The 57671-nt window shown below is 50.9% G+C and carries 37 protein-coding genes and 1 other annotated feature (1 of these 38 running past the window's edge); of the genes, 6 read left to right on the top strand and 31 right to left on the bottom strand.

From position 1 onward, the window contains the following. Positions 1-27, top strand: partial view of an AraC family transcriptional regulator gene (locus tag DQG23_RS15175; RefSeq protein WP_158560530.1) — the end only. The gene continues 831 nt to the left of window position 1, outside the view; only the last 27 of its 858 coding nucleotides appear in the window; its start codon lies off the left edge, out of view; it ends in the stop codon at positions 25-27. Here DQG23_RS15175 and DQG23_RS15170 read toward each other — a convergent pair. The 4 genes from DQG23_RS15170 to DQG23_RS15155 form a co-directional block, all read right to left on the bottom strand. After that, positions 24-2807 carry a carbohydrate binding domain-containing protein gene (locus tag DQG23_RS15170; protein WP_113031710.1) on the bottom strand — a complete coding sequence of 928 codons (2784 nt, stop codon included), beginning with the start codon at positions 2805-2807 and terminating at the stop codon, positions 24-26. The genes DQG23_RS15175 and DQG23_RS15170 overlap by 4 nt on opposite strands. A 185-nt stretch (positions 2808-2992) precedes the next feature. Further along, complete coding sequence (locus DQG23_RS15165) at positions 2993-7639, bottom strand: DUF4838 domain-containing protein (protein ID WP_158560528.1); 4647 nt, start codon at positions 7637-7639, stop codon at positions 2993-2995. Between the two features lie 378 nt (positions 7640-8017). Further along, the gene (locus DQG23_RS15160) at positions 8018-9037 is read right to left on the bottom strand and encodes a Gfo/Idh/MocA family protein (protein WP_113031708.1); all 1020 of its coding nucleotides are present in this window, start codon (positions 9035-9037) and stop codon (positions 8018-8020) included. A gap of 39 nt (positions 9038-9076) precedes the next feature. Continuing rightward, positions 9077-9850, bottom strand: a complete 774-nt coding sequence (locus DQG23_RS15155) for a sugar phosphate isomerase/epimerase family protein (protein WP_113031707.1) — start codon at positions 9848-9850, stop codon at positions 9077-9079. Positions 9851-9984: 134 nt separating this feature from the next. Here DQG23_RS15155 and DQG23_RS15150 point away from each other — a divergent pair, with 134 nt between their 5' ends. Continuing rightward, positions 9985-10794 (top strand): AraC family transcriptional regulator, encoded by an 810-nt coding sequence (locus DQG23_RS15150; protein WP_113031706.1) that lies wholly within the window; start codon positions 9985-9987, stop codon positions 10792-10794. Between the two features lie 242 nt (positions 10795-11036). Continuing rightward, positions 11037-11393: a ribonuclease M5 gene (locus tag DQG23_RS15145; protein WP_113031705.1), complete on the top strand. Its 357-nt coding sequence runs from the start codon at positions 11037-11039 to the stop codon at positions 11391-11393. A 44-nt stretch (positions 11394-11437) separates the two neighbouring features. Here DQG23_RS15145 and DQG23_RS15140 read toward each other — a convergent pair whose 3' ends face one another. Next, entirely contained in the window at positions 11438-12139 is a 702-nt protein-coding gene (locus tag DQG23_RS15140; RefSeq protein ID WP_113031704.1) for a CPBP family intramembrane glutamic endopeptidase, read from the bottom strand. A gap of 282 nt (positions 12140-12421) precedes the next feature. Between DQG23_RS15140 and DQG23_RS15135 the strand changes: the two genes are divergently transcribed. Beyond that, complete coding sequence (locus DQG23_RS15135) at positions 12422-13159, top strand: spermidine synthase (protein WP_113031703.1); 738 nt, start codon at positions 12422-12424, stop codon at positions 13157-13159. Between the two features lie 44 nt (positions 13160-13203). On the opposite strand, the gene DQG23_RS15130 is transcribed toward DQG23_RS15135, so the two are convergent. From DQG23_RS15130 to cyoE, 3 genes are all read right to left on the bottom strand, one after another. Continuing rightward, positions 13204-14127: an AEC family transporter gene (locus tag DQG23_RS15130; protein WP_113031702.1), complete on the bottom strand. Its 924-nt coding sequence runs from the start codon at positions 14125-14127 to the stop codon at positions 13204-13206. 30 nt (positions 14128-14157) lie between these two features. Beyond that, positions 14158-14778, bottom strand: coding sequence for an SCO family protein (locus DQG23_RS15125; RefSeq protein ID WP_113031701.1), 621 nt, complete (start codon positions 14776-14778; stop codon positions 14158-14160). 108 nt (positions 14779-14886) lie between these two features. Further along, positions 14887-15828 carry a heme o synthase gene (gene cyoE / locus DQG23_RS15120; protein ID WP_113031700.1) on the bottom strand — a complete coding sequence of 314 codons (942 nt, stop codon included), beginning with the start codon at positions 15826-15828 and terminating at the stop codon, positions 14887-14889. Positions 15829-16223: 395 nt separating this feature from the next. On the opposite strand from cyoE, the gene gerQ reads away from it, so the two are divergent. After that, on the top strand, positions 16224-16730 hold the full coding sequence (gene gerQ, locus DQG23_RS15115) for a spore coat protein GerQ (RefSeq protein ID WP_238177897.1): 507 nt from the start codon (positions 16224-16226) through the stop codon (positions 16728-16730). 170 nt (positions 16731-16900) lie between these two features. Here the strand turns inward: gerQ and DQG23_RS15110 are convergent, their stop codons facing one another. The 12 genes from DQG23_RS15110 to DQG23_RS15055 all read right to left on the bottom strand — a co-directional run bounded on the left by DQG23_RS15110 (position 16901) and on the right by DQG23_RS15055 (position 39232). Continuing rightward, positions 16901-17296: a helix-turn-helix domain-containing protein gene (locus DQG23_RS15110; protein ID WP_146762313.1), complete on the bottom strand. Its 396-nt coding sequence runs from the start codon at positions 17294-17296 to the stop codon at positions 16901-16903. Between the two features lie 698 nt (positions 17297-17994). Next, positions 17995-18597 carry a GTP pyrophosphokinase gene (locus DQG23_RS15105; RefSeq protein WP_113031912.1) on the bottom strand — a complete coding sequence of 201 codons (603 nt, stop codon included), beginning with the start codon at positions 18595-18597 and terminating at the stop codon, positions 17995-17997. Between the two features lie 446 nt (positions 18598-19043). Next, the gene (locus tag DQG23_RS15100) at positions 19044-22778 is read right to left on the bottom strand and encodes a DUF4838 domain-containing protein (protein WP_113031698.1); all 3735 of its coding nucleotides are present in this window, start codon (positions 22776-22778) and stop codon (positions 19044-19046) included. 415 nt (positions 22779-23193) lie between these two features. Then, positions 23194-25521 (bottom strand): helix-turn-helix transcriptional regulator, encoded by a 2328-nt coding sequence (locus DQG23_RS15095; protein ID WP_113031697.1) that lies wholly within the window; start codon positions 25519-25521, stop codon positions 23194-23196. 83 nt (positions 25522-25604) lie between these two features. Then, positions 25605-27143: an extracellular solute-binding protein gene (locus tag DQG23_RS15090; protein WP_113031696.1), complete on the bottom strand. Its 1539-nt coding sequence runs from the start codon at positions 27141-27143 to the stop codon at positions 25605-25607. Between the two features lie 27 nt (positions 27144-27170). Further along, on the bottom strand, positions 27171-28052 hold the full coding sequence (locus DQG23_RS15085) for a carbohydrate ABC transporter permease (RefSeq protein WP_113031695.1): 882 nt from the start codon (positions 28050-28052) through the stop codon (positions 27171-27173). 28 nt (positions 28053-28080) lie between these two features. Then, on the bottom strand, positions 28081-28989 hold the full coding sequence (locus DQG23_RS15080) for an ABC transporter permease (RefSeq protein ID WP_113031694.1): 909 nt from the start codon (positions 28987-28989) through the stop codon (positions 28081-28083). A 218-nt stretch (positions 28990-29207) separates the two neighbouring features. Continuing rightward, on the bottom strand, positions 29208-33380 hold the full coding sequence (locus tag DQG23_RS15075; protein WP_113031693.1) for a DUF4838 domain-containing protein: 4173 nt from the start codon (positions 33378-33380) through the stop codon (positions 29208-29210). A gap of 37 nt (positions 33381-33417) precedes the next feature. Continuing rightward, complete coding sequence (locus DQG23_RS15070) at positions 33418-34254, bottom strand: carbohydrate ABC transporter permease (RefSeq protein ID WP_113031692.1); 837 nt, start codon at positions 34252-34254, stop codon at positions 33418-33420. A gap of 15 nt (positions 34255-34269) precedes the next feature. Further along, positions 34270-35217 (bottom strand): carbohydrate ABC transporter permease, encoded by a 948-nt coding sequence (locus tag DQG23_RS15065; protein WP_113031691.1) that lies wholly within the window; start codon positions 35215-35217, stop codon positions 34270-34272. A 93-nt stretch (positions 35218-35310) separates the two neighbouring features. Continuing rightward, positions 35311-36765, bottom strand: a complete 1455-nt coding sequence (locus DQG23_RS15060) for an extracellular solute-binding protein (RefSeq protein WP_158560526.1) — start codon at positions 36763-36765, stop codon at positions 35311-35313. A 202-nt stretch (positions 36766-36967) separates the two neighbouring features. Further along, the gene (locus tag DQG23_RS15055) at positions 36968-39232 is read right to left on the bottom strand and encodes a helix-turn-helix domain-containing protein (protein WP_158560524.1); all 2265 of its coding nucleotides are present in this window, start codon (positions 39230-39232) and stop codon (positions 36968-36970) included. A gap of 208 nt (positions 39233-39440) precedes the next feature. On the opposite strand from DQG23_RS15055, the gene DQG23_RS15050 reads away from it, so the two are divergent. Further along, positions 39441-41018 (top strand): extracellular solute-binding protein, encoded by a 1578-nt coding sequence (locus DQG23_RS15050; RefSeq protein WP_113031688.1) that lies wholly within the window; start codon positions 39441-39443, stop codon positions 41016-41018. Positions 41019-41227: 209 nt separating this feature from the next. Here DQG23_RS15050 and cstA read toward each other — a convergent pair whose 3' ends face one another. From cstA to DQG23_RS15000, 11 genes are all read right to left on the bottom strand, one after another. After that, positions 41228-43021 carry a carbon starvation protein CstA gene (gene cstA / locus DQG23_RS15045; protein WP_113031687.1) on the bottom strand — a complete coding sequence of 598 codons (1794 nt, stop codon included), beginning with the start codon at positions 43019-43021 and terminating at the stop codon, positions 41228-41230. 287 nt (positions 43022-43308) lie between these two features. Then, positions 43309-44052 (bottom strand): LytR/AlgR family response regulator transcription factor, encoded by a 744-nt coding sequence (locus DQG23_RS15040; RefSeq protein WP_113031686.1) that lies wholly within the window; start codon positions 44050-44052, stop codon positions 43309-43311. Beyond that, positions 44027-45811 carry a sensor histidine kinase gene (locus tag DQG23_RS15035; RefSeq protein WP_113031685.1) on the bottom strand — a complete coding sequence of 595 codons (1785 nt, stop codon included), beginning with the start codon at positions 45809-45811 and terminating at the stop codon, positions 44027-44029. Before DQG23_RS15035 ends, DQG23_RS15040 begins: the two co-directional genes overlap by 26 nt. A gap of 293 nt (positions 45812-46104) precedes the next feature. Then, a complete protein-coding gene (locus DQG23_RS15030) occupies positions 46105-46341 on the bottom strand; it encodes a hypothetical protein (RefSeq protein ID WP_113031684.1) in 237 nt (78 codons plus the stop codon). Positions 46342-46366: 25 nt separating this feature from the next. After that, entirely contained in the window at positions 46367-49447 is a 3081-nt protein-coding gene (gene ileS, locus DQG23_RS15025) for an isoleucine--tRNA ligase (RefSeq protein ID WP_113031683.1), read from the bottom strand. Positions 49448-49495: 48 nt separating this feature from the next. Next, positions 49496-49754 (bottom strand) — a binding site (T-box leader). 91 nt (positions 49755-49845) lie between these two features. After that, positions 49846-51480, bottom strand: a complete 1635-nt coding sequence (locus tag DQG23_RS15020) for a response regulator transcription factor (RefSeq protein ID WP_158560522.1) — start codon at positions 51478-51480, stop codon at positions 49846-49848. A 156-nt stretch (positions 51481-51636) separates the two neighbouring features. Further along, positions 51637-53385: a cache domain-containing sensor histidine kinase gene (locus DQG23_RS15015; protein WP_158560520.1), complete on the bottom strand. Its 1749-nt coding sequence runs from the start codon at positions 53383-53385 to the stop codon at positions 51637-51639. Positions 53386-53401: 16 nt separating this feature from the next. Further along, positions 53402-53647 carry a hypothetical protein gene (locus DQG23_RS42130; protein ID WP_158560518.1) on the bottom strand — a complete coding sequence of 82 codons (246 nt, stop codon included), beginning with the start codon at positions 53645-53647 and terminating at the stop codon, positions 53402-53404. Between the two features lie 44 nt (positions 53648-53691). Next, on the bottom strand, positions 53692-55305 hold the full coding sequence (locus DQG23_RS15010) for a type 2 periplasmic-binding domain-containing protein (protein ID WP_113031680.1): 1614 nt from the start codon (positions 55303-55305) through the stop codon (positions 53692-53694). Positions 55306-55564: 259 nt separating this feature from the next. Beyond that, entirely contained in the window at positions 55565-56452 is an 888-nt protein-coding gene (locus DQG23_RS15005; RefSeq protein ID WP_113031679.1) for a carbohydrate ABC transporter permease, read from the bottom strand. 30 nt (positions 56453-56482) lie between these two features. Continuing rightward, entirely contained in the window at positions 56483-57448 is a 966-nt protein-coding gene (locus tag DQG23_RS15000) for an ABC transporter permease (RefSeq protein ID WP_238177896.1), read from the bottom strand. Positions 57449-57671 lie beyond the last annotated feature (223 nt).

Here is a 57671-nt window from a genome sequence, read left to right as displayed (position 1 = left end):
CCCCGCCAATACCGCAATAAACGTTAATCCAGCTTATAAATATGAACCATATAAGGCGAGAACGTATCGCTGAAAGTACTGCCGCTTATGGCCTTGGCTCTATTTTCATAAACAATGTCGGCAGAAGCCTTGTTCATCAAGCCAACACCTGAAAATGCCGCCGTAACCTCTTTATTGGTTTTATTAACGGCGAATAAATAATCCATGCCGTTATAACTGCGCAATTTGAGATCGATATCCGCAGAGGAAGCGGTAATCGTCTGCGTTACGTTCGCCGCGCCGATCACATCCTTCAGCAGTTCCAATTCCTGATTTAGAACTTTGTACATTGCCCATAGCTGCGGACTATCCGCCGGCATATTCCACAAATATCCGCCAAGCCCATCCACATCTACATAGGAGTAGTAAGCTGTTGATTTCGCCCCGTGATTGATAGCGAGATAAGTCATCGCACGAGTCTCTTCCGGCAAAGGCTCTCTTGACCATAACGCATACCTTCCGAAGGATTGTATAGTCATAGCGACCGGTTTTCCAACTGCGGCGGCAGTATCCGTTCTATTTATTAAGTAAGTACCCAGGTCAAAATAAGGAACCGGGTATGGATCGGTATTTATCATATCCGTCGCCCCGTTATAGGTCCCGTTCGCGATCGAATTCTTATAAGTTAGAACGAATGTTACAGGATGATTGGTATCCAAGCTTTTAACCAAATTATAAGCCGCTTGCATATTTGCCGGAGCAACGCCATTTCCATCCGGTTCATCGTTTAATACCCAATAATGCAATGCGGGATGATTTTTAACGGCATTCACCGTATTCTCGATATAAGTTAGATCAACGCTTGAAGTATCAAGGAACAGGGCCGCCGATGCCTTCAGACCTGCTGCATGAGCCATATCGAGAACCTGAGTCATCGTGTAGCCGTCTCTTTCCGCAGCCAGTACGGTGTTGAACCCTCTGTCCTTTACAATTGCAAAATGCGTGGGGCCTACGTTATAGAGATTCCGGGTTAGAAACGAGTTTCCGTTGAGAAGCTCGGCCTTATTGGAGCTGAATGTCACGCTTGATGTGTTTGGCAGTACCGAATACGTGTAGGGATCTACCTTTTGTAATTCCTGAATGACAGTAACGATTGTCGATCCATCTATCTTCCTGATCAAATGAGCCTTATAAATCGAATACCCGAGCGGATGGCCGGACAGTGCGAACGAATCCGTAAAGCTTGCGGATAGCGAGGTATACTCCTTTGAAAAAACCGGAACCGTTCCCCCAAAATCAAACCGTTCGATTTTTACTTTGTATTCCGATAAACTGCCTTTAGCCAACGTGATGCCGAAATTGGCGTTTACCGTCGTTTCATTGCTCCATTTATGCTTCTCCGTCAATGTAAAGCTAAAAGGATCCGGCTCCTTCGATAAAACCGTATTATCTATCCACACGGATCCGGCAGCATCTTGACTCAGCAAAAAATAGGCTTGAACATACTCCGTGCCGGCAGGAGCAAAAAATACTTCCTCATTCATCTTCCAACTGCTTGACAGAGCCGCATCGTACCAGGCAAAGGATATGGACGTCGTTCCATCCGCTTGGATGTATCTTAATCCCATTTTTAATCCGCCTGCAGTAAGCGCACTTTTTATCACCGCTTGAAGTTTAATGCTGTCTCCTTCTTTGGCGGAGATTAGATTCGAATCCGCTGCAACATTCCAGGGCTGTGCGCTATTCCCTACTAATTTGAAAGATCTAGCCCCATCGTAAGAGGTTGTCGTATCGATCACGCCCTCCAATGAGCTCCAGCCATCGTAGTTGTTCTCAAATCCGGAATTAAGAAGTAAATTTTGAGACTGCCAGACAATATCGTCTATCCATACGCTTCCGACCGCATCTTGACTGAGCCAAAAATAGATCTGAACGGACCTGGTCCCGGCAGGCGTTTTCGCTTTTAGAACGGTTTGATGCCAGCTGCTTGAATTTGCAGCCGTAACCCAATCGTAGGAAATGGACGTTCCGGCAGCATTGATGTAACGCAAGCCGATTTGAAACGTGCCCGACGTAATCGTATCTTTACTGAATGCCTTCAAGGTAAACTCCTGATTTTCGTTACTAGGCAGAGCTGTTGTCGTACTTATGGCATTAAAGGCATGCGAGGAACCGGTCATTTTAGCTGACTTGGAGCCCGTTCTGGCGGTGGAGGCGTCATATACGATGGCAGGCCCGGACCAGCTTCCATTGTTTAACTCAAAGCCGGAATCGGATGCCAAATTATCCGAGCTTAGCTGCAAATCATCTAACCATGCCGTTCCCGCTGCCTCCGTAGGCATCCATATGTAGATCTGAACGTTTGTGGAACGCTTGGGAGCTATAAACGTATCTCCCTGCCTGGTCCAATTACTTGAGTGAGAAGCGGGATACCACAAATATTGAACAGTCTCATCGCTTGCATTAGAGAAGCGTAACCCTATCATCAAAGAAGAAGTCGTTATCGTATCCTTGATATAGGCATCCAGACGAAAGCTTTGACCTTCAATAGCGTTCATTCGGGTACCTGAGGCTATTACATTCCATTCGTTTTGCGAGTCGGCAACGATTTTGGCGCTTTTGGAACCGCTGTGTGCCGCCGTATCCAGAGCAGCTGTCCCGTTTGCAGCCCACCCGGTCCAATTGGCTTCGAATCCGGGATTTGTTTGCATATTCTCATAAGATTGAGCCATAACAGACCGCTGCATGATAGGCAGCAGACTTAATAAGCCTAGAACCAAGAAAGCCGGCAACCATATTGCTATTCCTCTTCTCCATCCTTTTGACATATTCGCAGCCTCCCTAAGCGTCGCTAACCGCAATTGAACATGTTATGCATTCCTCACTCTCCCGGTCCTTATCCGACCTTTATCTATGCAAAAAGGAGGCGGCTTCCCCCACTATTCGCTTGAGTATGCCGCCCGCCCTTGCTTATTTGTTTCTCCGGACTAGTCGGAGAATGTGTAAACCGTCATCAATCCAGCTTTTTGGTATATCGCAGCTCTGTGAATTGGACGGTGTCCTGATTGGCGCTTCCGTTAATCGGACCATTAAAATTATCGGTAATCTTGATCTTGAAGTACCGTTTCGTGCTTGGCGTTATTTGGATAGAACGCACCTCGTTTGCGTTAATCGTTCCGGGAATTCCGCCATTAAATATTTCCTGATCGAAGTGCTCTCCGTCATCCTCCGATCCTACCCAAACGCTCACCGCCGCTACCGAGAGCAAAGTTGCGAGGGGCCTATTTTTGATTTGCAGCTCCGCCACCTTCTCCACTTGTCCCAAGTCAACCGCAAGCTCGATTGAGCCTGACGAGCTCGCATCCGGATTGGTATACATGACGAATCCGTCATGCACGCTTTTGATTGCAGGCTGAATTGGAGATACCGGAGAGGTTCTGACGAAACGGAAAGCCCCCGTGTGAATGCGATCCCGATCGACAATCCCCGTCGTAATAGGGCCAAGGAAATTGGACGTTACGATTATTTTAAAGTACCGCTTCTTCACCTTGTCTACGATTGCTTGCCGCACTTCTCCCGCATTGTTGCCGCCTGGTACGGTTCCGTTAAATATTTCTTGATCGAACTGGACCCCGTCGTCTGAAGAACCCACCATAATTTTCAACCCTTCGATATTCAAATTCGTGGCCGTATCTCCACGGTTTTCCAATTGCAGAGCTTGAACCTCGAAGGAAGACCCTTGATCCAATATCAGTTCAATTCCCGACTCCTCCGAATCGTGAAGAATGTAGGCGTCGAAACCGTCATACATGTTTTTTTCAACCGAAGACGGATACGTAACCTGTGCCGCTCCGGGGGTCATCACCCCATCCGCCAACGAGATCGGAGCGGATGTTTTTTTCCGAACGAACCATACCGGCTTGTAAATTCCTCCTACGCCGAATCTGCTCTCCACTTTTACGACAACCGTATTCGTCCCAGGTCTGATATAATCGGCAAGATCAATCTGGAACGGATCCTCCCAAGCATTCGGGTTCGTCACCGGATCGTAGATGTTCTCTCCCGCAGCCTGCCCATTGATCCAAACCTTGCTCGATTTATCGACGGCACCGAACAAAAGCGCCAAATTATCCGGCGTCTCCGCTCCCGACTCGAAGGTCGTCTTATACCAAGCCACACCCGTGTAATCCGTGCCGTGGTCGATCTTCCACTGCAAACCGATCGACTGCTTCTGCCACACGTTGTCAATGGCGATCGAATCCCACGCCGTATTGGACGATTCGGAATACCATTGTTCGGCATCCCCGACCTCGAGAGGATCCCACTTAAAGCTCCATGTTGCCGGGAGCGTACTAATATGCTCGTAATCATCCAGCTGCTGGTAGAGCTTCCGGTTAATCGTCCGATTTTCGGCCCAATTCGAATACCAGATATTAGACGCCCCCGAGGAAGCAATACTTTTTCTGTAACTGTCCACAGCCTGCAGGGCATGGAGCATCTCCGATTCTTTGCTTGGATCGAGCTTGAATGCCTTATATTTTGTAACCATCTCCCATGTCAGCTTGGCATCCGTCAATCCTTTCTCCAAAAATTCGATTCTTTGCAAATAATCCGAGTCGCTTCCCGAAACCAAATGTTTCGCATCGTCTAACATGCTCTGAGCCTCAATGAAATCGTTGCCTGTAAATAACGAATCAATAATTTGATTGAAATCGGCATAAATGCTATCGACATGCTCTTTTGAAAGATCAAGCGTTTGGAATGCAGCTTCTGCCCGTAACGTTACTTCATTCCACTTGCTGAAGTACTCTTCAATTTTGGCTTTAGCCGGTCCGAAAGCATCGTAATATTCATTTAAAATGGCGTCTACGTCTTTCCCAGGCTCTTCGTTTAATCGGGCGATCATATACAAAGTCGGCCCTTGCGTACCATACATGCCGGTAAGAGAGTCAAAATCGGTTGCCATCATGCCTCTTTCATATGCATAGTTGAAATCTTCCCCGAACGCTTGTGCATATTGAATCGGCATGTTATGACCGGACAACGTATAATTGGGTCTTAAAAAGAGCGACGCCCCCTTGTTAAACCAGCCATCCCATTGCTCCCTGAATTTTTGCCTGTTCTGTTCGGACCACGGAAAGATGTACTCCGGCACAATCGCGATCACAATATCCTCGTTAAGCTGGGTATCGACCGGAGGTGCACTGTAGTTTTCATAGGCATAGCCGATTACTTTGACGTCGGAATTGTAAACTCTCGCTTTCTCCAGAAGAGACAGCCAAAATTTGGCATACCTGTCGGATACGTAGTAAGGCAGATAAACATCTTCCTTGCCGGCCGGAATCGGATACGGATTCGTGGTGTTGTCCAGCGCCAGCGATTCCGGAGAACGGTCCAATCCGGGCGTATCGTTCTCGGCACCGTTCACGAACGGTCTTTTCGCCGTACGATTGACCAGCCATTCCTGAATGACCCGATTTTGGAACCCTTCATTTCCGACATTCATCGATATCAAGCTTCCTGCACCCGGATAAAAAGGATGACCCGGACGACGAGTTCCGTCTTCCAATAAATTAAAATATTCGGGATTCGAATCTTTAAATCGATCCCAATAATTCTCGAATGCATGGCCATACTCCAGGCTGATCCCTTGAGTAAAACCGTGCCGGCGAAGCCAAGTAAGCTGGTCTTCTACGAATTTCGCCTTTACCGCTGAGGAAACGCCGCTCACATCCCCCATGGCAAAAGGAGCGTCTCTCCATCGTACATGTTTTAGCTGCGCTTCATTCTTGACATCATACTGTCCGAGGGAAAATGAAGCGGTATGCGGTATGACCTCTCCTAATTTGCCGGGCCAAAGCCACTTCACCTTCAGATCGTTGCGAAGAATTTCATATACGCCTAGCAGCGTTCCGGCTCCTTGAGGCTCCTCCTCATAGGCGAACGATCCGCTTTCGTCGCGGCCGGAAATGTATACGCCCTGCGGTGTAGTGCGAATGGCGTAAGACCTCGGCTCAAAGGAGCTTGCATCAATTCCGGCCGCCAATGCCGAATCGGTTCTCCCTAGATAAATCGGCATAATCCCTTCCGGCAATGCCTCCGATTCTTTGCTTATCTGCAGCGTTACGTTCGTAGCTTCTTTGATATGATATTGCAGCTCGCCGGCGGCATAATTCTCAACTGTATTCGGTGTATTCGGAATGACAATTACAGCTTTGGCCATACCGTCTTTTACGATTTCATACTGAATTTGCGGCGTCTGCGTCGGCTCAGGCGTCTGCGTTGGCTCCGGCGACTGGGTCGGCTCTGGTGACTGTGTCGACACCGGCGTCTGCGTCGGCAATGGCGACTGGGTCGGCTCCGGTGTCCGCGTCGGCAATGGCGACTGTGTCGGCTCCGGTGTTTGACTCGGCGCCGGCGACTGCGTCGGCTTCGATATCGAGCCAGGTCCTTCTTTACGTTCCGGCTGTCTCTCAAAAATGGTTTCCCGCGCTTGTTCGCTTATAACAGCAAGCTTGATTGTTCCGTTCCCTACGATCTTGGCCAAAGCATCCAGATTCAGTACGGCTACGACTGCTCCCGTACCGATGTCCAGGCTTACGTCGGATGCCTGCTTGGAAATCGTCAACTTCTCTACATTTCCCTGCTGCAATTCCACTGCTGCTGCGGACAGGATGTTCAACATGGCAAGCGTTGACTCCCCTTTGACAACAATGTGAACGCTTCCATCTTTTCCTTCGATGATGACGTTCGCCAATGTGGAGCTATTGAAATTTACAAACCCGCTCTTTAGCGTAGTTACCCCTTCGACCGTAACGTTGTCAAGAAATACATCGCCCTCTCCGATGCCTTCTGCGAATATCAAATTTCCTTTAATCCTCATATTCCGAAGCGTAACGCCGGCTACGTTCACAACGACGTCTTTACTGACGATTTCATTGTTTGCCGAAGGCCCGTATGTACCTGCCTGATGGTAGGTGAACGTATATCTTACGGCGATCGCGCGATCCAGCGTCACCACAACCTCGGCTCTTGTAATAAAGCTATTCGGCTTGAAGCTCTGATCCCCGTAGCCCGCCATCAGACCCTTCTCGGCTGCGGCACCTACCGCCCCCTGACTCCACTCGGCAATTTGTGCGGCATCGTTGAAACCGTCGGCAGCTTGGCGGTCAGCCTTCTCATCCAGCTTCAGAAGCCTGCCCACGATTACAGCCGCTTCCTGACGGCTAATCGGAAGATCCGCCCTGACCGTTCCGTCCTCATAACCCGTAATATATCCGGCTTGAACCGCTTTGGCCACCTCATCGCTCACCCAATCGGAAGCGGTTACATCCGAGAACGGAATCGATGCCAGCTCATGAAAGCCGAATGATCGATTGATAAATGCCATAAATTCTCCGCGACTTACGACGGCATCCGGCTCAAAGTTCCCGTCCCCATAACCTTGAACCCAGTTTTTGGCCGCCCATTCAGAGATTTGCTTCTCCGCCCAGTGCCCATTCGTGTCTGAGAACGAAGGTGCTTCGGTATCGTTTGATGCCGTTGCACCATTGCCGTGCGCGATATTTCCTATCTGCGTCCCCATTCCAAAATTCGAGATCAGCATGCTCATGATCAGGAATGACACGACACACTTAACGAAAAATCGAGTTATTTTCATATCACTGCTCCCTCTAAATAATTTCATGTCAAACCGCTGTCTTTTGCAGTTGTACTTCATAGCGGTTACAGCTTTGCACAGCTGATGTGCTTTGAGTTCGCCTCCTTTTTCCTTGAATAATTCATTCCTTTGGATCAAAATACTTTCTGACATTCCGTATCTTAGCAAAAATAAGAAGTGAAAATTCATGCCTAAATGATCATTAATTCAGGGTGATCCTATCATCGTAGTTGCATCGTATTTCGCTTGAATCGTGAAACTTTATCTTTTGGGGACAAAAAAAGAACCCCGCTTCGAGAGGAGATTCTACTAAGTAGAGCTGCTCTTGAACAGGGTTCTTTACGGTAATTGGCGGTATGTCCCGAGAAGCCGGTTGTATTAAAGCTTAACGATTTTCCCGGTCTCCTGCGATTCGAAAGCAGCCAAAATGACCTTCAGCGACTTGCTTCCTTCCTCGCCGGAAATGCTCGGAGGCGTTTGCGTGACAATGCTTGTGACGAACGCGTCGATGACGCCGCTGAACGTCTGCTTTTCGTTCGTGGCGATCGCGCCGACTTGATACGTATCGACGTTTCCGTTGCGCAGCTCGACAACGACTTTGTCCCCGCCCGTCTCGCCGATCCGCATGACGCCGTTCTCGCACCAAAGCACCGTGCTGTTGTCGCCGCCCTTATAATACGTCCAGCTCGCCACCAGTGAGCCGAAGGCGCCGCTCTTCATTCGGAGCAAGCAAACGGCGTTATCGTCCACGTCGGTTTCCGTCTTATGAAGCGTACCGATAAACGATGCCACCTCGGACACCTCGTCGTCCAGCAGCCAGCGGATCAGATCGGACTTATGGACGCCAAGATCGCCCATCGCGCCCATCGCCGCATCCGGCTTGCGGAAAAACCAGCTTTCCTTGCCGTCCACGCTCCAGCCCTCCGGTCCCGGATGGCCGAACGAGGTGCGGAACGTGATCACTTTGCCGAGCACGCCCGATTTCAGAACTTCCTTCGCCTTGACGTGAGGAGGCATGAACCGCTGATTATGGCCGACCATCAAATAAACCCCGTTGCTCCTAGCCGCGTCAATCATCGCTTGCGCTTCCGTTTCGGAAACGGCCATTGGTTTCTCGACCAGCACATGAGCGCCCGCGTTGGCTGCAGCGATCGATACCGGCGCATGCAGAGCATTCGGCGTACAAACGCTTACCGCATCCGGCTTCACTTCGGAAAGCATGGCTTCGTAATCGGCGAAAGCTTTCGCTCCGTATTGCTCGGCGTATGCCTCCGCGCGCTCTATGACGGGATCGACGAACGCCGCAAGCTCCACGTTCTGGTTTGCCGCATACTCGGGAATATGTCTATGTTTGGCGATCGAGCCGCAGCCGATAACAGCCACTCTAATTTTACTCATATCCTGCACCTCTCAATATCAATGATAATCGACAACTTGCTAAAAACGGGACAAATAGTTCTCTTTCAGCCAATTAATGCTTGTTTCCACGCTTTCGAGCGGCGGATTCGCGCAGTTATCCTGCTCGACGATCAGCCATTCGGTTCCGGCCTCGGAAGCTGCGGCGATGACGTCAGTCAGCTTGATCACGCCTCGTCCAAGCTCGACGGTGTCGATTTTGCCATCCGCGCCGATACGGAAATCCTTCAAGTGGACAAGCGGCAGTCTGCCGGAATACTTGCGGATGTAGTCGATCGGCTCTAGACCGGCGAACTGCACCCAGCCGATATCCATCTCCACCTTCACATGCTCGGGAGCCGTAGCGGAAAAAAGCGCGTCGAACGCATACGCTCCGTCGATCTGCGTTTTGAATTCGAAATCATGGTTATGGTAGCCGAATGCGAGCCCCTGCTTCGCCGTTTCTTCCCCAGCCTGTCCGCAAAGCGCGAAGATACGCTTCCAGGACTCTTCGTCGGATCTGTCTTCGCCGGGGATACCCGGCAGTACGAGATTTCGGGCGCCGATCGTTTGGAGATAAGCGATTTCCTGATCCAGGTTCGTACGAATGCTATTCAAGCCTACATGACCGGCGATCGCCTTCAAGCCAAGCGACTGCAGCAGCTCCGCAAGCTCCTCTGCAGGGAGGCCGCCGTAACCGGCAAACTCGACGCCTTCGTATCCGAGCTCCGCCACCTTGCGCAGCGTTCCTTTGAAATCCTTCGCCATTTCTTCGCGCAGCGTATACAGCTGCAGGCCGATGCCCATTCTATTCAAGGTTTATCGCTCCTTCTTCATTCTGGCTATCTGGTATTGGAATATCTAGTTCCGATTATAGAAATAACGCTTTATAATAGGAATGAAGAATGTGATTGTCGCATCAACTATCTGGCTAAAATGGAGCGCTGCCCATGTACACTCCCGATGTCAACGTTCTGATTTGCAGCTATTCGTATCATTCCCAGCGGCTCAAACAGGAGAAGGAAGCCTTGAAGCATTATCTTTTCCGGCTCCAAACGGAAGGCAATGCAAAAGCGCTGGTAGACGGGGTCATGACGCCGGTGCAAGCCGGAGACCTGCTGCTGTACGCCCCGGGCATGTCCTACGGTCTATTGATCGACGAATTCGAGAACGGACGGCTGGGTCCCGCCGTAGCGAGCGGCGACTATTATTTGTACTGCAATGGTCCGTGGGTTGACGAATGGTGGAACCGGGCGCCGAAGCCGGTCAAGTCGCGGATCGACCTCGACGACAAGCTGTTATCGCTTTGGCGGATGATCCTGACCGAGAAGCTTAAGTTCGAGGAAAGCAACGAGGAGCTGGTCGGCTACTTATTTCGTTCCTTATGCCTGACGCTGGATAAGGCGATCGTTCCTGCGCCTGCCGTTAAAGGCAAGCTTTTTACCGCTGCGCGAATGAAGAGTTATATCGAGGAACACGCGGTCACGCCGCTCAAAATCGAGGATGTCGCCCGTCATGTCAATTTAAGCGTCTCGCGGGCCGTCCATTTGTTCAAGGAATGCTACGGCAAATCGATGATCCAGTACACACTTGAGGTCCGTCTCTCGATTGCCGAGGAAAGAATGGCCTACAGCATGATGACGCTCGAGCAAATCGCGGAGTCATGCGGCTTCGGCAGCTACTCGTACTTCCACCGCATCTTCCGCGAAAGACACGGCAAGACGCCGACCGAATACCGCATATCGCTGCGCGGCAGCTGAGCGTACCGGCGGTTTAAGCATCGAAATCCTCCGATTCCTAATGCAGCGATAAGCGCGTCTGGAACATCGGGTAACAGCACGGCGCGGACTCTCTTTGTTCATACGCCTGCAACCGCGTATTCCATTCCTCGCAGAAGGAAATCTCGATACGGGTATGATAAGCTAAGAGCAGAATAGGTTGCCGAATCCAATGACATCGCCGCCGTCTTTCCCATGATTGCCGGCAGGCAGCAGGAGGTACTATGACCTACGCCATTATCGTGGAGGGTAAAAACGACCGCAGCCGCTTGCGGCGTGTGCTGGCCGAAGAAGCGCTGATCTTGTGCACATACGGAACCCCGGGAACCGAGCGGATCGAGGAGCTGAAGAAAGAAGTCGGCGACAAGGACGTGTTCCTTTTCACGGATAACGACGCGTCCGGCAAAAAAATACGTGCGGCTTTGCGCGAAGCCTTCCCCGACGCCGAGCACATTTATACGCGCAGAGGTTATGCCGGCGTTGAAGGAACGCCCGAGGAATATTTGATCCAGCAGCTCGAAAAGGCCGGGCTCGAGGAATGGATCGTGTATCCTTCTCCATCGCCCGAGCCGGGTGCGTAATGATGGCTTTGGAGCCCGATCCGTATAAGCCTATGCCGGCTTTCTTACTCCCGTACGGAAGAAGATGCGGAATAACGCTTTGCGATCAGGTAGACAGCTGCCGGCAGCACCGCGTTCGACGCGATAAAAAACAAAAGCGACGGAATGCCGGTGAGCGGCGTATAGCCGGCGCCTTCGGTTGTCGTCATCAGCTGCTTGCCCAAAGGTCCTTCCGAAAATAAAACGGCATTCGCCGCGTTCCAGCCCAAATGGCTCCCGATCGCAAGCGCTATCGATCCCGTTCTCGCATAAGCGTAGGCCCAGGCGGCTCCTGCGGCGAACGTCGTCAGAAATACGAAAGCCATAACCGGCAGATTACCGAATACGCCGTACGAGAACCAATGATAGATGCCGAAAGCGGCCGCAGACAGCAGGACGCCTTTGCGCATACCGTACAGCCGGATCGCAACCGCCAGCAGCGCCCCTCGGAAAATTAGCTCCTCGAACAGTACGGACTTCGTATTCCACCACAAAACGCTGCCGAATTGCGCAATCGAATAAGCGGCGTTCACCTCCCAGTCCTTTTGCGTAAGGGCAATCTCGGACCACTGAACGGCGGTGCAAAGAACGGCTGCAAGCGCGAATCCGGCTGCGAGCTGTACCAATCGCCTTCCCGGAGGGCTGAAACCAAGAACGCAAATCGGTTGTTTAACCGTGTAACGAAGCACCAGCCATGACAATACGAGTAAAATAATGATTCCGAGCATACCTACACTCCTTCAAGATCGTTTGAACGCAGAACGAAACATCCCGTTCCGTATTACTGTATTACTTAATTAATACACTGATACGAAGCGAGTGTCAATAACTTAAAGCTGCCGCCGCACATGAATAAACGTTCATGGCCTCTCGGCCTCAGACTATGATGAGAATATGACTCTTCCTCTCGCATTTTCGTAAAAAACGGCTGTGTCCGCTTTTTACATTGACTATCGATTGCAGCGGGATGTTAAAATAGCTTAACCTAGCCAAATTAAGGAGGCTTCCGCTTGCATTTCCTGTTCAAACAATATGTCCGAAATCACGAGATTACGGTATACGATACAAATGAGTTATATGGCGAGAAAGGGAATTTTCGCGTTTTGCAATTTTCGGACGCTGCCGTACAAGGGGCGATGGATTTGCATAATCCGGGGCGCGTTATGTTTGAATATCCGAGGGCGATCATTCATTTGATGGAGTTCAACAATCCCGATTTCGAAGACGCGTTTCTTATCGGACACGGAATCGGGACGATCGCCGGGCATTTTGCGAAGAAGCGGTTTAAGGTGGCGGAGCTTAACGAAACAGTTGTGGAGCTGAGCAGAGCGTTTTTCGGGTATGACGCGGAAAATGTGGTTATAGGCGATGGGCGCCTAATTCTCGAGGGGGAACGGGAACAAGCTTACGACTATATTATTTTGGACGCATTCACGGATAAAGGAACGCCGCGGCATTTGACATCCAAATCTTTTTTCGGCATGGTCAGGCAAAAGCTCGAATCCGGGGGAGCCTTCATCATGAACCTGATGGGAAGAGGCGATAACGACAGCCTGATCAACGCCATACATACGACGCTCAGCGAGGAGTTTGCCTACATCAAAACGTTCCTTTTGCCGTCGGGAGAAACGGGCGACATGAAAAATATGATCATGATCGGCAGAAGCAAGCCAATCGGCTTTCAAGCGCGCCAAATGGCCGGCTTCGTTGAATTCGCACCCCGTCCGGGACATATCATTACGGATTGAATAAGTTCCCGGCCGAGCCGGTTCATCCGCCCGCTCCCGGACGTCTATCCGACATACTGCAGCAAATAAATAACCGTCGTTACCGAAAAAATGCTTAGCACCGTCGAAGAAAATACCGCCTGCGAAGCGAACTCCGCCTCGCTGTCGAACTCGACGGCGAGCAGCACGCTGCTGAGCGAGGTCGGCACGGCGCAGGACAACACGAGCGCTTTGGCCATCATGCCTTCGATGCCGAGCAGCAAAACGACCGCAAATCCGAGCGCAGGTCCTACGAACAGCCGCAGCACGTTGGACAGCAAAACGTCGGACAGCTTGAGCGCCCACTTCATATTGCCCAATTGAACGCCCAGCGTAAGCAGCGCCGTCGCAACGAACGCGTTCGAGATCTGGTTGATTGGATCGTAGATCGGCTGAGGCACCGGAACGTCGAACCCACGCATCAGGAACGCGAGCGGTATGACATAGATGACCGGCATCGTCAGCATCGTGCGTACAGTCGCACGCATATCGCGTTTGTGCGCGTTCACGCTGTATACGCCGTATGTATTTGGCAGCAGGCTCTGCATCATCATGACGATAATTTGGATCGACAGCGTAAACGGATCGCCGACGAAGACAAGCTGGTTCAGCGGAATCGCATAGTTGGCGCTGTTGTAGAAAATTACGCTGTTGCGCATCGCGCTTCGCATGCCCGGTTCGTACCGGCGCACGCGGACGACAACCTCCATAAGCAGAAACAGCAGTCCGAAAAATATCGCAAAAAAGAGCAGAACCTGCATCATGATGCCGAACGAAAGATTGGATTCGTACAGCATTTTGAACATGACCGCAGGCGAAAACAAATAGAAATTTAATTTCGACAATGTCCGGATATCGAGCTTGAACAGCCGCTGCAGAAGGACGCCCACCGCAATCATGATCGACAGCGGGATGATATTATGAAGCAGGATATGCGTAAAATAAGCCATCTTATTCTCCGATTCCCGGCTGGCCGGTTTCTACTTCTCTTTACTCAGCGCGATTACATCGTTCGCGATCTGTTCTTTGGTCAGCTTCAAATCGCTCACATCGTAAAATTTGCGGATTTTCCCTTTCTTGTCGACAAGCGCGATGGAATTCGTATGCGCAAAATTGCCGTCTTTATCCTTCATGACGCCAACCATATATTTCTCCGCCAATTCGAACGTCGCTTTCTCTTCGCCGCGAACGAAAAACCAGTTTTTCGTATCCGCGCTGAATTGATCGGCGAACTTGGTGAGCCGTTCCGTCGTATCGCGGGTCGGGTCGAACGTAATCGAAATAAATTGCGCGTTTTTGCCGAATTCGCCCTTCTCCACAAGCACGTCGCGAACGGTCGATAGGAAAGCGGTCGTCGGCGTACACACATCGGGGCAGAACGAATAGTAGAAATATACGAGTCTTACTTTGCCGTTCGTGTTTTGAATGCCGATTTTTTGACCGTCGACGTTGTCCAGCGCAAAATCAGCCGCTTCTTTATTTACCGTAAACTTCACTTTCGGCTCTTTCGGAATTGCGTTATAGCCGATAGCCCCAATGATAACGAGCATGATGGCGACCGTTACGAATTTGAACCAGTGCTTGGCGAAAACTCCGTTCATTTTTCTTTTTCCTCCACATTTGTTAATGAAAACCTCATCTTCAAACAACCGGAAAACCCGTATACAAAAAACGAATCCCATGCCGTCAAGCATGGGATTTCCTTGCCGTTATTGACCGACCGTATCGATCACCATGATTAAGAATAAAAGCGTCAAATAGTTGATCGAGAACAAAAACACTTTCTTGGCCCACTGCTCGTCGTCCTTGGCACGGAAGCCTGCCATGCACATAACGACCCAGATCAATCCGAGCACCGCCGAGCTGATCAGATAGAAAACGCCGACATAGTCGTATAAGTACAGAAGCATCGAAACCGGTACGAGCGGAATGACGTAACGCATCATGCTGACCTTCGTTTGGTAGATGCCGCGTACGACCGGAAGCAGCGGATAACCTGCAGCCCGGTAATCCTCGACCCGGCGAATGCCGAGCGCCCAGAAATGAGGCGGCTGCCACAGGAACATGATCAGGAACAGAAGCAGCGCGCCCATATCGAGACGTTCCGTTACGGCCGCATAACCGATAACCGCCGGCATTGCGCCGGAAATCGCGCCGATCGTCGTGCTCCAGACGGAAGTTCTTTTGAGCCAAGCCGTATATACCCAAACGTAAACGAAGAAGCCCAAAAGCCCCAACAGCGCGGTGAGCATATTAGCCGTGGCCAGTATTGCCGTACCGACTACGCCGAGCGTAATCCCGTAAGCGAGCACGGTCTTCGGATGCACCTTGCCCGTAGGCAGCGCGCGTTTGCGGGTCCGTTCCATTTTGATATCCATGTCGCGGTCCAAATAATTGTTCAATACGCATCCCGCACCCATTACAAGGGCGGCGCCGACCATCGCAATCACGAGCGTCAACCAGTTGATATCCCACTTCGAAGCGATCCAGAAACCGCCGAACGTCGTAATCAGATTGGAAAAAATAATGCCCGGTTTAGCCAGGTTAACAAAATCTCTCCAGGTTGCCTTCCCGACGGATTGAGAGCCGGCGGCAGATTCCGTTACAGCCGCTTGCGCAACGTCCTGTTCCGCATCCCACGTCTTTTCCATCGTAATCCCCCTCTTCAAACGCCCCTAACGGAACGCATTGTCATGCATAAAAAAAATAAGCTCCAAACAACACTCTCATCATATCAACCTGCGAATGCTTTTACAACAATTCCGGCGCAAATTCAAAATATTGTCGAATGTCAAACGCCGGCCTTCCGGAACGAGCGCATTTAACGGGATATGTCGCAATCCGAGCAGGTTAACCTTCCGACATTTCAATATCCTATTATCATTTCCTTTTTATCTGTCACCAATCCGGGCGGTCCGCTATATGTTAGAGAAGAAGGCATTCGCCTATGCGCATCGGGACATGTCCGAACGTTTCGGAAACATAATGCCCCGTCGTACGCGCATATGGTAAGAACGAAGACCTTTCATAAGGAGGAGTTCACGAGATGAACAACAACAATCCGAGACCGCCCATGGGCATGGGCAGCCCATTCGGAATGGGAGGCTGGCAGCAGCCGATCGGCGGAGGTATGCCTGGAGCTATGATGCCCGGTCCGATGATGCCGGGTCAAATGATGCCTGGCCAAATGATGCCCGGCCAGATGATGCCGCAAGGACAAATGCCCGGCGGCGTCCCCATGGTCCCGGCCGGCTCGACGATTCCGGCTGGCCCGGGGCAGCTGCCGATGGAACAATCGTACATCGAGAACATTTTGCGTTTGAATCTCGGCAAGACTGCCACGATTTACGCTACTTACGAGAACAACTCGGAATGGAATGCCAAAATTTTCAAAGGTGTCCTCGAAGCGGCAGGCCGCGACCATATCATAATCAGCGATCCGAAAACCGGCATGCGTTACTTACTGCTCATGGTCAACGTAGATTACATCACGTTCGACGAGCCGTTGAACTATTACTATCCTCTTGCCGGCACGCCGCAGCAGCGGGAGTAGGCAAAGGCGCAAGGATAAACGCCTACCGGGGTCTTTGACGCTGGCGTTTACCGAGATTTAGAGCCACATCTAGATATACATTGCTGATAAATCAAAAAAGGGCGGCTCCGTTCAGAGGGCTGCCCTTTTTTGCTGTCTGTTTATGATGATGAATATTATATCTTAAAGTGCTAAATCGGGCCGTTTTTCGCCGCTTCCTTAAATTCTCCCGGCGTCATTCCCGCATGCTTTTTGAAAAACCTTCCGAAATAAGACATATCCTCATAAGCGTTGTCGTCGATCGACTTGCCTTCGTCGAATTTCATCGAGGAAGTATCTCTGCCGGTCGTCATCTTAACCGGAGGATCGAATTTGCCGAAATACAAATCCTTTCCGCTCGGCCCTTCCTGCTTAGCACCTTGTCCCTCCTGCTTGACGGTTTGTTCCTGCTCCTTGCCGGCGGATTCGTTTAGCTCTTGCTGCGGCTTCGCACCGCTGCATGCGCTCGTTACTGCGAGAACTGCTGCGACGATACTCGCGGCAGTTATTTTCGCCATGCCGCCCTTACGGGCAAAGCTTTCCATCAAATCCTATCGCCCCTTATCGACCGAAATATCGAGGTGCACGCTCTACTACAATTGTAGGAACAAAAGAGAATCCCAACAATCGGATTCTGTTGATACGGCTGGGACTTTGTTGTCCATTATAGCCGGGTGCAAAGCCATAATGAGGTTATTCACTCCTCCTTTGCCGACGAAGAGGGGTAACCTTTTGCAGGCAGCCAGCGCATTGACTGCGTATAATCTAAGGTTGCTGCACACATCATCACCTCGCGCGCCTCCCGGCGCGCGGTGCCATCGCAGCACGCGGTGCTCGGTCACACGTCAGCGGTCAAACCTCGTGCGGTCTTGAAAGAGCCCACTGTCAAACCGCGAGTTCGCTTGAGGAGATCGGCCAAGATGTCAGCATGGATCATTCCAAGCTTAATGGAAAAAGTACAGTTATTTTGCGGAAATTTTGTTGATTGATCGATTTTAATGGAAAACATACAGCTAATAGTAGCCAAACTACTCAAATATGCGAAAACACTCCTTATTACCTGCATGTTTTCCAGTTAAATATCTTTTTCTCGCCTTATAGCCAAAAATAGCTGTATGTTTTGTTTTCCAGTTAGCGCCACATACTGCCCGTTCTCAGACGAGCGAAGCCCGAAGTACGCAAAAAAAGAACCTTCGATCCGCGATAATGCGGCGAAAGGTTCATTTCATGCATAATAGCTGCAACCCTAAACCCGGCAGCTCTTGGCTTCCTCGTTCAGCTTCAGCATCCGCTCGTCGAGCGAAGCGATGATCGCCGCCGTTTCCTTCAGTTCACGGCCGATCGTTTCGGGGACGCTCGCGTTGAATTTGTAGTAAATTTTGTGCTCCAGGCTGGCCCAGAAATCCATAGCGCTTGTCCGGATTTGAATTTCAACCATCACACGCTCTACGCCGCTGGTCAGAAAAATCGGAATTTCAACGATCAGATGAAGACTTTGATACCCGTTCGGCTTCGGATTTTTGATATAATCCTTCACTTCAATGACCTTGACGTCGTCCTGTCTGCAAATCATCTCATGGATCCGGTAAATATCCGTCGAGAAAGAGCAGATGATACGTACGCCGGCAATATCGCGAATATGCAGACCGGCGCTTGCCATCGAGAGCTCCAAATTTTTGCGTTTCAGCTTGGCCGCTATGCTTTCGGGCGCTTTAATGCGCGTTTTGACATGCTCGATCGGGTTGTAGTCGTGGATAAACTGAAATTCCTCATTTAGGATATTCAGCTTCGTGTTTACTTCGTCCAGCGCGAATTTATATGTAAGCAAAAAACGTGCCCATTCTCGCATTTTCTCCTTGTCGATCAAGGCTTTCTCCTCCTCATGCCGCCTTATTTCACAGGCTGCTTGTCCATCCTATCCTCCATTATATGCTATTCCTTGGCAAACGCCCAATCGAAACGATAAGTAACCCGGTTCATTCCGGGTCTGCCCGTAAACTGCTAAAGCCCCCACACAGAATTATCGCTGAGCGATACGGGCGCTTCGGGTGGCTCGAAAAGATCATGGTAGGGTGTATAATATTGGAAATAGATAAAAAAACTGCTATCGCAAGTCTTGAAAACAAAAATAACCGCTTTCGAAATTTGGATCATACTTCCAATTTTTTCGTAAAAGCTGAGAACCGGAAATCCATTAAAAACAAAAAAAACAAAACCGTACCCGATAAAGGATACGGTTTTGTTTAGTATGCTTTACGTACAATTCAAGTCTTGTTCAGCAGCTATAATTAACACCTAGTCCGCCAGCTTATATAAGGAGAAATCATCGATATAAAGCCTATCGGTCGTTTTGAAGTCTCTGATCGTTACACAGACTTGCAACTGAGCGGGTGCTACTCCGTTATAATCAGGCTTGACCTCGAAAATATAATCCAGCTTCCTCCACTGTCCTTTGGCCCATGAGAACGGCACGTTACCGGTTCGCACATCGGTAATCTTCCCTCCGCCGGATTGGAGAATATTGGTCCAGAGTTGAATCGAGCCTGATGTAGTTGCACTCGTTGGCAAATAGTAGTACAGGATCGCTTTATACTTGCCGGGCGTGATCGCGCCGGTATACTGATAAGGTCCGGCAGCTTGATCGACTCCGCTCGTCACAAGGCTGTAGGTGCCTGTATGCGCATATTCGTACGTGCGCTGTGTGACCGTGGTTCCCCAGTATCTCCACGGGAGTGTGATTTCATTAGGCTTTTGCGGATTCCCTAACTCAAACGATGAATTTTGCAAATAATTTGCAGGCTCTACAAGATGAACAGGTCTGAAGCTATCAGCCTTCCAGGGCGCTCCGCCGCCCCATCCTAATAATTTAGTGGACCCGTGATAAGCCCGGAAGAAGAAGCCCATCAGAGTATTGGTCTGATTCAGATCGACGCCTATGCTGGAAAATGGAATGACCTGAATCGTATTCCAACGGTCGGTACCGATTTGGGCGCTTGCTTGCCATTGGGTATCCAGATCCGGTGCCGGGCCGGTATTTGGAGCCGTTTTCTTGTAAGTAAACTTAACGGCGTTCGGATTCGTGAAAAATCCTTTGTAGCCTGATGTTACGTCGCCTGTTCCTGTCACATAGGTTTCGACGGAATCGTCTTGGCCGCTCAGCCACCAGTTATTCGGCGCTTGGGTGCTCTTAATCAATTTGTTCGTCGTTACCTCGCTGTCGAAGTTTTCATACCCGACATACAGGTTCTCGTTATCCCACAATAAGTACACCTTCGTCTCTACAGGCGCGGCAGCATTGGAACCCATAACGGTAAACTCGGAGAAGGGAAGTGCCGCCGTCCACGGTCCTTGACTGAAATCGAGCGATTGCAGAATGGTCTCTTTGCTGGCCGTTGTTCGGACCGCAGATGCGGTAAGGTTCATGGAGGTATCCATATACTCCAGTACCTTGTAGAGTCGCGGCCTTACGTTTCCGTTTGCCGGCTCTGTGTCCACATACCGCTGCACGGCAGCAATAAGCTTTCTCTGCACGCCATCCCATGCACCGGTGTAAAGGTCTTCTTTGAGCGGTCTGTCGAGAATAAGATTACCGGTGAATTCGTTCAACAAGCTTTTCCGTTTTTTCGCCATCGCGTAGCTTTTCTCGATATCGTCCAACATCACCATTGCAGCCTGCTCATTCGCAGGCGTGTTGACCGTTCCATTTTTCGGATAGCTTAGCGCCGACGCTTCATAGTATTCGAACGTACGGAGGAGCAACTGAGCACGTGTCTTCTGCTTGCCTGGCCCGGCATTGGCAACGGCCAGTTCCAGCAGGCGACGGCTCTCGGCCATGTCTTCCTTCGTTACGATTTCCAGATAGCTGTGATCGAACAGATTCAAGAAATTTCGCTTGTTCGCTGCGTTGAGCCATGCCTGATACCAGCTTGACTGAAAGATACGCGTCGTCCAAAACGTTTCCCAATACGCATAATATTGCTTCAAATAAGGGGCTGCTGCCGCACCTACCGCCCGCTCCACCCATTCGTTCGTCAAATCGTCGACATTCAGGTTGGGATTCCATTGCAATTTAGCCGATATCCACGGTTTCGGGCCTTCTCCGAAGTTCGGATACAACTCCGCGACATGAGCGATCACCTTGTGATCTTGAGCGTATTTATAGTTGTCCGCCATTTGCTGCATGTACATACGAGGTACATTGTAAGGCGCTCCATATAAATATTCATAGAAGCCCAAATTTGTCGCCTTAGCCTCCCAGAGTTCGGTTAGTCCTTTTCCGACCGTTTCGTGTGCCGGCACTACCCATGTCATGCGATCATCTGTAATGTAGGGAATCACGTGAGAATTCAGTTGCTCTGTCGGCGGATCGTAGACATTCATGTAAGCCAACAATCCAAAATATTTATCCGGATGTACAGCCAAAACACCCTCAGCTACTTGGTTCACCCAAGGATAATAGATGTCTGACATATTGAGCATACCCATTGAGTTTATTTGTCCCGTATAGTTGGGGTTATCTGGGTAAGACTCACAAAAGTTCTGGCTGTCATTCATACCTAGCGAGTAGGATTTGGCAGCAGGATTTTGATTAAAATACTGGATAATTCTTGCGATCGCCGCTTGAGCCGTCTCATTCGTAAAACATGGCTGCCAGTTGTAAGCATGAGTAGGCAGCACCCCGTTCGGATAATATTCCGGATGATCGGCAAAAACAGCGGGATCAAACAGGACGTTCATGTTATGGTGGAAACTAATCGTCTCTTGAATGCGATTATCTCTTTTCCAATCGAGATGAATAGCCATCCCGAAGAAGTGCCGGGAAATGGCGGCTGGTTCATCCTTTACCGGTTCAAAGGGAACGGCCAAGTTTGTTGTCAGCGGCACATCCTCGCCATCAGGTCCGGGCAGCAACCAACGAACGCCCACATAGCGTTCCAGGAATTCGTCCACGCCATATTCCGTACCCCAAGCTGTCGGCCCAACAATAGAAATCGATTGCTCATGTGGCCACATCACAAACCCGTGATCCGCCAATCCTTGCATTTCGCCCGTAATCGCGGTTTCTGTCTGAGGAGCTTTCATTCCGACATAAATACGGACCTTATTGTCATACAGATTGCCAGACTGGCTCAGCTCTGTCGTCGTCAAGACCGGCAGAACGGCATTTGTCGACTTCTTGATATACGCGGCCAACTTATTGGCTGCCGCTCTTATTTGCGTATCTGTGTTAGGTTCCACGACAATTAACGACTGTGCCTGGCCATTCGCGACAATATTGAAGTCCGGCATATGTTCAAGGGTTACGTTAATGACCGCTGTTCCGTCATTCGTAACCTGAAAGGGACTCGATAGGAATGGGGCATATGCCGCTTTCGTTGCGGTAACCGTATGACTGCCGGCAGGCACATCGTGAATCGCGTAAGCGCCTGCGCTATCTGTAATAGCCGATAGAGAGGTACCCGTCACCTGGACGTTAGCTCCTGCAAGCGGCGCGCTGGCCGCATCGGCTACAAGACCGGCTATGCTGCCAAGCTCAGGAGTAGGCTCCGGTGTCGGGGACGGCTCCGCGGTTGGCGTTGCCGTTGGCGTCGCAGTTGGCTCCGCGGTTGGCTCCGCGGTTGGTATCGGCGTCGGACTTGCCGTTGGTGAAGGCGTTGGGTTCGGTTCCTCCCCTTTCCGTATCGTTTGGACCGCTTCCTCCAGCAGATTTTTTGCGGTTTCGGTAATATTTTTCTGCATGCCCTTGTTGGAAAGATGCTTCAGGAAATCGTCTATCTTCTTGCCAGCCTGCTGGATCGAGCCTTTCTCCAACTGATGTTTGGCTTGCTGCAAGCTGTTTTCAAGCTGCTTGGACAATGGATCCCGCACGTCGCCGGATGCGACCAACTGTTCCAGCAATAGCAATACCGCATTGATCTGACTCAGAATCGGACTGTCCGGTGTTTGCGCATCGGCATTCCGAGCCAAGCCTATCATTGGAGCGAGGGCTAATACTAAGGCCAACGTCCACAGCATCAATTTGTTTTTCAACCTGTCTCTCCTCCTCAATTCGGTAGATCCCATACATGGATCGATACAAACGCTTTCATTTCCTGATTTTAGAAAGAAGTCTAATTCGAATACACCGCACAAAATGTTGTTCTGGATGCAACCAACCTAATAGCGGACATATAGGAACATCATGGACAGCAAGAACAATGTTGTCATAGAACCAACTATTTTTTGACGAAACTACAATGAAACTTCCTCCTCTCAGAATAGGAAAATATGCCATGTCTTTTTTTGAAGCGTTTTCATAATACACATGCCTCCTTTGACGAAAACATACGGCATCCTTTCAGGTTCCGTCCATAATCCGAAAGGAACCATTCTCGTCAATGATCTTTTGGGAACCCATATGTATCGTTAGAGGCTCGAATTTTGGCGATTTTCTCCTGATCGGTCCTTACTCTACTCGCGTATTACCCGTATGGGCATACTGCTCGCGGTATTGCCCCGGGGTTAGCCCTTCCGCTTTCCGGAATATACGGATGAAATTTTGCGGAATTTTATAACCTGCCTTTTCGGCAATTTCTGAAATTTTCAGATCCGTTTCGATCAGCCATTTTTTCGCCATCGACATCCGGTATTGAATCAGGTATTCGCTAAAATTGGTTCCCGTCTCCGTACGGAACACACGCTTCAAATAGTTGGCATGATAATTCAATCGTTTGGAACAAACCTCGAGAGTCAAGTCCGTATGATAAAATTCATGAATCATCGCAACGATACGCTCCGAAATGTTTTTGAACTGGCTTTCCCTGCCGCTTTCGAACATGGCGATGATCGTCCGCAGGAGTTCCCGAAACCATTGCTCCGTTTCCTTTTTTGTCTTAAGTTCGAATATTTGGGCCAGACTCGTTTTAGCGTCTATCGCTTGTTCGAAGCCGGATTCCGTTTGCGTTTCCATAAGCCGAATCAAATCTGCAAACAAACGCAACAGCGAAAGCTGGTACGTTCGTATATCGATAGGAGGACTGGAAATCTCGTTCATGAATCGGCTTAACAAGCCGCAAGCTTTGTCCGCATCCCCCAATTTGACCGCGTCGATCAATTCGCTCTCCATACGATCCGGAAAAGCCTGCTGCGACTGGCCATGCGGTCTGACATCATCAATAAACAAGACGGATTCCTGACCGATCATGAGCGTATACTGCAAAGCTTCCAGGCTTTCGTCATAAGCGTTTGACGTTCCCTCCAATGTCTGGTAAGGCCTGCTTATCCCGATACTGGTTTTCAAGCTCAATACTTCCATAATCGTCAGCTGAACATGCTCAGCTAACTGCAAAAGCTCGCTTTTGGCCGTTTCCGGATCGTTTCGATCGGATCCTATCACGCAAATCTGGTATTGATCGATCACAACTGGGCTCAACCGCCGATAGGGAGGAACAAGCTCGCCGACAATATTCGACACGGCAAATAACAACAGCTGCCGGTCCTGCTCCCGATAAGGAGTCCCTTCGAACGTATCCACTCGAAGGGAAAGAACGCGCAGTTCGGCCTGAAACATGAAATCCGCCGACAAATCGCTCTCATCGATATCCCGTTTCGAAAGCTTTCCTTGACACAAATGCATAACAAACAGCTCTTTGACCTGCTGCAAATATCGCTTCCTTTCATCCTCCATGCGCAATTGCGTCTTCTGGTAACGATGCAGCCGCTCGCCGATATATTGAAATTCATCTTTGGAATCGTTCGATTCCGGCGGGCTTTCGTCCAGCTTTGCCGCAGAATTATAGAGTGTCCGGATCGGAGCATACATGCCGAACGAAGCCATGAAGGAAATAAGAAGCACGATCGCGACAAGCAAAAGGCAAATCAGCAGCGTAATCCAGCCTATGACTCTGGAGTCCTTAGTAATTTCTTGAACAGGGATGAGCGAAAGGTATGTCCAAGCGTTGTAGGCGGATTTTTGATACGTGACTCCTATTTGCGAATGGGCGATTTCGACTGTTTCAAAACCGCTTTGCAACTGCGTCGGCTGCAGAACCCCATGAACCCCGACAAGCAGCGCTTCCAGCCCTTCTCCGCTTGTACTGCTGTCAACGACGACGCGATCCTGTTCATCGAGTATAAGGATTCGCTCTGCGGGGTTGCTGAGGAACAAGCTTTTCTTCAACTCGTTGGCCGGAATTTTCGTAATCAGCAGGCCCCAGGGATCCGCCGAATTGATTGGTAATTTTTTGACCAGATTAACGCCTTCTTGAAAAGAACTGCCCGGGATTAACCGATCATTCTCCGTTTCTTTGATCCACTGGGATGCTAACGGCATGCTTATGTGCTGTAAGATTGCATCGGTATTGTCCGTCTGTTGAAACGGTTTCATCAAATCGTTGCTGACCAGCCAATCATTCTTGAGATTGACCAACATAACATCCTGTATCCCGTTGTCGAACGTCTGGAGGTTGTGCATGCCGACTCGCAAACTATCGAATAGTTGGAATTGGGAATAAACGAGCTGCTTGTCCTTGGCTTCATAGATTAGGGGAGAGGTAGCAAACTGGGTTGTCGTGTTGTCCACCGTTTTCAAAAGCTGCTCCAACCGAAGTTCGTTCTGCTTAAGAGCGTTCGCAGTACCGTCTATCACTTTATGTTTAGCTATATCCGCGGATTTCCAGTAGGCGAATCCGCCTAGCAGCATAACGGGAAACAACCCTAAAAAAAGGCTCAGCAACAACAGCCTGACGAGATATCTGGAGAAAAACCCTTTACTTGTTGACCTGCTCGCTCCCACGACTATCCACCCCAGTGATCATTTTGAATGCCCAAACAACCTGAAGGGAGTCTCTCGACTCCCTTGCTCCGGCTTACCAGGTATTAAGGTTTTTGCGACTTGGCGTATTCCGCCGCATACTCTTCCATCACTTTGTCGCCGCCGCTTTTCCTCCACTGCTCGATCGCTTTATTCCAAGCGGCTTCGTCCAACTCTCCGAAAATGTATTTCGTAGCCGCGTCCGTAACGATTTTGTTCAGATCGTTTCCTTTTTCGGCCATCGTCGGGGACACAAGCGGATAGGTAGGATTCGGGACGGCAAACCTCTCATTCTCCTCGTAGAAACGAGCCCTTTTCTTATCGACTTCGCTTCCGAAAGCATTAAGCGAGGAATCCGCTATTTTCAGCTGTTTATAGAGATTTACCTCGCGATCGTACAAGGCTTTGTCAATAATAACCGGCTTTCCATTATCCGTCTTGTAATGTTTTCCCTCAATTCCGTAGTCTAGCAAGAAATTCATCTTCTCATCCGCCATTTTATCGAAAAACTGGAGAATCCGCTTCAATTCATTTTCCGTTTTGACGCTTGATTTCGGGAACATGAATACGCCCAAATATCCCGGATCCGCGGGAGTGCGGTCACCTTTCGGACCTGTCAGCTTGTTCACCATATCGAGCTTGGCATCCGGATTCGCTTTATACAGGTCTGCAAAAGCCGGACCGTCAATCGAACAAAGACACCAAGGGGTAAGGCCGGCCTTACCTTGGTTGATGAAATCCTGCGCTGCCGGAGCAACCGGGAAGTCCGTATTAATCAGCTTTTCGTTAAACAGCTTGCGCACGAAATTCAAGGTATCCATGTACGCTTCGGTCATAAAATCCGGGGTAACCTTGCCGTCCTTAACCTCCCAGCCGTTCGGCGCGCCGAACCATGACTGGAAGTTCTTCATATGGCCGCCGATCACGAAATTTTTATCCAGCGCCATGCCGAATGTATCGTCTTTCCCGTTGCCATCCGGATCCTTTTTCGTAAAAGCCTGCAACACCGCATAAAGATCATCCGCCGTTTTCGGCTGCTGCAGCCCTAGCTTATCCAGCCAATCCTGGCGAAAAACGAGCCCGTTTCGGGCAATCGGGCGGGCGCGGTATATTCCGTATAATTTGCCGTCAAGGGCGATATTGTTGAATACTTGCTGATTCATCTTGCTGATGTTCGGATAATCTTTCAAGTAAGGACCAATTTCCCAAAACATTCCGGAACGTATGGAGGAGATGATAGAAGGCGCTTTCGTGTCGCCAACCATCAACACCTTGGGAAGGGAACTGGAGGCAAGCGTCGCATTCATCTTATCAATGTATGCGGCATCGGGAACCCAAGTAACCTCGAGCTTCGTCTGCGTATATTCCTCAATGGCTTTCAATGTAGGGTTGTCCGCTTTCGGCGGCTCCGGATTCACCAATAGATTCATCATCGTGATTTCCAAAATATCTTTAGCGGGTTCGCTTGTTCCGGTATCCCCTTCGGACGTCGGCGCCGGCGATGAAGTCGCTGCCGGTTTGTCCGAGCATCCCGCAAATACGCTTGCCCCAGCCGCCATCATCGTCAACAAAATGGTAAATCGGCTCTTTTTTCCCCAGTTCATTTCTTTTATCCTCCCTATTTTTTCATTCTAACCTTTAATGGAACCCAGAAGAACACCCTTGGCAAAATGCTTTTGCAAAAAAGGGTAAACGAGCAGAATCGGCAGCGTGGATACGACGATAACAGCCATTTTGATCGTTTGCGGCGGAGGGACGATAAACCCGGCGTCGAATTGCGTAGAATCCCCTACTCCGCCTTGCGAGAGAATGACGATTTGGCGCAGCCATACTTGTATCGGCCATTTGCCCGAATCGTTGATGTACAGAATGGCGTTAAAGAACGAATTCCAATGATCGACCGCATAAAACAAAGCGAATGTTGCGATCGCCGGCATGGATAGCGGCAGAACGATTCGCAGCAAAATGCCGACATCATGGCACCCGTCGATTTTAGCGGCTTCCTCCAGTCCTTCGGGAAGCTGTTGAAAAAAGTTTTTCAGAACGATGAGATTGAACGCATTGATCGCACCCGGCAAAAATAAAGCGAAATAGCTGTCCAGAAGTCCCAGCTCCTTGACGACAAGGAATGTGGGAATGATGCCGCCGCTGAACAGCATCGAGAATACGACCATCAGCATGACCGGCCGGCGGCCGTCCAAATCTTTGCGCGCCAGGGCATAGGCCATTAACACGGTAAATACCAAATTGATGAGAGTCCCTGTTAATGTGATGAAAATGGTCACGCTCAAGCCCTTCACAATCGTAGCCGTTGAGAAAATGTACCGGTACGCATCGAGCGAGAACTTCGTCGGAAACAGAACGAATCCCTTTCGCAGCAGTTCCTCCGATGTTGTAAACGAACCGGCGATCAAATACAGAAACGGAATGATCGTGATTACCGCCGCCGCTGACAAAAAAATGATCGTAAAGCCGTCGAACAACCGGCTCCCCCAAGCAGAACCTTTCCTCATTACGTTTTCACCTTATTTCTCTTCTTCTTCAATAAATGCCTTCTTCACCGGCTTTTCGGGCCAAATGGTTCGCGGATACGACTAAAATCAATCCGACCACAGATTTAAACAAACCGACTGCCGTCGTGTAGCTAAACTGGCCCTGCAAAATACCGGCGTTATACACATATGTATCGAATACCTCCGCAACCTCGCGATTCATCGCATTCATCATCAAATAGATTTGTTCGAATCCGGTATCCAGAAAATGACCTAGCCTCAGAATCAACAGAATCACGATCGTAGTGCGTATAGCCGGCAGCGTCACATGCCAGATTTGCCGGAAACGGCCTGCGCCGTCGATCCGCGCCGCTTCGTACAATTGCATGTCCACCCCGGCCAATGCGGCCAGAAAAATAATCGTCCCCCACCCTGTCTCCTTCCAAATCATCTCGGAAACAATCAGCGGACGAAACCATTCCTGACTCATCAGAAAACTGATTTTGCTTCCTCCAAGCGAAACGATCAGCTCGTTTATTAATCCGCCTTCCGTGGTGAAGAAGATATACGCGATTCCGACGACAACCACCCAAGAAATGAAATGGGGCACATAAAGAAAAGATTGAACGACATTCTTGAACCACTTACTGCGCAATTCGTTCAGTAATAAAGCGATCAGAATGGGCAGCGGAAAGAAAAAAAGCAAATTGTACAAAGCCATCAACAGCGTATTCCGAAACAACATCCAGAAAGCCGGTTCCGCAAAAAAACGTTCAAAATGCTTCATCCCCACCCATGGACTGTTCAAAAATCCGAGAAACGGCTGGTAATCCTGAAAAGCGATCAGCACGCCCCACATCGGTAAATATTTAAAGACGGCAAAATAAACGACGCCCGGAAGCAGCATCGCGTATATCCACCGGTTTTTGAACAGACGGCTTCCGCTTGTAAAACTCATGACGATCTCCCCCCTCTCTATGCGAATATGTCCTCACCTTATTTCAGACGGAAAGGTACCGTCTATAATCCGATAAGAACCAGAAGCCGGTTTAATCCTTATGGAACCGTCAGGTATCCTTAGGGCATGTCTGAACACCCTAGGGAATTGTGAAAACAAAAAAAGCCCATCCCCCTAATGGAATAGGGAGATGAGCATGACCGCAAACCGCTTAAAGCTTAGTTCGCCAGCTTATATAAGGAGAAATCATCGATATATAGTCTGGTGGTCGTCTTGAAGTCTCTGATCACTACACAAGGCTGCAACAGATAAGGCGCTACCCCGTTATAAGTAGACTTAACCTCGAAAATATACTCCAGCTTCCTCCATTGTCCTTTCGCCCAGAAGAAAGGTACAATGTCGGTTCGCACATCGGCAATTTTCCCTCCTCCGGATTTGATTATATTGGTCCAGAGTTGGATCGAGCCTGGCGTAGTGGCATCCGTCGGCAAGTAGTAGTACAGGACGGCTTTATACTTGCCCGGTGTAATCACCCCGGTATACTGATAAGGTCCCGCACCTTCATCGACTCCGCTTGTCACAAGGCTGTATTCGCCTGTATGCGCGTATTCATACGTACGCTGTGTGACAGCAGCTCCCGAGTATCTCCACGGGAGTGTGATTTCACTAGGGTTTTGCGGATTGCCTAGCTCAAACGATGAATTTTGCAAATAATTGGTCGGCTCTACAAGATGAATGGGTCTGAAGCTGTCATCCTTCCACGGCGCTCCGCCGTCCCAGCCTAAAAATTTGGTGGACCCGTGATAAGCCCGGAAGAAGAAGCCCTTCAGGGTATTGGTCTGCGCCGGATTCACGCCTATGCTGGAGAATGGAATGACCTGAATGGTATTCCAGCGGTCCGTACCAATTTGGGCGCTTGCTTGCCACTGCGTATCCAGATCAGGCGTCGGACCCTTCTTGTAGACAAACTTAACGGCATTCGGATTGGTGAAAAATCCTTTGTAGCTTGTCGTATCACCTGTCACATACGTTTCCACGGAATCGTCCTGACCGCTCTTCCACCAGTTATTCGGCGCCTCGGTGCTCTTAATCAATTTGTTCGTCAGCACTTCACTGTCAAAGTTTTCATACCCGACATACAGGTTTTCGTTATCCCACAACAAGTACACTTTCGTCTCTACAGGCGCGGCAGCCTTGGAGCCCATGACGGAAAACTCGGAGAAGGGAATCGCCGCCGTCCACGGTCCTTGACTGAAATCGAGCGATTGCAAAATCGTTGCTTGGCTGGCCGTTGTTCGGACCGCTGATGCCGTAAGGTTGCTATAAGAGTCAAGTCCGCTCAATATGCTGTAGAAACGCGGTCTTACGTTTCCGTTCGCCGGCTCCGTATTGACATAACGCTGTACGGCATCAATAAGCGTTCTTTGCACGCCATCCCATACGCCGGCGTAAGCGTCTTCTTTCAGCGGTCTGTCGAGAACGGGATGACCGGCGAATTCGACAAGCAAGTTTTTCCGTTTTTTCGCCATCGCGTAGCTTTTTTCAATATCGTCCAGCATCGCCATCGCCGCTTGCTCGTCCGCAGGCGTGTTGATCGTTCCTTTTTTCGTATAACTCAGCGCCGAGGCTTCATAGTATTCAAATGCGCGGAGGAGCAGTTGGGCACGCGTCTTCTGCTTGCCTGCCCCGGCATTGGCAACGGCCAGTTCCAGCAGGCGACGGCTCTCGGCTATGTCTTCCTTCGTCACGATTTCCAGATAGCTGTGCTCGAACACATTCAGGTAATTTCGTTTGTTCGCCGCGTTTACCCATGCCTGATACCAGCTCGACTGGAAGATGCGCGTCGTCCAGAACGTTTCCCAATATTCATAATACTGCTTCAAATAGGGGGCCGCTGCCGTGCCTACCGCTCGTTCGTACCATTCATCTTCCAATTCGTTGACATCGAGGTTCGGATTCCATTGCAATTTGGCCGATACCCACGGTTTCGGACCTTCCCCGAAGTTCGGATACAGCTCCGCGACATGAGCGATCACCTTATGGTCTTGAGCGTATTTGTAGTTTTCCGCCATTTGTTGCATGTACATACGAGGCAGATTGTACGACGCCCCATATAAATATTCATAGAATCCAATATTTGTCGCCTTCGCTTCCCAGAGCGCGGTCTGTCCTTTACCGGTCGTCTCGTTCTCCGGCAATACCCAAGTCATGCGATCATCCGTGATAAACGGAATGACACGAGGATTCAGCGGAACGGTTGGCGGGTCATACACATTCAAGTAGGCCAGCAATCCAAAATATTTATCCGGATGTACAGCCAAAACGCCTTCAGCTACTTGATTCACCCAGGGATAATAGATGTCCGACATATTCAGTGCACCCATAGAGTTCGTCTTCCCTGGATAATTGGGGTGATTCGGGTTGGATTCACAAAAATTATCCACTCCGTCATTAATACCTAGCGAGTAGGATACCTCATTAGGATTTTGATTAAAATATTGGATAATTCTCGCGATCGCCGCTTGTGCCGTCTCATTCGTAAAACATGGCTGCCAGTTGTAAGCATGAGTAGGCAGCACCCCGTTCGGATAATATTCCGGGTGATCGGCAAAAACAACGGGATCAAACAGGACGTTCATGTTATGGTGGAAATTAATCGTTTGCTGTATGCGATTATCTCTTGCCCAATCGACAGTAGCACTGAAATGCATCCCGAAGAAATGTCGGGAAATGGCATCTGGTTCATCTTTTACCGGTTCAAAGGGAACGGCCAGGTTTGTTGTCAGCGGCACATCCTCGCCGTCAGGTCCAGGCAACAACCAACGAACGCCCACATAACGTTCCAGGAATTCGTCAACGCCAAACTCCGTACCCCAAGCTGTCGGCCCGATAATAGAAATCGACTGCTCATGTGGCCACAGCACAAACCCATGATCCGCCATTCCTTGCAGCTCATTCGTTATTGCGGCTTGTGTCTGAGGAGCTTTCGTTCCTACATAGATACGGACCTTATTGTCATACAGATTGCCGGACTGGCTCAGCTCCGTCGTCGTTAAGACTGGCAGAACGTCATTTGTCGACTTCTTGACATACGCGGCTAATTTATTCGCTGCAGCTTTTGTTTGATTATCTGCGCTTGGCTCCACGATAATGAGCGATTGTGCCTGGCCATTCTCCACAATACTCAGGTCCGGCATACGTTCAAGGGTAACGTTAACGGCCGCCGTTCCGCCGTCCGTAACCTGGAAGGAACTCGACTGGTAGGGGGCATACGCCGTCTTCGTTACGGTAACCGTGTGACTGCCGACAGGCACATTGTGAATGGCATAAGCGCCTGCGCTATCTGTTACAGCCGATAGGGAGGTCCCCGTCACCTGGACGTTGGCTCCTGCAAGCGGCGCGCTGGCCGTATCGGCTACAAGACCGGCTATGCTGCCAAGCTCAAGAGGCGGCTCCGGCGACGTCGTCGGTTCTGATGTTGGTGTCGATGTTGGCGTCGACGTTGGTTCCGTTGTCGGCGACGTAGTCGGTTCCGTCGTCGGCGACGTAGTCGGTTCCGTTGTCGGCGACATAGTCGGTTCCGTCGCTGGCGACGTAGTCGGTTCCGTCGTCGGCGACGTAGTCGGTGCTGGAGTTGGTGACGCAGACGGTGTTGTAGTCGGCATTGCGGATGGCGTCTCCGCAGGCAAGACTTCCAGGGCTTTCGTCAGAAAATCCTGCAGCTTGGAAACGAATTCAAAAGCAAGCCGGGCGATAGCCTGCCGTTCGGCACGGCTTCCCGGATCGAAACGAAGGGAGCCGTCCGAATTGGCGATGCCTTGCACGAAGCCGATCCGATAACCGAAATCGATGTACGCTCTAGCCCATCCAGAAATCTGCTCCGCATCGGACCAGGTAACATCCGACTTCCATTGAAGCGCTTTCTCTTCCAAGCCGAAAGCGCGGATAAAGAGCACGATCATTTCCTCCCTCGTCACATTCGAATTGGGGGAGAAAGCTGTTTCTGAGACGCCCTGCGTGATGCCGGCGTCAACGAGTGCCCCGACGTAGCCGCGATACCAGCTGTCTTCCGCTACATCCTGGAAGTTGCCGGCCTTCTCAGGCTTTGGCTCCAGCTTCAGCATGGAGACAATAATCTTGGCAATTTCGCCGCGCGTGATCGGATTGGCCGGCGCGAAGCTGCCGTCCTCGTAGCCGGAAATGATGCCGGCCGCGACCAATTCCTCGATTTCCTGCTTCGCATAGGATGATTCGATATCGTGAAGCTGCATTTGGGCTTGAACCGCTTTGACAGGAGTCCATCCGTTCAACTGCAAGACGGAAACAAACAGAACAATAACCAGAAGCTTGGCCAACAGACTTCCAATCCTTCGGTTGACTTGTATCAACATATCTCCTTATCCTCCTCAACATTCGGTCGTTTCCTGATTATCCCTTCACAGCTCCCATGGTTGCTCCCTCCATGATCGAGCGCTGCAGGAATATATACATAAGAACCAGGGGAACCATCGTAATGACAAGTCCTGCGAATAACGTGACCCAATCTGTTTTGTATTGCATAATCATGTTTGCCTGGTACATCGCCACCCCGATCGTATACTTCTTGGGATCGCTCAAATAAATAAACGGCCCGAGAAAACTGTTGTACAAACCGAGAAACTTGAAGATCGCCACCGTCACAATGCCGGCGGTCGACAATGGCATAATGATCCGGAAAAAAGTTTGAAAAATCGACGCCCCGTCAATCGACGCACTTTCCTCAAGCTCCTTCGGAAGCGATTGAATAAATCCGGCCAGCATCATTAAATAAAACGCGCTTTCGCTTAAGCTGTCCAGAATGACAAGCCCCGTAAGACTGTTGGTCAAGTGCAAATCCCGCATTAGAATATACTGCGGCACCAGCGCATTAATCCCCGGCAGAAACAAAGACAGCATGATGAGACCCCATACCAGCTTTCTCCCGCGAAACTCCAGCCGAGTCAGTACATAAGCGTTAATCGCGGTCAGAAACGTACCAATCGCCAAGCTTGCGCCGACATAATAAACCGTATTCAACATCGCGCGCCCAATGCCGTACGCTTCCCATGCTTTGCGATAATTCGACCATTTCAGCTCACTCGGAAGCTTCCATACGTCCTGGAAAAATTCCTGATTCGTTCTGAGCGATTCATAGAACACCCAAATCAACGGAAACAGGATCGTTACCGACCAGATCAGAAGGAGGAGTATCCAACCTGCATCGATGATCGTTCTTCTCTCTCTCACGGCTGCTTCTCCTTCCTAGTATTCGGCTTCCCGATTCGCCGTGAATTTGTCGATGATCAGCTTCGCCAGTACAAGAATAACGAACAACAGCATACCGATCGCCGATGCGTAACCATAATTGCGTGTGCTGTCACCGAACGCGATATTGAACATATAAAGTCCGATTACATCTGTCGAGCCTGACGGTCCGCCGTTGGTCATAACCAGCACATTTTCGAAGCCTTTAAATATGCCGAGCATCATGAAAATAGCGGAGACACGAATGATCGGCATCATCAACGGAAACGTAATCCGAAATAGCCGGGTCATATGACTCGCCCCTTCGAGCACCGCCGATTCATACAGCGATTTCGGAATCGTGCTCATGGCATTCATGAAAATAACGAAATAGAATCCAACCCCTCCCCAGACAGACGGAGGAATGAGCGCCCACAGCGCGGTTTCTTTCTCGCCCAGCCAATACCAATTCCCGACATCAAGTCCGACCAACCGGAGCATGGCATTCAGCAAGCCGAAGCTTCCGTCATAGATGAAGGCCCATAATAAAGAAACGACAACCGTGGAAAGCACATTCGGGAAAAAAAACAGCACTTTTAATCCCGAACTGAACCGATAGCTTTTATTGGACAGCAAATAAGCAAGAATCAGCGAAATGATGACGACAAGCGGAGGAATCGTCAGCATAAACAGCAGATTATGCCATAGCGCCCGCCAAACGTAAGCGTCGTGAAAAAGCTGCTTGAAATTGTTCAACCCGACAAAAACAGGTTTTTGGATGCCATCCCAATGGAGCAGCGAGTAATACACGGACATCACATTGGGGTACAGCGTAAACAAGATGTATCCTCCAAGGGCAGGAGTCAAAGCCAACAAAATAAACAATCGTTTTTGAAACCTGGCTTTCTGCTGCCAACTGCTTCTGCGAAGGGCGGAATCGGCGGCAGGCACCCTTATTTCTTTCATGATGATGTCGCCCCCTCATAGTATTCGCGGAACGCCGATGCGTTCAGCGCTCCGCAGTGTGCTCGAATGTTGCTCGAAAGTGTTTGCGTCGACTTACTTCTTCGCCCCAATCGATTTCTTCAGCAATTCCTCGGCCTCTTTCAACTTTAGCTGAGCGTCCAACTTGCCGGACGCAATATCGTTTATCGAATCCAACATCAGTTTTTCCGCATTCGTGGCGTCAGGATCGCTCCGTGTAACGCTTCGCGCGGTGCTTGTACCTTTGATCGCGTTGTTTTTCATATATTGCAGCACAGCCTTCGGCGCATCCTGGAGCTTTTCGACCAACGCCGCCTCGCTCATGAAATCGCTGCGAACCGGAAGTGATCCCGCTTTCTCCGCCAATCGCTGCTGTATATCAAGGTTCCACATCCAGACGATAAACTCTTTCGCCCACTTCTTGTTCAAATCGGGCTTCGCCGCCCAAATATGATGGCCTCCGTTGGCGTAACTTTGATAATATTTCGTGCTTTCCGGCTTATCGCCCATCGGCGCCAGCATGAAGCCCCACTTGAAACCATCCGGGATCGAATCCTTCATTTCGTTCTGCACCCATTCACCGGTCGAGGCTAGCGCGGCTTGCCCTTGCAGCAGCTGCATCTGCGATTGCGTATGTGTCAATGCGGCTACTCCGTCCGGAAACGCTTTCTTCTGACCGAGCTCGTAAATCCGCTTGTACACTTCCAGGCTTTCCGGGGACGTATAGAAAGGCAGCTCATAATTTCGATACAACGTTTCGACCGCTTTCAGGTTCCCATTGATTTCGGCTAGCTCAAGTTGCTTAGGAACGCCGAAGGCAAAGCGGATATAATCCGGATATTTGCCCGGGTAAGTAATCGGGATTACTCCCGCCGCCTTGATCGTATCGACAAGATCTGTGAATTCCTTCCATGTCTTCGGATTTTGGTTCCATCCATTTGTCTCGAACAGTGTTTTATTGTAGAAAAGGCCGGTAACACTTTGAGCAAACGGAACCGCGTACATTTTCCCCGAAATGGTTGCTGCCGCCTCATAAACACCCGATTGAAGCTCTTTCAACGTTTTCCCTTTGTCGTAAGCTTTATGTTCCCACAGATCATCCTGCGGCTCAATCTTGCCCGCTTCCACCAAGCTTTGGGCCATCCCTCTGGGTAAGGAAGTCGAGAAAATATCGAACATGTCGTCATCGTTGCCTGCAGTTATTTTCGTATTTGTAATCGTATCGATTTTCGGCGAATACGTCGTGTCGAAGCTTACGTTCGGAAACTTCTTCTTGAATGTATCCATCGCATAATCGATCCACTCCCTGCCATTACCGTTTTCCCAATAACCGAACTTCAGCGTTACTTTCTGATCTTTCGGAAGTCCGTTTTCGGGGTAAACGTTGGATGGGCTTGCATCCGGCGAACTCTTGTTCACCGGTTTGGCGCTGCTTGTCGGGTTCGGGTCATTGCTGCCGCAAGCGGTTACAGAAGCAACCAGCAACAGGCTGGCCGTTGACAACCCCCATTTTTTCATCTTTTGTCTCAATGCGTATTCCTCCCTGACTGTGATTGACTTGCACGAAAAACGTATCACGATCGCCGAAACCGCGTAAATAGACCATTCGGACGCCCTAGACAAAAAGGAACAAAGCACCGTTTGGCAAAGGATAGACGTTTTGTCACTGGTAGATTTTTTGTCCGGAAGCCCGGATCTGCGCATAAGAAAAGCCTGAACCGTTAGGGCGTGTCTAGTCGGTTTCAGGCAATGTCTTCATCTTCCGGTATTGGCCGGGGGTCGTGCCGGTATATTTCTTGAACACGCGAATGAACGTTAGCGATTGTTCATAGCCAACCGATTGGCCGATTTCCTGAATCGTTCCTTCCGTTTCGAGCAATCGTTGCATCGCCTGCTCCATCCGAACCGCGGTTACGTATTCGACAAATTTGACACCAAACGCTTCGCGGAATACCCGGCTCACATATTTGGCGTTCAAGCCAAATTCGTCGGTCAGATGCATCAGTGACAAATCTGGATTATGGTAATTTTCTCCGATGTAACGCTTCACCTGATGGACAAGCTGGTGCGTGGACTTGCTTTCGCGAAGCTCGCTCAGCTGTTCGAAAGCTTCCTGCAAAATCGCACGGAACTCCCCATATATTTCATCCAGCGTTTCTTTCTGCTCCAGTGCCGCCAACAGCTTGTCATGCGTGGATTCCTGCCATACTTGATGCAATTCCTCCGGCAATTCGGCCATTTCCTTCTGCAAATGCCCGATCAGCACGTTCATCAGGCCGGCCAAATCTTCGTACGCATACAGTTGATCCCGTATCCCTTCGTACATCTCCTCGTAATGCGTCTCCCACTTCTTTTCCCCCGCGCGAAACGATTGGCTGATGGAGCGAATGCACTGCAGCTGTCTGAACAATTCGCCTTTCGGTTTGGAAATGACGTGAGCCGGTTCGATGATGCGGTTATAGCCAAGCGACGATTTAAAACCTGTGGCGGCAATCGCTTCGCGGAACGATTGAGAGACGTGATCCATATCTTCGATATGGCTGCCGATGCCGATCGTAACGGTAAAATCGAGATTTTCCTCTACCCACTGACGAAGCGCCTCGCAGAACTCGACCGTTTCCCACTCAGCTTTTTCCTGCCCGCTGTATATGACCAAAATTGCCATCCGACAACGATCGATCCATTCGGTCCATACCGTATAAGGCTTCGTTTCCGCCATTTCCTGCACAACCTTGCTAAGCACATGCTTCAACAAATGCTGATCGTTCTTATATTGGCGTTCGAACTCCACATAGTGATCGATTTCTGCCAAGGCAACGGCCGTTTCCGTCACGGGAAGGACGACCCCCATTTGCTCCAGCTCTGCCAGCCCGGTCTTCGGCCGAGTACCCGCCGCTCCCTCCATCATGCTCAGAAACAAATAACGTTTGCGGTACACCATATTTTTCTGATGCTGCTCCTGAAGCATATTCGATTCGTCAAGCAAGCCTTCTATGGCCGATTCGATAAGCTGGAACTCGTCTACTTTGCCCGTCCGTGCGTCTTCCGCTGAAACCGGCCGAACATTCGAGATGCGGTTCATGAGCGATCGAATCGGTTTGTAATTTCGCCTCGACACGTAGATCAGCCATGCCAAACCGGCAAGCACGATGAGACAACCAAGCGCCATCCATATATAAAACAAGGAAGAAACGAATTCGGCGATCACTTCTCCGTGATTCCCGCTTCTGAACGTCCAACCAGTTAGTTCGGAATGCGCCTCGGACAGCGTTTTGCTGCGAAAACTCTTCGCTGGCTCAAGTCCGGTATCGGTGCTGCCGCCCCCATCCGTAGATACAATGAGCCGTCCCGCCCGGTCACGCACCTCCACGAAGGTCGTTTGTGTATACACCATACTTTGCATAAGCAAGCGCAACCGCTCCGGCCGGATATTGACGACCATCGTACTGTAATCAGACAGATTAGCGATTTTCGCCAAGCTGATTATTTTCTCCTCCGGCTTGGAAGCGCCTTGCTCCGGTTGCGGATAGCTTCTTAACGTCCAGGCGTACGGTATCTTGGTGCTGACGGTGCGACCGAGGTACTGCTTATCGGCGAACGTATCCAGTTTCGTTATCATGGATGAGGTCAACACGGTCTGATCGGCTAGCCGGTACAAATAGATCGAGTCGATCAGCGGATTGTTCGCCGTCAGTTCCTTAATGGCGCTTGCTGCTTGTACATCCGCATATTGGCGTTCATCCGCAGGCTGTTCGGCATAAAAAAGCTGCAATCGCCCATTGGACTGAATTTCCTTCAACATCAACGAATCGATTCCTGCCAGCGCGTCGTCTATCAGTTGCATCACATTATGCGAAAGCGCCTCGTTGGCTTTGTTCGCCGAGCGTTTGGACATCTCGCTGATCGTCAAATACGTCATCAACAACAGACTCAGGCAAATAATAAAAAATACCGGCAAATAGGAGAGCAGCAGTCTGTAAAACCAATTTTTCCGCATCGAATCACCTGTCATTCCCACTGTTCGGGCCGTTGCCCGGTTTGTCTTTATTATCCAAGTAAATACATGTCCTGTAAACAGCCTTCAATATCCCGCTTCAAAATAGAAAAGTCTCGTTGCAACGGAACGTTATCAAATTAGCGCTATCTTTCAGCAACATAAACGATTACCATGGGGGTAACTACCAAATCGTTATGGAGGAATACATGTGAAAGGAATCCGAATCGGAATCGTCGTTATCGCGGTTCTGTTCCTCGCAGTCGTCTATTTCGTGATCCTTAGCGGGTGGTCGAGCGAAAAGGGTACCGGGACGAAAAAAGAAGGCGCTTCCACAAATAGGCTTACCTTGCGCTTCTTTGTTGGTGGACCGCTTGCATCACATCTACCTGAACCGGATATGGATTTCGTCAAACAAACGATTGAGAATAAGTTTGACGTCAATCTGGAAGTCACGGTCATGCCGCCTGGCGATGATTATACCGCTGCCATAGCCGCCAGACTGGCCGCAAACAATCCTCCGGACATGTGGCTGAACATCAGCCCCGACGGCGGCGCCAAATATACGCTTGACAACGTGCTGGCGGACATGACCTATTATGTTAATCCTTCGACAATGCCGAACTATTTCAAATACTGGATGTCGGAGAAGGAACTGCGCGAATATCAGGTGCACAACAAATTTGCCCGTGCGCCGATCCCATACGACCGAAAATCGTACCGCGCTTATTATATTCGCAAGGACTGGCTGGAACGGCTTGGTCTCGGTATTCCGCAAACGTACGAGGAGTACCTGAATGCATTAAGGGCGTTTACGTTCCGTGACCCCGACGGCAACGGCTTCGCCGACACGTACGGCTTCACAACGGCCGGCAACGGGACGAGCATCTCGCTGGAATGGCCGGAATATATCCGGAACGGACTACTTTATCCAGCTTATTACGAGGAAGGCAAACTGGTCGACATGCAGACGGATATTCGCATCGGGCAGACCGTTACCGATATCGCGAAGGTGATCAACGATGGATTGGTTGACCCGGATTGGTTTATGAACTCGCCCAAACAACAGTTGAATAAGGCCATCCAGGGCAAAGCGGGGGTCGTATTGGGAGATTCGGCTGATTTCGCCCTCGATTCAAATCCGAACAGCTTGCAGACGAGAAGCCGCTCCATTGATCCGTCTGCCGAATGGGTGCCGTTTAACCCGTTCGGTAACACACCGCTTCGCGTAGCGATGTCTGCAGGATACCCGTTCGTCTTCTCCAACAATACGGCAGGCGCCGAGCCTAATAAATTAATGAAGACGGCGAGCATTCTTGACTGGCTATCGGGCGAGGAAGGCTTCCTGTTGACGCATTATGGCGTCGAAGGCAAGCATTATACACGGGAGGGAAACCGGATTACGCTCATTCCAGCAGAAATCGCGAAGAATGAGAAAGCCCATGGAGATTTTCTAAAAATATGGAGCTTCTTCACGCCGGACGCACCCGAAGTTCTCGGACTTACCGTTATCGATCCGCGGTTAACCGAGCGGGACAAAACGATTATTCAAGCACTGGCTGCATTACCGACCCATGAAGGCGTCGGCACAACCTTGACCCCGCCGTTCACGGTGAATGTTGAATCGATGCGAGCCAAACAGAACGAGCTTCAGTTGAAAATGCTCTTCTCGGAGAAATCCGGAGAGCATTGGCCCGCATATCGTCAGGAATTGATGACATTGTATAATGGGGATGTCATTATGAAGCATTACGTTGATAAAATCAAGGCATCGCAGCTGAAAAAATAATGCTCCGCCGGTTGCGGCGGAGCATTATTTTTGGCACAAAAGATTTTTCCCGATCTGGCCCATACGAATTGCCTTCCGTACCTATGACGAACATCCGCACACTCAGGTCGCGAATGGCTTGTTCGGCCCAATGACCGCCACAGCGCGTTATTAATTCCGGCTTTATTCTTCGACTTCCAGCATTCTCAGCAGCATTACCGCCAATCCGACTAATTCGTCATAGCCTCGAGTCGAACGCGCGGCGCGTTCAGCAGCTCGATCCATTTTTTGATTGCCGCGATCATAATGATCATACCAAGCGCAAGCATAACGATGGACAACACGCCGTTCAAGACGTTGTAGCCTGCCGCGCTGGAATTCAAATAAACGTTCTTCACCATCCAATATCCCGCGTAGTTAACCGTAACGAACAAGTAAGCGAGCGGAATCAGACAGGTGAGCATATAACGTCTCTTGTCCGCGACCTTCAAGATGACGGTTGCCCCGACGATGAGGCCGATCGAAGCCATCAGCTGATTGGATACGCCGAACAGCGTCCACACCGAACCGATATCGCCCGAGTTGAGCAAGTATCCCCACATCAAGCAGGCAAGCGCGCTGGCAAAAATCGTGCCCGGCATCCAATCCACTTTTTTGAGCGGCTTGTACAATTCCCCGAAGAAATCCTGGATCAAATAACGTGCGGTGCGGGTACCCGCGTCGATCGCCGTCAGAATGAATACAGCTTCGAACATGATGACGAATTGGAAAAAGTACGGCGCGAGCTTGCTGAACCAAGGTATTTTCGTGAAAATATACGTCATCCCGACCGCCAGCGTAACGGCTCCGCCCGTTCTGCCTTCCAGATTCAAGCCGATTTCCTGGCTGAGCTGAGGCAGGTTGACGACGCTCATTCCCAAGGTCTGAAATACCTCCGGTTTGGAGTTGATGGCAAAATAGTCGGCCGGCTGCAGCGCAGTTGCGGCGATCAAAGCCATAATCCCGACAAGACATTCGACAAGCATGGCGCCGAAGCCTACTACTTTAATGTCGCTCCAGCGGTTCAGCATTTTCGGCGTCGTCCCCGAGCCGACGAAGGCATGGAAGCCGGATATCGCTCCGCAAGCGATCGTTATCGAAATAAAGGGCCATACGGGACCCGGCAAAACCGGACCGCCGCCGCTCACGAACTCCGTGAAGGCCGGAAACGGAATGCTCGGATTGATAATGAAAACACCGATGATCAAGGCGATGAATACACCGATTTTCATAAAGCTGCTCAAATAGTCGCGAGGCGCAAGCAGGAGCCAAACAGGCAGCGCCGCCGCGAAGAAGGCGTAGATCGGTAAAATAATCGCAAGCGTCTTCGATTCGAGCGTCAGCCAATCGCCGATAACGGTGCCTTGAATCGACGGCCCTACGAATACGCCGATCATAAGAAGGATAAAGCCGATCGTGGAAGCCATTTTCAAATTGCCTGTTTTCTTATAGAGAAGGCCTACGCCCATCGCGATCGGAATCGTAATGCCTACGGCGAACGTGCCCCACGGGTTGTTCTCCAAAGCGTGCAGAACAACCATGGACAAACCGGCCATCGTAATCGTAATGATAAACAGCATCGCAAGTCCGGTACAAAAGCCTGCCACCGGTCCGAGCTCCTCTTTGGCCACTTCGGAGAGGGATTTGCCTTTTTTGCGCATCGATGCGAACAGCACGACGGCATCATGGACCGCTCCGCCGATTACGGCTCCGATCAACAGCCACAGCAAGCCGGGCAAATAGCCGAATTGCGCCGCGAGTATCGGACCGACAAGCGGTCCTGCAGCCGCAATGGCCGCAAAGTGATGGCCGAAGGTGACCCATTTGTTCGTCGGCACATAATCTTTTCCGTCGTTTAACGTATGCGCCGGAGTCGGAATCGTATCGTTCAGCTTCATCACTTTCGCCGCCATAAACGTCCCGTAAATTCTGTAAGCAATCATCAAAATACATATGGAGCCTATTACGATTGTAATCGCATTCATGCTTGATGACCTCCCTGTAACCTTTTGTCCTTGTGTAGCTCCATCATACTAAATGAAAAGTTAAATATAGCGTTTTCAGGACAAAGCGCAAAGGTCGGGTCATGAATCGCAAAAACAAAGGCTTGGAATGCATTTCGAGGATAAATGGCTGCTTTCGCCTTTAACGCAGGCGTTTACCGGGAAAGATAATAATCAGCGGACTTTTTCCGCACCGCGTGCGCCTCCCGGCGCGCGTTGCCATCGCGGCACGCGGTGCTCGGTCACACGTCGGCGGTCAAACCTCGTCTTTAAAAACCGATTTGCTGCTTCAGCTCCTTCAAGTAGGTTCGGCTGACGGGTACCTTGGAGCCGTCTTTCATCACCAGATTGCAAGTGGAATGGAACCAAGGCTCGATCTCGACAATGGCATCCAGATTAACGAGAAATGCGCGATGCACGCGAACGATCGGCGTGTTTTGCAGCTTTTGCTCGATGGTGACAAGCGTCTCGTTCAGGGTATACTTCCGATCGTCGGTCGCAATGACCGTTTTGCCTTCCATGGAGCTGATATAAATGATTTTGCCGACCTGCACGAGCATTATTCGGTCTTCGACCATAACCGCCAGCTTATCGGTCCGTTCCTTGGGAGCCGGCTTGTCGAAGCTGAGTGAAGGAGCCCCTTCGCGATTTTGCTGGATACGAAGCAGCTTCTCTACCGTTTGATGAATCCTTTTCTCGTCGAAAGGCTTAAGAATGTAGTCCATCGCATTTAGCTCGAACGCCTTCAGCGCATACTCGTCGTAGGCGGTTGCGAACACGATCTCCGGCCTATGCTCCAGCTCCAGCAGCCGGCGCGCGATATCCAAGCCGCTGTCCTCGGCCAGCTGAATGTCCAGAAAAACAACCTCCGGCTTCAGCCGCACGATGTCTTGAAGCGCATCTTCCATGCAATCGGCTTCCCCCGCAATTTCGACTTTTTTGCTGCGGCGAAGAATATGGGCCAGCTCATCTCTGGCAAGCGGCTCGTCATCTACTATATACGCCTTCAAAATACGGTTCCCCCTCCATATTATGATGAACAGGCACCATAATGATTACTTTCGTTCCTTCGTCCCGCTCGCTTTCGATGCGAAAATCCGCTTCTCCGCCGTAAATTTCCCCGATCCGCATATGGATGTTATGGAGCGCCGTGCCCGTGCCTTCCGCCGAGCTGACCGTCTGTTTCCCTAGTATGCCAAGCAAATCGACCGGTATGCCCTTGCCGTTATCCTCGGTGATGAGCACCATGCGGTCATTTTCCCGGTACGCCCGGATGGAAACTTGTCCGTGTTTATAAGCGCGTTTGGGAAAAGCATGGCGGATTGCGTTCTCCACAAGCGGCTGCAGCGTAAAGGGCGGAATAAGCACCTGCTCGAGTGACGGATCGATGTCCAGCTTTACCGTAAATTTATCGGGAAAACGTGCCTGCTCAAGCGACAGATACGCTTCCACATGCTCCAGCTCCTTGTGAAGCGGAATGAGCATTTGACGGGCGCCCTGCAAATTGCTGCGAAAAAAGACGCTTAGCCGCAGCAGCAGCTCCCTTGCTTTTTCCGGATCGGTGCGGCACAGGACGGAAATCGTATTGATCGCGTTAAACAAAAAATGAGGATGCACCTGAGCTTGAAGCGCCTTAATTTCCGCATCCTTCAGCAGCTTGCTCTGCAGCTCGGCGTCCGCCAGCTCCAATTGCGTGGAAAACAATTTGCCGAGCCCTTCGGCAAGCTCCTGCTCTACCCGGTTCATCCGGCTCGGATCGGTAAAATATAGCTTAAGCGTTCCCGCCGTCCTGCCGTGAACCTTAAGAGGCAGCACGATCGCCGCCTGCAGCGGGCAATTGCGCTGATCGCATTGGATTTCATCCCTTGACGAAGCCATCAATATGCGCCCTTGTTCCATAACATGCTTGGTTAATTGGGTTGAAATGCTTTGCAGCGGAATATGATGATCGGCGCCCGCGCCGACATGCGCCAATACTTGGTCCTCGTTCGTAATCGAAATCGCGTCCGCATTCGTCCCTTTCAGAATGATCTCCGCCACTTCCCGGCAGGAGCGGACATTCAAGCCCTGCCGGAAAAAAGGCAGCGTCTGGTCGGCGATATAAAGCGCTTTATGCGTTTGCAAAGCGCGTGTCCGCTCCTCCTCCTGCAAAATCGATTGGATAATAAGCATAATCAGCAGCATGCCGAAGCCGTTGATCATAATCATCGGAATGCTGATCAGCTTGACCAGCTCCAAGGCGGCTTCGAACGGTCTGGCGGCCGCAAGGATGATGACCATCTGGAAGCATTCCATAATAAGGCCGATCGCTACCGCCCGCCATGGCGTCGCTTTTTCTTTTTTGCGCAAATGCATACCGATCATGCCTGTGACGAGTCCGGCCAATATGGTAGAGAAGCCGCATGCGTATGCCGTGTAGCCGCCAAGCGTCATCCGGTGCACGCCGGCGATCAGCCCGCAGCCGAGTCCTACGAGCGGGCCGCCGAGCATGCCGCCGAGCGCTACTCCCAATACTCTCGTATTGGCGATTGCGTTGTCGTAATCCACTTCGGTTTGCCAGCCTACGGATGTAATGACACCCGAGTGGATCTCGATTCCCGTATAGTTGCTTATAATGCCGAACATGCCGAATACGGCGATCAGCAGCAGCTTTTCCTTCAGGCCGTGCTCGTTATTGATAATTTGGCGGAACGATCTCAATCGGGAGAGCAGGAACACGACGATCAACAATATCCCGACCCGCTCAATCATCAAGATCAACAAATCGATCATCCGGTTCCCACCTGCTCTCTGTGTCTTTAAATGTTATTATACATGGTTCCGGAGAGTTCTATTTTGCTAAATTGATTTTAGCTATCATTACAAGCTGCTGAGACGAAATCTCACCTCAAAAATAGTGAAGATATCTATGAGGAGCGAGATTTCTTCGCTAGTGCTCGGTCAATGCTGCGCTAACTGGAAAACATGCAGCTAATTTTCGGAATATTCCTTGATTTGTAGATCTTAATGGAAAACCTACAGCTAATTATTTCGAAATCTACCCAAATACGAAGAAACGCCGAGAATTACCTGTAGTTTTTCCAGTTAAATGCCTTTTTTTCGCCTTTCAGGCGAAAATAGCTGTATGTTTTCCAGTTAGCGCTCGTCAGCACCGCTTCCCACCTCTTGTCCACACGCAGGTATTCGAACTCGATCCAGCTTGGTGCACGGATTCCATAACAGTCGGTCGCCTTGGCCAATCCATCCTGCAAGACTTGATGCTTTATGAAAACGCAGCGGGGTGCAGGCGAATTCGCCTGCACCCCGCCTTACTCCTAAGAGAAATCGCTACTCGATCAACAACCCGATCGAGTTGTCTCCGAACGAAACGTATTCCATCCCCGCTTCTTTCCCGAACCGGACGCTCGTCAGCAGCACGTTCTCGCGAAGCACGTGATCGAAACGCTCCAGTGCCGTCTGCAGCCGCTCATCCGCATCGAGAACCAGGTTTACCCGCTTCTCGATCGGAAGCTCGAGCTTCTTGCGGTAATCCTGAACCGCACGCACCACTTCGCGGACAAACCCTTCCTGCTCCAGCTCCACCGTAATCGCCGTGTTCAAAGCGACCGTAGTTTGATAGCCGGCTGCGGATGCAAAGCCTTCCTTCGCCTGCTTCTCGACAAGCAGCTCCTCAAGCGTAACCTGCAGCGCTTCTCCGTCGACCGTCGCCTCGAACGTTCCGCGATCGACAATCTCTTTCGCTTCGGCTGCGGAAAGCTGCTTCAACCGGTTTTGCAGCGGCCCGACGAATTTGCCGTATTTTTTGCCTGCGACCTTCAGGTTCAGCTTCAGGCTAAAGTCGACGAACCCGCTGTCGCCATGCACCAGACGGATCTCTTTGACGTTGATCTCGTCTTTGATAATGTCCTCGAACCGGCTCAGGCTAAAGCTGCGGTCGAGCGATACGAGCAGCTCGGACAGCGGCTGGCGCGTCTTGATGCCGGTATCGTTCCGCACGTTCCGCGCCAGCTCGACGATTTGCCGCGCCGTTTCCATGTCGTTCTCGAGCGCCGCGTCGATCGCCGACTCGTTCGCCTGCGGATAGTCCGCAAGATGCACGCTGTCATCGCCGCCGAGGTTGCCGTACATATCCTCGGCGATAAGCGGCGCATATGGCGCGATCATCCGGGAAAGGGTCAGCAGTACCTCGCGCAGCGTTTGGTACGCGGACACTTTATCCGGCGTCATTTCGCTGCCCCAGAAACGGTCGCGGGAACGGCGGATATACCAGTTGCTGAGCTCGTCGACGAACGCTTCCATTTGCTTCGCCGGATTGAGGAAGTCGTAGGCTTCAAGTCCTTTGCGGACCTGCAGCAGCGTGCTGTTCAGCCTCGACAAAATCCAGCGGTCCAGCTCGTTCTCGGACGCCTGCGCCGGATGCTCCTCCGGCTTGTACCCGTCGATCGTCGCATACAGCGCATAGAAAGCATGCGTATTGTTGATCGTATCGATCACTTTCGATTTGGCTTCGGCCACGATCTGCTTCGAGAACCGCTTGCTGTTCCACGGCGCGCTGTCGGCCAGGAGCGCCCAGCGGAACGCATCCGTGCCGAATTCGTCGATGATTTCCCACGGATCGATGACGTTGCCTTTGCTTTTGGACATTTTCTGCCCGTTCTCGTCCAGCACGTGTCCGGTCGAAATAACGGCTTTATACGGCGACTTTCCGTTATACAGCGTGGAAACGGCCAACAGGCTGAAAAACCAGCCGCGCGTTTGGTCGATGCCTTCGCAGATCATATCCGCCGGATATTGCTCCTGGAATAGCTTCTCGTCGCCGAACGGATGATGATACTGCGCGAACGGCATCGAGCCGCTGTCGAACCAGACGTCGATGACCTCCGGCGTCCGATCCATCGTACCGCCGCAAGAGCAGCGCAGCTTCACGTCGTCGACGTAAGGCTTATGCAGCTCCAGGCTTTCGTCGATCGGCTGAGCCGCCTTCTCCTGCAAGGCCTTAAAGCTGCCCGGCGCATATTCGCAGCCGCAGTCCCGGCACAGCCAAACGTTAAGCGGCGTGCCCCAGTAGCGGTTCCGGCTGATGTTCCAGTCGACGAGCTCCTCGAGAAACTTGCCGAAGCGCCCTTCGCGGATATGGGAAGGGTACCAGTCGATCTTGCTGTTATTCTCAATCAGCTGCTCCTTGACTGCCGTCGTCTTGATGAACCAGCTCTCCATCGCATAATACAGCAGAGGAGATTTGCAGCGCCAGCAGAACGGGTAGCTGTGCTCGTAACGTTCCTTCGCAAAGAGGAGACCGCGCTCCGACAAGCTTTTGACGATATCGACATCGCAATCTTTGACGAACCGGCCTGCGAACTCCGCAATTTGATCCGTGTAGCGTCCGGCCGAATTCACGACGTTCACGAAATCGATATCATGCTGGCGGGTCGTCCGATAGTCGTCCTCCCCGTGCGCAGGGGCGATATGGACGATACCGGTTCCGCTCGAATCGCTGACGTAGTCCGCATCGACGACGACAAAACCTTTGTTTACGCTAAGATAGTTAAACGGAGGCTCATACGGCGTACCTACGAATTCGGCGCCTTTATGTGTCGATAAAACTTCATAGCCGTCCTTGAACAGCTTCTCCGCAAGATTTTGGGCTACGACGTACACTTCGCCGTCCTGCTTCACTTTGACGTAATCGATGTTTTTGTTCATCGCGAGCGCAACGTTCGCCGGCAGCGTCCATGGCGTCGTCGTCCAGGCAAGGAACGTTTCGTTCCCGCTCTTGCTTCTGAACTTGACGGTCGCGCTCAAATCCTTCACGTCTTCGTAGCCTTGCGCCACCTCGTGCGAGCTGAGCGTCGTCTGGCAATCCGGACAATACGGGCTGACGCGATGGCCCTTGTACAGCAAGCCCTTGCCGTGAATTTCCGATAAAATATGCCACACGCTCTCGATATAATCGTTCGTAAGGGTTACGTACGGACGATCCATATCCGTCCAGTAGCCGATCCCTTCGGTCAGCTCCCGCCACTGCTTCTCATACTCGAATACGCTGCCTTTGCACTTCTCGACGAACTCGGCGATGCCGTACTTCTCGATCTCCTGCTTGCCCGAGATGCCGAGCTGCTTCTCCACGCCGAGCTCGACCGGGAGGCCGTGCGTATCCCATCCGGCTTTGCGGACGACGCGGTAGCCGGACATTGTTTTGTAACGCCCGATGAAATCCTTGATGACGCGGCCGAGCACATGCCCGATATGCGGTTTGCCGTTTGCCGTCGGCGGCCCTTCGTAAAAGACGAAATTCGGCTTGCCTTCGCGGTTGTCGATCGACCTCTTGAACGTACCGTCCCGCTTCCACTGCTCCAATACGCGAAGCTCGCGCGTTCTTGCTTTCTCTTTGACATCAACCTTTTGCATGCTTGACACCCTTTCTTCAAGTCAATAAATACAAAAAAATCCCGCCCCGTAAGGGACGAGATTGTCTCTCGCGATACCACCCTTGTTCCGCAACGATCACTGTTTAAGCGATCCTGCGGCACCTCGATCTGCGCACCATCATACGCGTCCCTTGTAACGGCGGGCTCCCGGGTCAGCTTACTCGCTTGCTTCAGCTTTCCTTCTCGGAGAGGATATTCGGCTAACTCTCGAACGTCGGCTTTCAGCGCGGGGCCGACTCTCTGGGGAACAAGGGTGTTAGCGTACTCGTTCTCGTCAATGAATTTATGCGATTCATTCGGATAAGTTCATTTTTACACCAATCCCAATAAAATGTCAACCATCCGCCACTCGCCCCTTACAGGCCGGAGGGTACGCGTTTATCGGCTTTTATTTTTATAATCGGTCGGCGTCGACCCGATAATCTCTTTGAATAATTTGCAAAAGTACCGGTACCCGGATATGCCGACCGCATGGGACACCTCGTATACTTTCATGTCGGTTTGGTCCAGCAGCTCCTTCGCTTTTTTCATCCGCACGCGGTTTAAATAGTCGGTAACGTATTCGCCGGTTTCCTGCTTGAACAATTGGCCGGCATAGGCGGCGTTCATTTCGACGGCGGCGGCAAGATCCGTTATGAGCAAATCCCGGTCATACTGCTCGTGGATGATCCGGCACATTTGCTGAACTTCTTTGCGCACGGTCATATGCTCCCGGACGATGCCGGACGACTCCAGCTGCAAAATCGCTTCCCGCCACCAATCGCAGTAATCGGACCATGTTTCGAGCCATTGAAGCTTCGACAAGAGCGAATGCTTCCTGCCGGAATCCGTCCAAGGCCCGGTTTCCATAATCGTTCTTGCCGCATGCTTCAGCTTGAGCGGGGAAAAGGGCGGCTGGCGCATAGTCGTCAGCTCCGTCGCCGCCTTTTTCAAATCCTCGACATTGCCGCCGTGGAACGCCCTGGCCGCAAGAGCCACCAGCTCCGCCTGATACAGCAGGGACCAGTCTTGGTAAACGATCGTGTCGTTAGCGGTAACAAACGCGGTTTGCTTATAGAAATAAGCGGCCAGCTTCTCCTGGCTGCTCCGGAACATCGGCAGCGTCAGCTCCGGCGAAGCGACGATCGAGTCGGCAAATAAGAAGCAGCCGGCCTGTACGATCTCCTTCAAGACGCCGAGACACCGGCTTGACCAAAAATGAAGCTTCGCCTGAAACGACGAGACCCCATATGAATAAGGAGCATGCAGCAATACAAGCAGCCTGTTCGTGCGGTAAGGATATACGCAAAAACCGAACGGTTCCTTCTCTCCGCCGCCTCCGGCAAGCAGCTTCTCGATCTCCCGGCCGGCTTCCCGCTGCTGCTTGTTCATTTCGGCAGCGGTTATTCGTTTATTTTGCGCCGCTTCATGCCAATCCCAGCCAAGCGAAAACAGCGCGAAATTGCTGCCCGGACCGCCCGACACCGTCAAGATCTGCTGCTGGAGCGTGTTGGCTGCAATTTGATCGTCGGTCGTGCCGTTGAGCGCATCCCCTGCGATGACGTCCTCCATCAGCTGCCTTTTTACCTCCCACTCCTCCTCCGATCTTCGTTTCTCGTGAATCGTCAGCTTCTCCTCCGCCTCCAGCTCGCGGGAAATGTCCTCGGCTATCGTGCGGCATGTCTCCAAAATTTGCTCGCTCGATTGCGTCGCTTTCAGCAAATATCCTTTCGCTCCGAGCATGATCGCTTTCTGGGCGTAGGCGAATTCGCTGTAAGCCGTCAAAAACACGACACGCACCTTCGGCCACCTGCCGCGCACATACTCCGCGAGAGCAAGCCCGTCCATCACGGGCATCGTAATATCCGTAAGCAGAAGATCCGGCAGCTCCTGCTCCATCATTTCGATCGCCTGCCTGCCGTTCACCGCAGCCCCGATCAATTGAAACCCCGCCTTATCCCATGGGATTCTTACGGAAAAACGCTCTCTGATCAGCTGCTCGTCATCCACGATAAGCACCTTCAGCTTCTGCATTCTGCTCCCCCCCGAACGATAAAGATCATTCAGTCTTTTATTGCGATCGATATTTATGAATGGAGTTCGCTTCTTCCGCACCGCCGCGCGTTGCTCCCAGCTCGAGACATTTCGCTGCCTGACAGCTGCCGGTCGCCGCATGCCAGGCGTGGGCTCTTACAGGGAATCCCTCGGCTTCCCGAGGGCAACCGGCAGCCTGATCTGCACGAGCAGCCCTTGCCCCGGCTCATTCTCGAGATGAAGTCCGTAGCTCTCGCCAAAATACAGCTGAATCCGTTCATGAATATTGCGGATGCCCAGATTGTTCAAGCCTTGGAACGTGCCGCCGCCTTCGCTTCTTTGCGTGAGTAAATCCTGCAATTTGGCGGGATCGATGCCCGGCCCCGTATCGGAAACCTCGATCGTGATTCCCCCGCTGTTTGCCATGTCTGCGGCGATAATAATGTGATTGCGCTGCTCCGTCAGGCCAAGCCCGTAAAAAATACTGTTCTCGATCAGCGTAATCAAGGTGAGCTTCGGCAGCGGCACAAACAGCGAATGTTCCGGCACGACGATATCGATATCGAAAACATCGCCGAATCTCAGCTTCATCAGATCGACATAATGGCCGACCTGCCGCAGCTCTTCCTCCAATGACACGATATCGCCGACTTTATCGATCGAATAATGAAGCAGCCCCATCAAGGAATGAATCATCGGGCCGAGCTCCTTGATCCGGTCCGTTTCGCACAGCAAATAGAAGGAGCTCAGCGTATTGTACAAAAAATGCGGGTGAATTTGCGATTGCAGCGTCTTCAGTTCCTGGTACCTCTTCCGCTTCTCCGCCTGCTTTAAATTTTCAAAAAGCTCCTTGATGTTGCTCATCATTTTATTGAAATTGTTGGCGATCGAAGCGAATTCATCATTCCGCCGCAGCTCGATGCGGGCATCCAAATTCCCCATCGCTCCAAGCTTCATCTGCCTTGTGATGCGATGTATCGGATTTTTGATATAGGAGGCCAGCCTATACGAAATGATAAGTGAAATGATCACCCATACGACCATGATCAAAGTAATTTGCCGATTTATAATCGTCAGTAGAGGGTAGGCTTCCGATTCGTTAATAACCGCAAACACGACCCATTCCCACCGGTTATTTTCTCGTTTGAGCACTTTCCAGGTACCTTCCGGAGCGGAAACGGTTTCAAATTCGCTGCCGCCGCTTATCGTCAGATGACGCAGCTGCTCCTTCATACGGTCCAAATATTGAAATTCGTCGTATAGCTTCGGCTCCCTGCTAGTAGCAATAAAATCGCCGTCCCGGGTATAGAGGAAAATGCTGCTCTCCTTCTCCTTCGAAGCCATCGATCTCACAAGGTTCGCGACATTGATATCCAGAGCAACAACGAGCGTTTGGCCGCTGACCGGGTTTTGAAAGCTTTTGGCAACCGTAACCGTTTGTCCTTGTCCGGAATCATGGGGCTTGCTCCACCAAAATCCGCTTAGCTCGGTTTCCTCACTGACTTCGGCCAGCCATTCCGGGGAGACGAAATATTTGAAGCCGTACGGCACGCTTGCCAGCAGCTTGCCATTCTCGATGACATAGAAGAAATGAATCTCTTCGGAATTAATCGTCATCATATTTTCCAGCGTCCGCGTATAATCCTCTTCGGACAGCTTGTTATAAATCTCCGCATTGGCGAGAAAAAGCAGCTGGGTCTGAATATTTTTCATATACGCCTTCAAATATTCCTCTACCTGAATGTAGGAGGCTTGCAGCGTTTTGACCTGATTTTCCTTGATCATCACGTAAATATTCCGGTAAGCGATAAAGCCGATTATAAAAAGCGCGCATAGAACCGACAGGAAGGATATCAGAAACACTTTCGTGCCGATGCCGGTAAACATGGTCTTGATCCGCCCCACCTTGCTCCCCCCGTTTCTATCCGCGCTGTATGCCGCGCGTCTCAGCCATTTTAACATGCACGCCCTTGTGCAGGCTTAAATAATTGTAGCTCAAGCTGCCTCGCTTCCCGCTTTCATGCGCTGCAGTCCGATGTAACCCAATTGGAATCGGGTTCGGCTTTCTTCCCTTGCCTGCAGTCCGAAAACGCCCGCTTACAGCGGCCATACAGCCATGTCCTGCCGAGCGCGGCTCCAGCGAGAAATCAGCAAGCGGTTTTCTCATTCCGAAAAAGCCCGGCGCTAACCGGGCCTTCCAACTTGTTTCAATTAATTGTCCGCCTTAAAGGTAAAAGTCTTGCCATGCGCTTTGGTGATTTGCTCCGCATAGTATTCGAAAATTTGCTTGCCGCCGTACTTGTTCATAAGCTCTTCTCGGTATTTCGGCCAGCTCGACGCATCCTTCTCCTCGAACAAAATTTTCGATTGGTACAAGTTCATTTGCTTGCGCACCGAGGCGAGATCCATTCCTTCCTTGACCGAAACGCTCGTGCCGATCGACGGCAAATATTTATAGCTGGAGATTTTGGCGAGAATCGCGCGGTCGCGGTCCGTCTCCCGCGGATCGACCACCTCAAGCCCGAGGGATTGCGGTTCCGCCGGCGTGAAGAAGCCGTAAATATCCAGGAAATTTCCGTTATCGGCGATATCCTTCTTGATCGCATCCGGAATCAGCTCGATTTTATTGCCGCTTTTTTTGTAATGTACGCCTTCTAACCCGTAATGCGTCAGCAGGAAGCCCTCTTCTCCCGAAAGCCAATCCAAAATTTCCGTGGACCGCTTCACTTTCGCCTCCGGCGTCTTCACGCTGAACAGAAACGGATAGCCGGGAAGCGGCTCCGTAAACACGCCCGAATTGGCCCAAGGGTGGAACGGCTGCCAATCGGCTTTCTGATCGCCCGTAACATCCTTCGTTTTCTTCTGATAGCTGACGGCATAATTGTCCAGCGCCGCTTCGCGGGTAGTGCCCAAGAAAATGCCCACTTTGCCTTGCACGATCGCATTTTCCACTTGGTCACCTTTATTCAAAAACCAGTTCGGATCGTACAGCTTCATATCCATCGATTTTTTCAGATCGTCCAGAGCTTGGCCCATCCGAATATCGGTTCCGGAGTCGATAAATTGTCCGTTATCCAAGTAAAATCCGGCAATAATGCCGTTCTTGAAAAATTCCGGGAAATCCCGCACCACATTGGCGCCGTTGCCTCCGGCCGTCATGCCGTACGTATCGTTCTTGCCGTTGCCGTCCGGGTCCTTCTCGACGAACGCTTTCATGACGGTAATCATATCGTCGTAAGTTTCAGGCATTTTTAAGCCGAGCTTGTCGAGCCAGTCCTTGCGGACATAGTAGCTGTAATATTGCTTTTTGGCGAAAGGCTTCGGCGCCCGCACATTCATGTCGAGCACTTGATATCGTTTCAGCACGTCCTCGGCAATCCAATATTTAAAATAATTCGGCATCGTTTGCGGCGTCACGACGCCGGAAATATCGATCAGCACTTTATCTTGGGCATATTTGAGCGAATCGGTCCCGCTGGCGATAAACATGTCCGGAATATCGCCGGAGCTGATTTTCATATTCAATTTATTGCGGTAGTCTTGTCCGTCCTGCATAAACTCGATTTTCAAGTCGACGTTGAATTTCTCATCGATCGCCTTTTTGACGAAATCCTTGTCCGCTGACGGCAGCGAGACGCCGTTCGGCGCTTGCACCATCCATTTCAATTCCAGCTTTTCCTTCTTCTCGGCAGCAGCCGGGCTTGGAGAAGCGTTGCCGTTCGCAGACGACGGCGAAGGCGATGCTCCGTTCTCCGCTTTCCCGCATGCGCTGGCCAGTAAGGCGGAGGAGACGAGCAGAACGGCTGCTTTAGGAAACATTTTCATATGGATGACCTCCCTCTCATTATCGTAACTCAGGTAAACAAGAATGAACACCTATCGGCATCATAAACGCCGGTTTATCGCAGGTTTAGAACCGCTTCCGCGATATGCTTCCGATAAACCCGCAAAACCTATGCCAATCGTTACCGTGCTTCAGCGGTCTTTTCGTGCGCGCCCTCACCTCCTTCAAGCGTGTAAATGTACGCGCTGCGTTGCTTTCGGCAGGTCGTACAACGCTTCATGCCGGCCGCATACGCTGCATTCAGCCCTTGATGGCGCCGATCATCATGCCTTTGACGAAATATTTTTGCAGGAACGGATAAACCGCGAGAATCGGCGCCACGGCTACGACGACGGTTGCCATTTTGATCGTTTCCGGAGGCAGCTGCTGCACCGTCGTTTGCAAAACCCCTAACTCCTGGCTGACGCTCGGCGATTGAATCATATTCCTTAGCACGACCTGGATCGGATACAGCGAGCTGTCCGTCAAGTACATAATCCCTCCGAAGTACGCGTTCCAATGGCCCACTCCGTAAAATAACCCCAAAGTCGCGATGATCGGCATCGACAGCGGCATAACGATCCGGAACAAGGTCCTTAAGTCGCCGCAGCCGTCCACCTTGGCGGCTTCTTCAACCTCCGCCGGCAAGCTTTCAAAATATGTTTTCATAATGAGCACATTAAACGTGGAGACCAGCCCCGGAATAATGAGCGCCCATAACGTGTTCATGAGACCGGTCGCCCGTACCGTCAAGTAAGTCGGAATCAGCCCGCCGGAAAACAGCATCGTAAATACTAACGCGAGCAGTATCGCGTGACGGCCCGGCAAAGACTTTTTGGACAGCGGATACGCAAGAAACATCGTAATGAGCAAGTTTAGCGCAGTGCCGACGATCGTGACGAACACCGATACTTGCAGCGCCCGGGGCACGACCTTGCTGCCGAAGATGGTTTCGAAGGCTTCAAAGGTCAATTTGCCCGGCCAAATGACGAAGCCGCCGTTGCGCATCACTTCCGTAAAAGGGGTTACCGACATAATGAACACAAAGTAAAGGGGAAATAAGGTCGCGAGACAAAATAACGCCATGCTTACATATAAAACGGCATCCACGACCCGGTCCGCTTTCGTTTTGTGTATGGCAAACGACATCGTACTGTCCTCCTCAAGTTTAACTTGCTGCTACCATACGCCCGATCCGCCGACCTTCTTGGCGATCTTGTTGGCGGCGATGACTAGAATAAATCCGATGACCGACTTGAACACCCCGACGGTGGCCGGAATGCTGAACTCCATCTGCTCGATGCCCCGCCTGAATATCCAAGTATCCAAAATATCGCCGACGTCATATACTCTCGCATTCAAGAAAATATAGACCTGATCGAAGCCGGCATCCAAAATATGACCGATGCGCAGGATGAGCAGCAGCACGAACACTTCGCGAATGCCCGGCAGCGTAATATGCCACAGCTGTCTCCAGCGGCCTGCGCCGTCCACGACTGCAGCCTCGTACAGCTCCTGGTTGATCGAAGCGATTGCAGCCAAGTAAATGATGGCACCGTAACCCGTGTTTTTCCAAATATCGGTGATGACCAGCATCGGCCTAAAAGCGGCGGATTGCGTCAGCACGTCGATGTCTCCCCAGCCCATATCGCGGAAGAAGACGCTGATCAGTCCGTTGCCGGGCGCAAAAAACGAGAACACCAACCCGTAAACGATAATCCACGACAAAAAGTAAGGGCCGTACGTAATCGTTTGTACGAGCTTCTTGAACCACATCACGCGGATTTCGTTCAAAATAAGCGCCAGCATCACATCCGGAACCATGTTGAATAAAATCCGGTAGATGCTGATGATAAACGTGTTCCGCAGCAGCTGCGGAAAATCCGGCGAACTGAATACTTCCCTGAAATTGTCTAGTCCGACCCACGGACTGCCCCAAATGCCGTCCATCAGGTTATAGTCTTTGAATGCGATAACCAGACCCGCCATCGGCACATAATGATAGATCAAGTAGTAGAGCAGACCGGGAAACATAAGCAAATACAACCAACGATGCCTGTACATCGATTTCCAGACCGGCTTTTTGCCGCCTTCCCAAGCACGTCGTTCCTCAGGTACATTCACGCTTTGCATATCCGTTTGCATTATTCCCTCCTCCTGAGAGCGACCATTTCCATGAAGCGCTTTCACTTGTTTCCCATTATAAAGTTGCGATATGGCCCGTTATAGACGTCTATTTTTAGAAATGTGTACAAAATATTCACATTTCCCAGACAACAAAAAACGCCCGGATGATCGATGTGGTCAAGACCCTTATTTGTGGACACTGTAAAAAGCCCTAGGCAACAAGCTGGCGTCGGTACTCAAC

Source organism: Paenibacillus contaminans (assembly GCF_003285015.1).
GTDB lineage: Bacteria > Bacillota > Bacilli > Paenibacillales > NBRC-103111 > Paenibacillus_V > Paenibacillus_V contaminans.
Note: the sequence above shows the minus strand (reverse complement) of the source record. Positions and strands in the feature narration are given on the sequence as shown.

What these genes read in the sequence shown, in the direction of transcription:
- DQG23_RS15090 (WP_113031696.1), bottom strand. Translation starts at nt 27,143, where the DNA reads ATGAACTGGGGAAAAAAGAGCCGATTTACCATTTTGTTGACGATGATG.
- DQG23_RS15035 (WP_113031685.1), bottom strand. Translation starts at nt 45,811, where the DNA reads ATGATCGATTTGTTGATCTTGATGATTGAGCGGGTCGGGATATTGTTG.
- DQG23_RS15010 (WP_113031680.1), bottom strand. Translation starts at nt 55,305, where the DNA reads ATGAAAATGTTTCCTAAAGCAGCCGTTCTGCTCGTCTCCTCCGCCTTA.
- DQG23_RS42130 (WP_158560518.1), bottom strand. Translation starts at nt 53,647, where the DNA reads ATGAGAAAACCGCTTGCTGATTTCTCGCTGGAGCCGCGCTCGGCAGGA.
- DQG23_RS15165 (WP_158560528.1), bottom strand. Translation starts at nt 7,639, where the DNA reads ATGAAAATAACTCGATTTTTCGTTAAGTGTGTCGTGTCATTCCTGATC.
- DQG23_RS15000 (WP_238177896.1), bottom strand. Translation starts at nt 57,448, where the DNA reads ATGCAAACGGATATGCAAAGCGTGAATGTACCTGAGGAACGACGTGCT.
- DQG23_RS15085 (WP_113031695.1), bottom strand. Translation starts at nt 28,052, where the DNA reads ATGAGGAAAGGTTCTGCTTGGGGGAGCCGGTTGTTCGACGGCTTTACG.
- cyoE (WP_113031700.1), bottom strand. Translation starts at nt 15,828, where the DNA reads ATGGAAAAGACGTGGGATGCGGAACAGGACGTTGCGCAAGCGGCTGTA.
- DQG23_RS15160 (WP_113031708.1), bottom strand. Translation starts at nt 9,037, where the DNA reads ATGAGTAAAATTAGAGTGGCTGTTATCGGCTGCGGCTCGATCGCCAAA.
- DQG23_RS15140 (WP_113031704.1), bottom strand. Translation starts at nt 12,139, where the DNA reads ATGCTCGGAATCATTATTTTACTCGTATTGTCATGGCTGGTGCTTCGT.
- DQG23_RS15065 (WP_113031691.1), bottom strand. Translation starts at nt 35,217, where the DNA reads ATGAAAGAAATAAGGGTGCCTGCCGCCGATTCCGCCCTTCGCAGAAGC.
- DQG23_RS15130 (WP_113031702.1), bottom strand. Translation starts at nt 14,127, where the DNA reads ATGGCTTATTTTACGCATATCCTGCTTCATAATATCATCCCGCTGTCG.
- ileS (WP_113031683.1), bottom strand. Translation starts at nt 49,447, where the DNA reads ATGCAAAAGGTTGATGTCAAAGAGAAAGCAAGAACGCGCGAGCTTCGC.
- DQG23_RS15125 (WP_113031701.1), bottom strand. Translation starts at nt 14,778, where the DNA reads ATGAACGGAGTTTTCGCCAAGCACTGGTTCAAATTCGTAACGGTCGCC.
- gerQ (WP_238177897.1), top strand. Translation starts at nt 16,224, where the DNA reads ATGAACAACAACAATCCGAGACCGCCCATGGGCATGGGCAGCCCATTC.
- DQG23_RS15170 (WP_113031710.1), bottom strand. Translation starts at nt 2,807, where the DNA reads ATGTCAAAAGGATGGAGAAGAGGAATAGCAATATGGTTGCCGGCTTTC.
- DQG23_RS15145 (WP_113031705.1), top strand. Translation starts at nt 11,037, where the DNA reads ATGACCTACGCCATTATCGTGGAGGGTAAAAACGACCGCAGCCGCTTG.
- DQG23_RS15080 (WP_113031694.1), bottom strand. Translation starts at nt 28,989, where the DNA reads ATGAGTTTTACAAGCGGAAGCCGTCTGTTCAAAAACCGGTGGATATAC.
- DQG23_RS15150 (WP_113031706.1), top strand. Translation starts at nt 9,985, where the DNA reads ATGTACACTCCCGATGTCAACGTTCTGATTTGCAGCTATTCGTATCAT.
- cstA (WP_113031687.1), bottom strand. Translation starts at nt 43,021, where the DNA reads ATGAATGCGATTACAATCGTAATAGGCTCCATATGTATTTTGATGATT.
- DQG23_RS15005 (WP_113031679.1), bottom strand. Translation starts at nt 56,452, where the DNA reads ATGTCGTTTGCCATACACAAAACGAAAGCGGACCGGGTCGTGGATGCC.
- DQG23_RS15020 (WP_158560522.1), bottom strand. Translation starts at nt 51,480, where the DNA reads ATGCAGAAGCTGAAGGTGCTTATCGTGGATGACGAGCAGCTGATCAGA.
- DQG23_RS15075 (WP_113031693.1), bottom strand. Translation starts at nt 33,380, where the DNA reads ATGTTGATACAAGTCAACCGAAGGATTGGAAGTCTGTTGGCCAAGCTT.
- DQG23_RS15105 (WP_113031912.1), bottom strand. Translation starts at nt 18,597, where the DNA reads ATGCGAGAATGGGCACGTTTTTTGCTTACATATAAATTCGCGCTGGAC.
- DQG23_RS15055 (WP_158560524.1), bottom strand. Translation starts at nt 39,232, where the DNA reads ATGCGGAAAAATTGGTTTTACAGACTGCTGCTCTCCTATTTGCCGGTA.